The organism is Vagococcus fluvialis (genome assembly GCF_003337315.1).
Lineage (GTDB): Bacteria > Bacillota > Bacilli > Lactobacillales > Vagococcaceae > Vagococcus > Vagococcus fluvialis.
The window spans coordinates 115343-173013 of record NZ_QPJV01000004.1; the positions used below are offsets into that span (position 1 = coordinate 115343).

General features: G+C 32.3%; 58 protein-coding genes, 2 tRNA genes, 1 pseudogene and 1 riboswitch (2 of these 62 running past the window's edge). Of the genes and pseudogenes, 55 read left to right on the forward strand and 6 right to left on the reverse strand.

All coding sequences use genetic code 11. The features are described from left to right. The 11 genes from DFR54_RS05590 to DFR54_RS13220 form a co-directional block, all read left to right on the forward strand. Window positions 1-580, forward strand: partial view of a branched-chain amino acid ABC transporter permease gene (locus DFR54_RS05590; protein ID WP_086341562.1) — the 3' portion only. 296 nt of this gene lie to the left of the window's left edge; the window shows 580 of its 876 coding nt (coding positions 297-876); the start codon falls outside the window, past its left edge; the stop codon is at window positions 578-580. Window positions 581-589: 9 nt separating this feature from the next. After that, on the forward strand, window positions 590-1558 hold the full coding sequence (locus DFR54_RS05595; RefSeq protein WP_114289328.1) for a branched-chain amino acid ABC transporter permease: 969 nt from the start codon (window positions 590-592) through the stop codon (window positions 1556-1558). Next, window positions 1536-2312: an ABC transporter ATP-binding protein gene (locus DFR54_RS05600; protein ID WP_114289330.1), complete on the forward strand. Its 777-nt coding sequence runs from the start codon at window positions 1536-1538 to the stop codon at window positions 2310-2312. The genes DFR54_RS05595 and DFR54_RS05600 overlap by 23 nt, the downstream gene beginning before the upstream one ends. Next, the gene (locus tag DFR54_RS05605; protein WP_114289332.1) at window positions 2312-3016 is read left to right on the forward strand and encodes an ABC transporter ATP-binding protein; all 705 of its coding nucleotides are present in this window, start codon (window positions 2312-2314) and stop codon (window positions 3014-3016) included. Before DFR54_RS05600 ends, DFR54_RS05605 begins: the two co-directional genes overlap by 1 nt. A 3-nt stretch (window positions 3017-3019) precedes the next feature. Beyond that, window positions 3020-3670 (forward strand): CBS and ACT domain-containing protein, encoded by a 651-nt coding sequence (locus tag DFR54_RS05610; protein ID WP_114289334.1) that lies wholly within the window; start codon window positions 3020-3022, stop codon window positions 3668-3670. Window positions 3671-3811: 141 nt separating this feature from the next. After that, window positions 3812-4552, forward strand: a complete 741-nt coding sequence (locus tag DFR54_RS05615) for a helix-turn-helix transcriptional regulator (protein ID WP_114289336.1) — start codon at window positions 3812-3814, stop codon at window positions 4550-4552. Further along, the gene (locus DFR54_RS05620; protein WP_114289338.1) at window positions 4542-5609 is read left to right on the forward strand and encodes a DUF4097 family beta strand repeat-containing protein; all 1068 of its coding nucleotides are present in this window, start codon (window positions 4542-4544) and stop codon (window positions 5607-5609) included. The genes DFR54_RS05615 and DFR54_RS05620 overlap by 11 nt, the downstream gene beginning before the upstream one ends. 114 nt (window positions 5610-5723) lie before the next feature. After that, a complete protein-coding gene (locus tag DFR54_RS05625) occupies window positions 5724-5957 on the forward strand; it encodes a DUF2969 domain-containing protein (RefSeq protein ID WP_167799031.1) in 234 nt (77 codons plus the stop codon). A 68-nt stretch (window positions 5958-6025) separates the two neighbouring features. Continuing rightward, window positions 6026-6106 (forward strand) — tRNA-Tyr (locus DFR54_RS05630). An 11-nt stretch (window positions 6107-6117) separates the two neighbouring features. Further along, a tRNA-Gln gene (locus DFR54_RS05635) sits at window positions 6118-6189 on the forward strand. 61 nt (window positions 6190-6250) lie between these two features. Next, window positions 6251-6418, forward strand: coding sequence for a hypothetical protein (locus tag DFR54_RS13220; RefSeq protein ID WP_167799032.1), 168 nt, complete (start codon window positions 6251-6253; stop codon window positions 6416-6418). 47 nt (window positions 6419-6465) lie between these two features. Here DFR54_RS13220 and DFR54_RS05640 read toward each other — a convergent pair whose 3' ends face one another. Beyond that, on the reverse strand, window positions 6466-7071 hold the full coding sequence (locus tag DFR54_RS05640) for a TetR/AcrR family transcriptional regulator (RefSeq protein ID WP_114289342.1): 606 nt from the start codon (window positions 7069-7071) through the stop codon (window positions 6466-6468). Window positions 7072-7247: 176 nt separating this feature from the next. Here DFR54_RS05640 and DFR54_RS05645 point away from each other — a divergent pair, with 176 nt between their 5' ends. Both DFR54_RS05645 and DFR54_RS05650 read left to right on the forward strand, forming a co-directional pair. After that, window positions 7248-11504 (forward strand): 2-hydroxyacyl-CoA dehydratase, encoded by a 4257-nt coding sequence (locus DFR54_RS05645; RefSeq protein ID WP_114289344.1) that lies wholly within the window; start codon window positions 7248-7250, stop codon window positions 11502-11504. Window positions 11505-11587: 83 nt separating this feature from the next. Beyond that, on the forward strand, window positions 11588-12295 hold the full coding sequence (locus DFR54_RS05650; RefSeq protein WP_086341572.1) for a GntR family transcriptional regulator: 708 nt from the start codon (window positions 11588-11590) through the stop codon (window positions 12293-12295). 26 nt (window positions 12296-12321) lie between these two features. On the opposite strand, the gene DFR54_RS05655 is transcribed toward DFR54_RS05650, so the two are convergent. Next, the gene (locus DFR54_RS05655) at window positions 12322-12957 is read right to left on the reverse strand and encodes a YigZ family protein (RefSeq protein WP_114289346.1); all 636 of its coding nucleotides are present in this window, start codon (window positions 12955-12957) and stop codon (window positions 12322-12324) included. Window positions 12958-13005: 48 nt separating this feature from the next. Here DFR54_RS05655 and DFR54_RS05660 point away from each other — a divergent pair, with 48 nt between their 5' ends. Then, window positions 13006-13554 (forward strand): hypothetical protein, encoded by a 549-nt coding sequence (locus tag DFR54_RS05660; RefSeq protein ID WP_114289348.1) that lies wholly within the window; start codon window positions 13006-13008, stop codon window positions 13552-13554. A 103-nt stretch (window positions 13555-13657) separates the two neighbouring features. On the opposite strand, the gene DFR54_RS05665 is transcribed toward DFR54_RS05660, so the two are convergent. After that, the gene (locus tag DFR54_RS05665) at window positions 13658-14584 is read right to left on the reverse strand and encodes an alpha/beta fold hydrolase (RefSeq protein ID WP_086341575.1); all 927 of its coding nucleotides are present in this window, start codon (window positions 14582-14584) and stop codon (window positions 13658-13660) included. A 100-nt stretch (window positions 14585-14684) separates the two neighbouring features. Between DFR54_RS05665 and DFR54_RS05670 the strand changes: the two genes are divergently transcribed. From DFR54_RS05670 to DFR54_RS05775, 22 genes are all read left to right on the forward strand, one after another. Further along, window positions 14685-16013 carry an ATP-dependent helicase ComFA gene (locus DFR54_RS05670; RefSeq protein ID WP_114289350.1) on the forward strand — a complete coding sequence of 443 codons (1329 nt, stop codon included), beginning with the start codon at window positions 14685-14687 and terminating at the stop codon, window positions 16011-16013. Window positions 16014-16072: 59 nt separating this feature from the next. Continuing rightward, on the forward strand, window positions 16073-16714 hold the full coding sequence (locus DFR54_RS05675; RefSeq protein ID WP_126809026.1) for a ComF family protein: 642 nt from the start codon (window positions 16073-16075) through the stop codon (window positions 16712-16714). A 135-nt stretch (window positions 16715-16849) separates the two neighbouring features. Beyond that, the gene (hpf, locus tag DFR54_RS05680; RefSeq protein WP_086341578.1) at window positions 16850-17404 is read left to right on the forward strand and encodes a ribosome hibernation-promoting factor, HPF/YfiA family; all 555 of its coding nucleotides are present in this window, start codon (window positions 16850-16852) and stop codon (window positions 17402-17404) included. A 179-nt stretch (window positions 17405-17583) separates the two neighbouring features. Further along, window positions 17584-20112 carry a preprotein translocase subunit SecA gene (gene secA / locus DFR54_RS05685; RefSeq protein ID WP_114289354.1) on the forward strand — a complete coding sequence of 843 codons (2529 nt, stop codon included), beginning with the start codon at window positions 17584-17586 and terminating at the stop codon, window positions 20110-20112. A 59-nt stretch (window positions 20113-20171) separates the two neighbouring features. After that, a protein-coding gene (gene prfB / locus DFR54_RS05690) for a peptide chain release factor 2 (RefSeq protein ID WP_114289356.1) occupies window positions 20172-21279 on the forward strand; the annotation gives its coding sequence in 2 pieces (ribosomal slippage) (window positions 20172-20243 and window positions 20245-21279; 1107 coding nt in all). Between the two features lie 136 nt (window positions 21280-21415). Next, on the forward strand, window positions 21416-22102 hold the full coding sequence (gene ftsE, locus DFR54_RS05695) for a cell division ATP-binding protein FtsE (protein WP_086341581.1): 687 nt from the start codon (window positions 21416-21418) through the stop codon (window positions 22100-22102). After that, window positions 22095-22982 carry a permease-like cell division protein FtsX gene (gene ftsX, locus DFR54_RS05700; RefSeq protein WP_086341582.1) on the forward strand — a complete coding sequence of 296 codons (888 nt, stop codon included), beginning with the start codon at window positions 22095-22097 and terminating at the stop codon, window positions 22980-22982. The genes ftsE and ftsX overlap by 8 nt, the downstream gene beginning before the upstream one ends. Before the next feature lie 122 nt (window positions 22983-23104). Continuing rightward, window positions 23105-23686, forward strand: a complete 582-nt coding sequence (locus tag DFR54_RS05705; RefSeq protein ID WP_114289358.1) for a hypothetical protein — start codon at window positions 23105-23107, stop codon at window positions 23684-23686. A 364-nt stretch (window positions 23687-24050) separates the two neighbouring features. Next, window positions 24051-24896 carry a phosphate ABC transporter substrate-binding protein PstS family protein gene (locus tag DFR54_RS05710; protein ID WP_227289711.1) on the forward strand — a complete coding sequence of 282 codons (846 nt, stop codon included), beginning with the start codon at window positions 24051-24053 and terminating at the stop codon, window positions 24894-24896. Window positions 24897-24919: 23 nt separating this feature from the next. Continuing rightward, on the forward strand, window positions 24920-25840 hold the full coding sequence (gene pstC / locus DFR54_RS05715; RefSeq protein ID WP_114289360.1) for a phosphate ABC transporter permease subunit PstC: 921 nt from the start codon (window positions 24920-24922) through the stop codon (window positions 25838-25840). Further along, complete coding sequence (gene pstA / locus DFR54_RS05720) at window positions 25840-26724, forward strand: phosphate ABC transporter permease PstA (RefSeq protein WP_086341585.1); 885 nt, start codon at window positions 25840-25842, stop codon at window positions 26722-26724. The genes pstC and pstA overlap by 1 nt, the downstream gene beginning before the upstream one ends. A gap of 23 nt (window positions 26725-26747) precedes the next feature. Further along, a complete protein-coding gene (pstB, locus tag DFR54_RS05725; RefSeq protein ID WP_086341586.1) occupies window positions 26748-27557 on the forward strand; it encodes a phosphate ABC transporter ATP-binding protein PstB in 810 nt (269 codons plus the stop codon). 11 nt (window positions 27558-27568) lie between these two features. Beyond that, complete coding sequence (gene pstB / locus DFR54_RS05730; protein ID WP_114289362.1) at window positions 27569-28321, forward strand: phosphate ABC transporter ATP-binding protein PstB; 753 nt, start codon at window positions 27569-27571, stop codon at window positions 28319-28321. A 17-nt stretch (window positions 28322-28338) separates the two neighbouring features. Beyond that, window positions 28339-29016 (forward strand): phosphate signaling complex protein PhoU, encoded by a 678-nt coding sequence (phoU, locus tag DFR54_RS05735; protein ID WP_086341588.1) that lies wholly within the window; start codon window positions 28339-28341, stop codon window positions 29014-29016. A gap of 112 nt (window positions 29017-29128) precedes the next feature. Continuing rightward, window positions 29129-30409 carry a murein hydrolase activator EnvC family protein gene (locus DFR54_RS05740; RefSeq protein WP_114289364.1) on the forward strand — a complete coding sequence of 427 codons (1281 nt, stop codon included), beginning with the start codon at window positions 29129-29131 and terminating at the stop codon, window positions 30407-30409. Window positions 30410-30566: 157 nt separating this feature from the next. After that, the gene (liaX, locus tag DFR54_RS05745; protein WP_114289366.1) at window positions 30567-32168 is read left to right on the forward strand and encodes a daptomycin-sensing surface protein LiaX; all 1602 of its coding nucleotides are present in this window, start codon (window positions 30567-30569) and stop codon (window positions 32166-32168) included. A gap of 20 nt (window positions 32169-32188) precedes the next feature. Then, the gene (locus DFR54_RS05750) at window positions 32189-32533 is read left to right on the forward strand and encodes a PspC domain-containing protein (protein ID WP_086341591.1); all 345 of its coding nucleotides are present in this window, start codon (window positions 32189-32191) and stop codon (window positions 32531-32533) included. Beyond that, window positions 32533-32889 (forward strand): phage holin family protein, encoded by a 357-nt coding sequence (locus DFR54_RS05755; RefSeq protein WP_086341592.1) that lies wholly within the window; start codon window positions 32533-32535, stop codon window positions 32887-32889. The genes DFR54_RS05750 and DFR54_RS05755 overlap by 1 nt, the downstream gene beginning before the upstream one ends. Before the next feature lie 186 nt (window positions 32890-33075). Continuing rightward, entirely contained in the window at window positions 33076-34008 is a 933-nt protein-coding gene (gene hprK / locus DFR54_RS05760; protein ID WP_086341593.1) for an HPr(Ser) kinase/phosphatase, read from the forward strand. A gap of 6 nt (window positions 34009-34014) precedes the next feature. Next, entirely contained in the window at window positions 34015-34839 is an 825-nt protein-coding gene (lgt, locus tag DFR54_RS05765) for a prolipoprotein diacylglyceryl transferase (RefSeq protein WP_114289497.1), read from the forward strand. Between the two features lie 89 nt (window positions 34840-34928). Then, complete coding sequence (locus tag DFR54_RS05770; protein ID WP_086341594.1) at window positions 34929-35939, forward strand: NAD(P)H-dependent glycerol-3-phosphate dehydrogenase; 1011 nt, start codon at window positions 34929-34931, stop codon at window positions 35937-35939. Window positions 35940-36057: 118 nt separating this feature from the next. Then, the gene (locus DFR54_RS05775) at window positions 36058-37050 is read left to right on the forward strand and encodes a nucleoid-associated protein (RefSeq protein WP_167799041.1); all 993 of its coding nucleotides are present in this window, start codon (window positions 36058-36060) and stop codon (window positions 37048-37050) included. On the opposite strand, the gene DFR54_RS05780 is transcribed toward DFR54_RS05775, so the two are convergent. After that, window positions 37047-37808, reverse strand: a complete 762-nt coding sequence (locus DFR54_RS05780; protein ID WP_086341596.1) for a prolyl oligopeptidase family serine peptidase — start codon at window positions 37806-37808, stop codon at window positions 37047-37049. The two genes, DFR54_RS05775 and DFR54_RS05780, sit on opposite strands and share 4 nt — an antisense overlap. Window positions 37809-37970: 162 nt before the next feature. On the opposite strand from DFR54_RS05780, the gene dnaX reads away from it, so the two are divergent. The 19 genes and pseudogenes from dnaX to rarD all read left to right on the forward strand — a co-directional run bounded on the left by dnaX (window position 37971) and on the right by rarD (window position 55668). Next, window positions 37971-39677, forward strand: coding sequence for a DNA polymerase III subunit gamma/tau (gene dnaX / locus DFR54_RS05785; RefSeq protein ID WP_114289370.1), 1707 nt, complete (start codon window positions 37971-37973; stop codon window positions 39675-39677). Window positions 39678-39702: 25 nt separating this feature from the next. After that, window positions 39703-40017 (forward strand): YbaB/EbfC family nucleoid-associated protein, encoded by a 315-nt coding sequence (locus DFR54_RS05790; RefSeq protein WP_167799043.1) that lies wholly within the window; start codon window positions 39703-39705, stop codon window positions 40015-40017. Between the two features lie 67 nt (window positions 40018-40084). Further along, window positions 40085-40681, forward strand: coding sequence for a recombination mediator RecR (recR, locus tag DFR54_RS05795; RefSeq protein WP_086341598.1), 597 nt, complete (start codon window positions 40085-40087; stop codon window positions 40679-40681). An 18-nt stretch (window positions 40682-40699) separates the two neighbouring features. Continuing rightward, window positions 40700-41341 carry a dTMP kinase gene (tmk, locus tag DFR54_RS05800; RefSeq protein WP_114289372.1) on the forward strand — a complete coding sequence of 214 codons (642 nt, stop codon included), beginning with the start codon at window positions 40700-40702 and terminating at the stop codon, window positions 41339-41341. Window positions 41342-41363: 22 nt separating this feature from the next. Further along, on the forward strand, window positions 41364-41693 hold the full coding sequence (locus tag DFR54_RS05805; protein ID WP_086341600.1) for a cyclic-di-AMP receptor: 330 nt from the start codon (window positions 41364-41366) through the stop codon (window positions 41691-41693). Beyond that, on the forward strand, window positions 41693-42637 hold the full coding sequence (locus tag DFR54_RS05810) for a DNA polymerase III subunit delta' (RefSeq protein ID WP_114289374.1): 945 nt from the start codon (window positions 41693-41695) through the stop codon (window positions 42635-42637). The genes DFR54_RS05805 and DFR54_RS05810 overlap by 1 nt, the downstream gene beginning before the upstream one ends. A gap of 17 nt (window positions 42638-42654) precedes the next feature. Next, window positions 42655-43485 (forward strand): PSP1 domain-containing protein, encoded by an 831-nt coding sequence (locus DFR54_RS05815; protein WP_114289376.1) that lies wholly within the window; start codon window positions 42655-42657, stop codon window positions 43483-43485. Window position 43486: 1 nt separating this feature from the next. Continuing rightward, window positions 43487-43819, forward strand: a complete 333-nt coding sequence (locus DFR54_RS05820; RefSeq protein ID WP_114289378.1) for a DNA replication initiation control protein YabA — start codon at window positions 43487-43489, stop codon at window positions 43817-43819. Between the two features lie 49 nt (window positions 43820-43868). Further along, window positions 43869-44738 carry a 16S rRNA (cytidine(1402)-2'-O)-methyltransferase gene (gene rsmI / locus DFR54_RS05825; RefSeq protein ID WP_114289380.1) on the forward strand — a complete coding sequence of 290 codons (870 nt, stop codon included), beginning with the start codon at window positions 43869-43871 and terminating at the stop codon, window positions 44736-44738. 194 nt (window positions 44739-44932) lie between these two features. Continuing rightward, the gene (locus DFR54_RS05830) at window positions 44933-46471 is read left to right on the forward strand and encodes a coiled-coil domain-containing protein (protein WP_114289405.1); all 1539 of its coding nucleotides are present in this window, start codon (window positions 44933-44935) and stop codon (window positions 46469-46471) included. A gap of 23 nt (window positions 46472-46494) precedes the next feature. Further along, complete coding sequence (locus DFR54_RS05835) at window positions 46495-48144, forward strand: glucosaminidase domain-containing protein (RefSeq protein WP_114289407.1); 1650 nt, start codon at window positions 46495-46497, stop codon at window positions 48142-48144. 44 nt (window positions 48145-48188) lie between these two features. Further along, window positions 48189-48286: riboswitch (purine riboswitch) on the forward strand. A gap of 49 nt (window positions 48287-48335) precedes the next feature. Then, the gene (locus DFR54_RS05840) at window positions 48336-48911 is read left to right on the forward strand and encodes a xanthine phosphoribosyltransferase (protein WP_086341607.1); all 576 of its coding nucleotides are present in this window, start codon (window positions 48336-48338) and stop codon (window positions 48909-48911) included. 167 nt (window positions 48912-49078) lie between these two features. Further along, window positions 49079-50206, forward strand: coding sequence for an ATP-grasp domain-containing protein (locus tag DFR54_RS05845; RefSeq protein WP_227259495.1), 1128 nt, complete (start codon window positions 49079-49081; stop codon window positions 50204-50206). A gap of 26 nt (window positions 50207-50232) precedes the next feature. Then, complete coding sequence (locus DFR54_RS05850) at window positions 50233-50868, forward strand: GntR family transcriptional regulator (protein ID WP_167799050.1); 636 nt, start codon at window positions 50233-50235, stop codon at window positions 50866-50868. Between the two features lie 21 nt (window positions 50869-50889). Then, window positions 50890-51807, forward strand: coding sequence for an aldo/keto reductase (locus DFR54_RS05855; protein ID WP_114289413.1), 918 nt, complete (start codon window positions 50890-50892; stop codon window positions 51805-51807). Window positions 51808-51827: 20 nt separating this feature from the next. Then, complete coding sequence (locus DFR54_RS05860) at window positions 51828-52694, forward strand: ABC transporter ATP-binding protein (protein ID WP_114289415.1); 867 nt, start codon at window positions 51828-51830, stop codon at window positions 52692-52694. Between the two features lie 12 nt (window positions 52695-52706). Next, window positions 52707-53459: a hypothetical protein gene (locus DFR54_RS05865; RefSeq protein ID WP_114289417.1), complete on the forward strand. Its 753-nt coding sequence runs from the start codon at window positions 52707-52709 to the stop codon at window positions 53457-53459. Between the two features lie 166 nt (window positions 53460-53625). After that, a complete protein-coding gene (gene guaC, locus DFR54_RS05870) occupies window positions 53626-54603 on the forward strand; it encodes a GMP reductase (RefSeq protein ID WP_086341613.1) in 978 nt (325 codons plus the stop codon). Window positions 54604-54757: 154 nt separating this feature from the next. Beyond that, a pseudogene (gene rarD / locus DFR54_RS05875) lies at window positions 54758-55668 on the forward strand (EamA family transporter RarD). Between the two features lie 153 nt (window positions 55669-55821). On the opposite strand, the gene yidA reads toward rarD, so the two are convergent. Beyond that, window positions 55822-56634 (reverse strand): sugar-phosphatase, encoded by an 813-nt coding sequence (gene yidA / locus DFR54_RS05880; protein WP_114289419.1) that lies wholly within the window; start codon window positions 56632-56634, stop codon window positions 55822-55824. Between the two features lie 14 nt (window positions 56635-56648). Then, on the reverse strand, window positions 56649-57671 hold the 3' portion of the coding sequence (locus DFR54_RS05885; protein WP_114289421.1) for an HD domain-containing protein. It continues 330 nt past the right edge of the window; only the last 1023 of its 1353 coding nucleotides appear in the window; its start codon lies beyond the right edge, outside the window; the stop codon is at window positions 56649-56651.

A 57671-nucleotide genomic window follows, 5' to 3' on the forward strand; every position in this document is an offset into this window, starting at 1 on the left:
TGGTGTTTCATTTTTAATTCAATCATTAATGATTTATTTTATTGGAGCAGATACAAGGCCATTTCCACAAATTATTGAAAATACAAATTATGATGTCGGTTTATTTACAATTAGTAAAATTCAATTAATGATTTTAACAACGTCATTAGTTTTAATGTTTTTACTTCAAGTTATTGTTAAATACACTAAAATGGGAAAAGCAATGCGTGCAGTTAGTGTGGATGCTGATGCGGCTCAGTTAATGGGAATTAACGTTAATCACACTATCTCTTTCACATTTGCTATAGGTTCATCATTAGCAGCAGCTGGTGGTGTGTTAATTGGTCTTTACTATAATAGTATTGACCCAATGATGGGAGTTGCTCCAGGTCTTAAAGCTTTCATTGCTGCCGTATTTGGAGGAATCGGAATTATTCCAGGAGCTGCGTTAGGCGGCTTTTCAATTGGAATTATTGAAACCTTTGTAAGTGCTCTTGGTTTTACAGCTTACCGAGACGCTGTGGTGTATGCTATTTTGATTATTGTCTTATTAGTTAGACCAGCAGGCTTATTAGGTAAAAATGTCAAAGAAAAAGTGTAGGTGATTAAAATGAAAAAAAATATGAAAGCAAATCTTTCGTGGCTAGGACTAATGGCAACTGGATTTATTATATTAGCAATAACTTATTCTACAGGTTTAATGTCACCTGTTATGGAAAATGCTTTAGTAATGATTGGAATAAATATTATTTTAGCAGTTGGCTTAAACTTAGTTATTGGTGTTTCTGGTCAGTTTTCTTTAGGACATGCTGGATTTATGGCAATTGGTGCTTATGCTACTGCCATTCTTTCCATGAAGACACCAACACTAACTGGATTTTTAACAGGTCTTTTAGTAGGAGCTCTATTATCAGGTCTGGTAGCTTTAATTGTTGGGATACCAACACTGCGTTTATCAGGAGATTATTTAGCAATTGCAACATTAGGTGTTGCAGAAATTATTAGAACATTAATTATGAATTTAGATCATATTACAAATGGTCCAGCAGGTCTGTTTGGGATTACGCCATTTGTTACTTGGTCAATGGTTTATGTGATTGTCTGTGTTACAACACTAATTACTACTAATTTTATTAATAGCCCAGCAGGTAGAGCGACACTTTCCGTTCGTGAAAACGAAATTGCTGCTGAGTCTATGGGAGTTAATACAACGAAATATAAAGTAGTAGCTTTTGTAATTGGAGCTATGACAGCAGCAATTGCAGGTGGTCTTTATGCTAGCTACATTCAGACTATAGTTCCCGGAAACTTTGATTTTATGAAATCAATTGATATTTTAATAATTGTTGTATTTGGTGGAGTTGGTAGTATTACAGGTACATTTATTGCAGCTCTTGCTCTTGGGTTTTTAAATATGTTCTTACAAGATGCTGGTGCTATTCGAATGATTATTTATGCGTTAGCTCTTGTTGTGATTATGATTTTCAAACCAACTGGCTTACTTGGTACTGCTGAGTTGTCCTTCAAAAAAATATTTAATAAAGGAGGACAAGGTAATGTCACTTCTAAAAGTAAATAATTTAACTAAAAACTTCGGAGGTTTAGCAGCTGTCTCTAATGTGAATCTATACTTAGATAAAAATGAATTAGTTGGCTTGATTGGACCAAATGGTGCTGGGAAAACAACTTTATTTAACCTTTTAACAGGTGTTTATGAGCCGAGTGAAGGGGATGTTTTATTTGGTGATGGAGAAAGTACTAAAAGATTAAACGGCATTAAACCCTTTAAAATTGCTAATCTAGGATTGAGTCGAACATTCCAAAATATTCGTTTATTTAAAGAGTTAACAGTTTTAGATAATGTTTTGATTGCTATGACAGGGCGAAAAAAAATAGGTGTTTTAACAGGGATTTTAAGATTACCTAAGTATTTTAAAGTTGAAAATGAAATGGAAGAAAGAGCACGGGAACTGCTTTCAATTTTTGATTTATTAGATAAAGAAACTTCAAAAGCAAAAAATTTATCTTACGGAGAACAAAGACGCCTTGAAATCGTTCGTGCTTTAGCAACTGATCCTAAAATTTTATTTTTAGATGAACCAGCAGCTGGAATGAACCCACAAGAAACTGCTGAGTTAACAGAATTAATTAAACGAATTCAAAAAGAATTTGATTTAACTATTCTCTTAATTGAGCATGATATGTCGTTAGTAATGGATGTTTGCGAAAGGATTTATGTGTTAGAGTATGGTCAGTTAATTGCTGAAGGAGTACCTGAGGAAATTAAGACCAATAAACGAGTAATTGAAGCGTATTTAGGTGGTGAAATGTAATGTTGAATGTTGAGAATATATCTGTTCATTATGGAATGATTCAGGCGGTAAAAGGGATTTCTTTTGAAGTAAAGGAAGGAGAAATCGTTTCTTTAATTGGTGCCAATGGGGCTGGGAAAACAACTATTCTAAGAACAATTTCTGGACTGGTTAGACCGAGTAAAGGAACTATTCTTTTTGAAGGTAAAAATATCGAAAAGGAGACATCACCAAAAATTGTGGCTTCAGGATTAGTCCAAGTGCCAGAAGGTCGTCATGTATTTACAGGAATGACTGTTATGGAAAATTTAGAATTAGGTGCTTTTCTTTATAAAGATAAAAAAGAGAGTCAAGAGATTTTAACAACTGTGTTTGATAGATTTCCGATTTTAAAAGAAAGAAAAAATCAAGATGCAGCCACACTTTCTGGTGGTGAGCAACAAATGCTTGCTATGGGAAGAGCTTTAATGAGTCGTCCCAAATTACTTTTATTAGATGAGCCATCTATGGGACTTGCTCCAATTTTTATCAAAGAAATTTTTTCTATTATTGAGGAAATTAAAAATCAAGGAACAACGGTTTTGTTAATTGAACAAAATGCGAAAATGGCTTTAGGCATTGCTGATCGAGGATATGTATTAGAGACAGGGAAAATTGTTCTTGAAGGTAGTGGTCCTGAATTATTAAATAGTCCAGATATTCAAAAAGCGTACTTAGGAGGATAAGTGATGTTAGTAAAAGATTATATGACAAAAAACCTCATTACTGCTGATAAATCATTAAAAATTTTTGATGCAGTGGAGCTGATGAAACAACATGATATTCACCGCTTACCAGTTGTTGAGAATAAAAGATTAGTTGGTTTAATCACTGAGGGAACGATTCAAGAAGCGATGCCTTCAAAAGCAACTAGTTTAAGTGTCTATGAAGCGAATTATTTACTAAATAAAACAGTCGTTGAAGACGTGATGATTAAAGAAGTTGAAACCATAAAAGAGACGTGTTTACTTGAAGATGCGATTTTTCAAATGCGAAAGCATAAGGTTAATGTTTTACCAGTTTTAAACAAAATGAATGATGTGGTTGGGATTATTACGAATAACGATATCTTTGATGCCTTTTTAAATATTACAGGTTACAGAGAACCTGGAACACGTGTGTCAATTAGCATCTCTCATGATGAGGAAGGTGTTTTAGCCAAATTAACACAAATATTTAAAGACAATCATTTAAATATTATTCAAATAGTAGTGTATCGTCATGAAGAGCAACCAGTTATTGTCATTCAGACGACTTCAGAGGAAAATGAAGTTATAAAAGATGTTTTAGAAAAAGAAGGCTACAACGTGTTATCTTCTATTCAAACAGTTAACAGGTAGGCAGTTGTCATACCTGTTATTTATAATTAAAGGAGTGTGACTTATTTTTGTCACATTCCTTTTTTGTTTCAAACTAAACCACTAGTTGATTGTTCAATGAAGTAAATCTTGATATGATTTAAATAGCAAAGGAGAGAGCCTATGTCATCAATTATAAGTGAAAATTTAAAGAAATACCGCAAACTAAATAAATTAACACAACAAGAGATGGCTCAGGCTTTATTTGTTACTCCTCAAGCTGTTTCTAAATGGGAAAGAGGAGAGTCTCTGGCAGATATCTCATTAATTCCAAGTATTGCTAGTACTCTACATGTTTCGATATCAGATTTATGGGAAGAAGAGCAAGAATTAAATGAATTGGAGCAGTTATACGACTTACCAGGGATGCTAAAAAACCATCAAGTGGAAGCTATTATATTGAAAGCTTTAAAAAAAGCTAATAGCGTGATTGACTTTGCTCCTGGTTTTGAGTTTTTCTTATTATTAAACGAAGCTCAAAAGAAAAAAGTTACTTTTGAAATTTTAAAAATGTCAGATTCTGATGAGATTATTGAAGAGTTTTTATATTATTTGCCAAATAGTATTAAAGAAGAGGTTATTCTACAACTGATTTTTGAAAAAAGATTTCAAGCTTTAGAAAACTTAGTTCCTATGATGTCAAAATCAATTCGAACAAAAGCATTGGAAGCATGTTTGAAGACTTATGAGTTGGATTTTTTAGATGAGCTATTTCCATTTTTAACTCATTCTCAAAAGGAATTAACTATTAAAATTATTAAAGAAGAAAAATTACCACTTGCTTTATTTGAAAATTATTTAACATTTTTTACAGATATTCAACGACAACATTTACTAGAAGGAGAGAGTCAGGATGAGCATTAAAGAGCAAAAAAGAAAAGTTTTGAAAATGTTAGAGGACGAGGTTATCACTCAAGAACAAGCTTTAGATTTATTAGAGATGATTGCTCGTGAGGGAGATTTTGAAACTGTTGATGAGATTAAAGATGGACCTATGGAACCAATAGACTTTGCTATTCCAAGAGAACCATTTGACTTTTTTGGAGGTGGACATCAGCTCTTTTCAGTGGCGCAAAAAGTAAAAGAAAATGCTTTTTCACCGATTACTTTAAAAGGGAAAAACAGCAAAATAGCTGTAACTTCTTATAGTGGCGATGAAATTATTATTAAGGGATGGTATAAAACTACCAGAAATTCAAATCTAATGATTCGTTTAGAAGAATTGGATGGTCGATATTTTTTAGATTATAATTATCACGGTGTTAGATATCTAGGATTTGACGTTTATATTCCAGAAACAATGATTCCTGCTATGATGATTGAAAATAGTAATGCGACAGTTGAGATACGTAATATTGAAGCAAGTGAAATTATTGTTGCTACTAAAAATGCTAGTATTGATTTACATGCCTGTGAGTCTAAACGAATTTTAGCTACAACAAAAAATAGTCATATTCATGTTAGAAAAATAAAATCTGATTTTATTGAGCTATCAACAACGAATGCTAAATTAAAAGTAAAAGAAGTTTTATCAAATGAAGCTGATTTTAGAACAACAAATGCTACGATTGATATTCAAGATAGTTACATTGAAAATAGCCTTTTAGAAACAAAAAATGCTCAAATTTGGTTAGACTTTAATGGTGTTGCAGTGGAATATTTAAGAAAAGCACAAATTGAAGCTAGAACAACAAATGCCAATATTGAGTGTGTTTTACCTGAATACAAACGAATTCCTTATCGGATTAGTGGAACTACAAGAAGAGGAAATGTAGTAACAGATTCAGATAATTTAATTATATTAGCTCAAGATAAAGGTTACCTAGTGGCACAAAGTCCAGAATATGAAAAAGATGCTAACAATTTAACTTTTAATTTTCAAACAACTAATGGCAGTATTAGAATCAGAGATTTTTCATAAAATAAAAAGAATGCTACTTAGCTTAAAGTTATTTTAAGTTGAGTGGCATTTTGACTTAACAAAATCTTGAAAATATGCTATTCTCAATTAGTTAATAGATAAGAGGTGAAGAATGTGAGAAAAAATAAACCGGTTGAAGTTGAGATTAAAGAAACAGAAATCAAAAAAGACGGTGAAACTTTAGCTCATCATCAATTATTCATTGGAAAACGAATGATTGGAGAAGTAACAGCTTTAGATTCAACTAAATTTGAAGTGAAATCTGATGATTCTTTTGTAGGTTTTGTAAAAACAATGGATCAAGGATATGAAGAAGTATTAAGAAATTGGAATTTGCATAATAATTAAAAAAAAGCTTGCTTTTTTTTAATGAATTATGTATGATTATGAAGTCGGGTTTTTAACCACGACTAGCTGGAGGGGTAGCGAAGTGGCTAAACGCGGCGGACTGTAAATCCGCTCCTTCGGGTTCGGCAGTTCGAATCTGCCCCCCTCCATTTTTTATTTTTGGGCTATAGCCAAGCGGTAAGGCAACGGACTTTGACTCCGTCACTCGTTGGTTCGAATCCAGCTAGCCCAGTAGAAAAGTTAACATAATTTTATGTTAACTTTTTTTTATTTTTAGAAAGGAAGTTATGTTGATGGATTTAAAAAACAGATTACAAGAGCAGTATGTCAATTATCGTGACATGATGAAGGAAAAAGATTTAGTTGAAGATGTCAGACAGACGATCCCTTTTATGAACGAAGTAAAAAAAGCTAAGTTAACAAAAGAAAATACACGTAAATGGCATTCTAAATTGTATTAAAAAAGCTAAAAAGAGATTAAAACAGTGACTTGTTTTAATCTCTTTTTCTATTCCATAATATCTATTCCAAGAACAGTTAAATGACCATTACCAACTAATTTAATAACTAGGCGGGCCATGTGGTCAGGTTCGAAATCTGAGTCAGTTGTTACCCACCAATGAACAGTTCCAATAAAGATTGATGTCATATACTCAATAATAAAACTCATAGGAACCTCAATATCATTTTCAGTTATTCTCAATTTAGAAAAAGTTTCTTCATAAGTCGTTGCTAAAACGGTGGATAATTTTTTTCTAAAAGGCTCGCTAGAACTACCCTCTGTTAGCATAACAAAGAAAGTCTGTTGTTCTTTAATCATTGTAAAAACTCTAGTTAAGGTCTTCTCGATTGTTTTTAAGTGGATGAATTTAGATTTATTAAGGCTACTAGAGTCTAAAATACTACTTAAATTAGAAATAGCAAAGTTCATCACGTAGTCGTAAAGGTCTGGCTTGTCTTTAAAATGAGCATAAAAAGTAGCTCTGTTAATCATAGCTTTATCAGCAATTTCTTGAATAGTAATGGCTTCATATCCTTTTTCACCTATTAGTTCAAGGAAAGCTTCAATAATCATTTTTTTGGTTCGAATAACACGCAAGTCTTGTTTTTTCATTTTTTCTCCTTTAAAAAACAACAGATAGGCCTTGATTGTTGTTTAAATCACAAATGAACCTAAACTGATGATTGTAATTATTTCAAACACGCTTAATATATATTATATAGTATATCAAACACTTTGTAAGATAATCAACAAAGTGTTGGTTTGAAATTAAATAAGGACTGATGTAAATGAGTAAACGTATTGGAATAGACGTAGGTTCGACAACAGTAAAATGCGTCGTGTTAGATGAAAATAATCAATTATTATTTTCTACCTATAAACGACATTTTTCAGACGTAAAAAATGCAACCCTAGAAGTATTATGTGCTATGGAACTAGAATTAAAAGAAACTGAAAATATGCAAGTTATGATTACTGGCTCTGGTGGTATGGGACTGTCTGAGTTATTAGATATTCCTTTTATTCAAGAAGTGATTGCTGGAACAAAAGCAGTTGAAACTTTAATTCCAGAAACAGATGTTGCCATTGAGTTAGGGGGAGAAGATGCTAAAATAACTTTTTTTGAAGGTTCTCTTGAACAAAGAATGAATGGTAGTTGTGCAGGAGGAACAGGAGCTTTTATTGACCAGATGGCAAGTTTACTTAAAACTGATGCCCAAGGGTTAAATAACTTAGCTAAGTCTTATGAAACTATTTATCCGATTGCTTCAAGGTGTGGTGTTTTTGCAAAAACAGATATTCAACCACTAATTAATGAAGGAGCAAGACGTGAGGATATTGCCGCTAGTGTGTATCAGGCAGTTGTTAATCAAACCATTGCTGGTTTAGCTTCTGGAAGGAAAATTAAAGGCAATGTGGCTTTTTTAGGTGGTCCGTTATTTTTCATGAGTGAGTTACGTAAACGATTTATAGCAACTCTTGATTTGAGAGATGAGCAAGTTATTTTTCCAGAGAATTCGCAATTATTTGTTGCACTGGGAGCAGCACTTTCTTTAAAGGAAGAAAAAAAGATTAATATAGAAGAGTTAATCAAAAAACTAAAATTTTCTGAGAAACATTCATTAGGAATGGAAGATTGTTTACCAGCTTTGTTTGAAACAAAAGATGATTTAAATGAATTTAGAAACAGACATGCTCAGGCTGAATTAGAGGAATTTAAATTAACAGACTACTCTGGACCGCTTTTTATAGGCATTGATGCTGGTTCAACTACAACTAAAATAGCTGTCATTGGTAGTAACTCAGAACTTTTATTTAGTCATTACGGTAATAATGAAGGTAGACCTCTAGAAACAACGATTAACGTATTAAAAAGAGTTTATGAGCTGATGCCTGAAGATACATTTATAGCAAAAACTGCTGTTACAGGTTATGGTGAGCATTTAATTAAGCATGCTCTCAAAGTAGATATTGGTGAAGTTGAAACTATGGCTCATTATAAAGCAGCTAACTTTTTTGCTCCAGGTGTCGACTTTATATTAGATATTGGCGGTCAAGATATGAAAGCTATGACCATCAAAGATGGCGCTTTGTCTTCGATTCAATTAAATGAAGCTTGTTCTTCTGGTTGTGGTTCATTTTTAGAAACTTTTGCTAAAAGTCTAAATTATTCGATTGAAGACTTTGCAAGTGCGGCTATTGATTCAAGAACGCCTGTTGATTTAGGTTCTAGATGTACCGTTTTTATGAATTCTAAAGTGCGACAAGTTCAAAAAGAGGGAGCAACCCCAGGAGATATTTCTGCTGGTTTAGCTTATTCAGTTATCAAAAACGCCTTGTATAAAGTGATAAAAATGAAGCAATCAGCAGAACTTGGGAAAACCATTGTTTGTCAAGGTGGAACCTTTTATAATGAATCAGTTTTGAGAGCTTTTGAGTTAATTAGTGAGCGCGAAGTGATTCGTCCAAATATTGCAGGTTTAATGGGAGCTTTTGGTGCAGGCATAATTGCTTTAGAAGAATATGACATTAATGGATCTGAAAGTAGTCTTTTATCATTGGAAGAGATGTTAGCTTTAACGTCTGAAAAAGAATTTTCAACATGTGGTTTATGTGAAAATAATTGTTTATTAACTGTGACTTTATTTTCAGATGGGCGTAAATTTATTACAGGTAATCGCTGTGAAAGAGGAGCTCAGGAAAAACAAATTAAAACGAAACGTCGTGAAAATTTAGTGGATTACAAATACCGACGTTTGTTTAGATATCGCTCTTTAAAAAATGAAGAAGCTGTTAATGGTTCAATCGGAATTCCAAGAGTTTTGAATATGTATGAGAATTACCCATTATGGCATACTATTTTTACGGATTTAGGTTTTAAAGTGATCCTTTCACCTAAATCAGATAAAGAGCTATATGAAAAAGGGATCGAAACAATACCTAGTGATACGGTTTGTTATCCAGCTAAATTAGTTCATGGTCATATTGAATCTTTAATAGAGGACAAGGTAGATATTATATTTTATCCAGGTGTTGTCTTTGAGCGCGTTGAGGATAGAGTAGCTGATAATCATTTTAATTGTCCGATTGTTCAAAGTTATTCTGATGTTATAAAAAATAACATGGATCCTATTAGAGAAGGCAAAGTTGACTACCGGAACCCTTATCTTAATTTAGCGGATGTGGAATCTGTTACGAGTCAACTTCAAAAAACATTTGCAGATTTTAATTTTAGTGATGATATAATTTCTCAAGCTGTTCATCATGGGTTTGAAGAATTAGATAAGTTTAAATTAGATGTTAGACAGCGTGGGGAAAAAGTCCTTGAGAAAATGCATAAAAACAATGAAAAAGGAATCGTTCTCTCAGGTAGACCTTACCATGTAGATCCAGAAGTTAATCACGGAATTGCTAATATCATTACTCAAGAAGGCTTTCACTGCTTAACAGAAGACAGCATCTCTCATTTAGGAGACGTTGAAAACTTAAGAGTCGTTAATCAGTGGGTCTATCATTCTAGACTTTATGCAGCAGCTAAAGTTGTAGCTAAAATGCCTAACTTAGAACTGGTTCAATTAAATTCATTTGGTTGTGGACTAGATGCTGTGACCACTGATCAAGTGGAAGAAATTATGGCTCAATATGGTCGAATTTATACAGTTTTAAAAATTGATGAAGGTTCTAATCTTGGTGCTGTTCGGATTAGATTACGTTCTTTAAAAGCTGCAATGAAAGAAAGAGAAAAAGCAAAAGTATTACCTGTTAAGAGATTTGAAGAGAAAGAAAAAGTTGTTTTTACGAAAGATATGCGTCAAAAACATACCTTACTCTTACCTATGCTTAGTCCAATTCACCAAGAAGGGTTAGTAGATGTTGCATTAAAAGCTAGTGGTTATGATGTGGTCTGTTTACCTAGTGATGATAAAGAAGCGATTGATGTTGGCTTAAAATATGTTAACAACGATGCTTGTTATCCTGCCATTATATCCATTGGGCAACTTATTGAGGCTCTACAGTCTGGTAAGTACGATGTTGAGAATACAAGTGTCATGTTAACTCAAACAGGTGGTGGATGTCGTGCCACAAATTATATTCCTTTACTGAGAAAAGCTTTAGTTGATGCAGGTTTTGACCAAGTACCTGTAGTTTCGATTTCATTAGGTAATCAGGGTGTGGAGTCTAATCCTGGCTTTAAAATGAGTTTACCTTTGATGAAAAAAGTCGCGATTGCCTTTTTATATGGAGATTTATTTGAAAAGGTAGTATATCGCACAAGACCTTACGAAATAATACCTGGTTCTGTTAATAAACTTCATGATAAATGGCTTGAAAAAATAACTCATAGTGTAGAAGTTGGTTCCTTTAGACTATTTAAAAAACATATGAAACAAATTGTTAAAGAGTTTGATAATATTCCTATTACATCAGAAGAGAAACCAAAAGTAGGAGTTGTTGGGGAAATTTTAGTGAAGTACTCGCCAACAGCAAATAATGATATAGTTGCTGTTCTTGAAAGAGAAGGTGCAGAAGCTGTTGTTCCAGGTATTATTGGTTTTATGAATTACTCTTTATATAATTCAATTTGGAAATATGAAAATCTAGGGTTTAGTAAAAAATCAAAATGGATTGCAGAATTTGCTATTAAATTAATTGAATACTGTGAAAAACCAATGAATAAAGCTCTAGAAGAATCTGAGAGATTTACTGGGATTACTTCTATTGATAAATTGGCAGAAGATGCGAGCCAAATCTTATCCATTGGAAATCATACAGGGGAAGGTTGGTTTTTAACTGGTGAGATGATTGATCTTTTAAATAATGACGTGCCAAATATTATTTGTATGCAACCCTTTGGCTGTTTACCAAATCATGTAGTAGGTAAAGGTGTTATGAAAGAGTTAAGGCATCAATATCCAATGGCTAATATTTCGGCTATTGATTATGATCCTGGAGTGTCTGTTGTCAACCAACTTAACCGAATTAGACTACTTTTAGCAACTGCTGAGAAAAATTTAAAAGAAACTGTACAGATTGACCAAAATTAGTTGGAATTAAGAAAACTAGTTGTATCCTTTGTCTATACCAGTTATAATAGTAACTAGAATTAGGAGAGGGAAGTGGATGAAAAATGGTCTCTAAATTACCTGTATATTTAAGAATTCATGATCAAATAAAATCAGAGATTGAAGATGGTAAGTGGCATGTTGGTGATCGTTTACCCTCAGAAAGAGAGCTATCTGAAAAGTTTAATGTCAGTCGTATGACATTAAGACAAGCGATTCAAACTTTAGCAGATGAAGGGATTTTAGAGCGTAAGATTGGTTCTGGAACCTATGTAGCTAGAAAAAAAGTTCAGGAAACAATGATTGGAACAACAAGTTTTTCTGATATTATTAAATCTCAGGGAAGTGTTCCCTCAAGTAAAACAATATCTTATTTTGTTACTAAGCCAAGTTCAAGTGAGATGGAGAAGTTACAATTAACGGAAAAAGAAGATATTTTGAAGATGGAACGTATTCGTTATGCAGATGATATTCCGATTTGTTTTGAAGTTGCCAGTATTCCTTATAAGTTAGTATCGGATTATGATAAAGAAGAAATTACAACCTCTTTATATAAAACCTTAGCAGAAAAAGGAAACTTTAAAATTGGAAAATCTTCACAACATATTTCAGCAGTGGTTTCTTCAGAAAAAATTGCTCATTTTCTTGATATTAAACGTGGTGAAGCTATCTTAAGAATGACTCAAATTTCTTATTTTGAAGACGGAGCTCCATTTGAATATGTAAGAAGTCAATATGTTGGCGAGCGTTTTGAATTTTATTTAGAGAAGTAAAAAGAGACCTGTCTAAGGTCTCTTTTTTAAATTTCAATTTCAACGTAATCTGTTTCACCAAATGAAATCTGACATTGGTTACTTAAAAGATTGATTAATTTTTCTTCAAGCTCTAAGGTTTTATCCTCATTAGCCATAATAATTAATGTTACATTTTCAGTAAAGAGAGTATCTTTTAAAGTGAATTCAGGATTGGTTTCTAAAAAATGAGTTACTTTTCCGTGAAGTGAGTAATCTATGGTCACAATAACTTCTTTTTGTAGAATAGCTTTTACTAAACCTATGTGTTCTAGAGTTTCAGCAACTGAACTACTGTATGCTCTAATCAACCCACCAGCACCAAGTTCCGTTCCACCAAAGTATCTAGTAACAACGGCTAATACATTATAAAGCTCTTTTACTTTTAAGACTTCTAGCATTGGAATACCAGCTGTCCCACTAGGTTCTCCGTCATCACTAGAACGTTGAATCATTTGATTTTCGTGAAGAACATAAGCAAAACAGTTATGGCTAGCTTTCCAATGTTCTTTTTTTATACCTTGAATTATTTCTTTAGCTTCTTCTTCAGAATCAATTCGTTTTAAGGTACAGATAAAACGAGATTTTTTTATAACTATTTCAAATTGACCATCATTTTTTATGGTATAGTAATGTGATAACATAATTAGCCTCCAAGTTAATTGATTAATAAAAAGTATGAGGTGTTTTAAGTGAAAAAAGTAATTGTAAGTTTAATAAGTGTGTTATGTTTAGTGTTTTTAGTAAGTTGTGGTTCTTCTTCTAAAAAGAACGAAAGACCAGCAACTACTGCAGACAATGCTTTAATGTATACCTTTAGTGTTGATAAGGAAGAATTCCGTTTTAGATTACTTGATGGATGGATTAAATATCCAAACAAAGATGAAAATATTCTATTTTTAGTAGGTAACAAAGATTTAAAAGCTTTTATGACATCTGGTTTTGAACCAAAAGAAACATCCTTAGATGAATACAAAGAATCATTCGTTAAAAAATTAGAAGAAAGCGGGGCAACAGTAACCTCTGTATCTGAGAAAAAAACAGTTAATGAATTAGATTGTTATTCGGTTAACTTTACAATGAAAGATGCTAAGGAGCGTGTGTTAACCTATCAAACTAATTTAATTGAAACTAAGGAATATTTCTTTAATTTAGCTGCTTGGACAAGTCAAGAAAAACCAGACGAGAAAACAACTAAAGAATTAACAACCATGCTAGAAACATTTGAGCAAATTAAATAATGTGAAAAGGGACTGTGACATAAGTATGGCACAGTCCCTTTTTTTACAAACTAAACGGTGTCACAGAAGTAGCTTCAGTCACATCCTCTTTTTATCATCTATCTTATAAATGATTTGTTAACCAATCGTAAATATCATTCATGACATCTTCTTTTTCAGTTTCATTTAAAATTTCATGTCTTAAATCATGGTACAGTCTTAAAGTCACATCCCCAAAGTAGTTATCTGTTAATTCAACAGCTACTTTTCTCGGGATTTTACCATAATTACCAACAGGATCTTTTTCTCCACTGACAATTAAGATTGGTAAGTCAGAACGAATGGTTTTAAACCAATTTTTCTGAGTCGCCCCATCTACTAAATTAATAAGAGTATAGAAGCCGTTATTTGTAAAGATGAAACCACATTTTGGATCTTGATCGTAATTAAGGACATTTTCTTCATTTTTTGATAACCAGGCGTTTGAAGAAATAGGTTGTTTAATTTTTTTATTAAAACTATTAAATGACAAGTGATTAAAAGCTGGATTAACAGTTTTAGGACTAATTGTATTTAAGCCTTTTAACAATCTCTTAGTCATTTTAACTTCTTCTTTTTTTCCACCAGTTCCCATAATAATTGCACCAGAAACGGCATTAGAATAAGTTTTTAAGTAATTTCTTAAAACAAAAGAGCCCATACTATGACCTAAAATAAATATAGGGAGAGAAGGATACCTTTTCTTAATGTAGTTAGTAATTTGATAAGTATCTTCTACAAGAATATCTGCACTTTCTCCTTTTGCAAAATATCCCATTAGAGGTGTTTCTATATCAACAGATTCTCCGTGTCCTAAGTGATCATGTCCTACGACTAAAATATTATTATCATTTAGAAACTGTGCGAACTCATCATATCTTTCGATGTATTCAGCCATTCCATGAATAATTTGAAGAATTGCTTTTGGCGCCTTATTCGTATCCGATTGCCAAATAACACCATTTAAATCTGTTTTTTCATCCATAGATTCGATAACAAAGTATTTTTTCATACTGTACATCCTTTCTGTTCGAACTAGCTACTGTCCATTATAGTCTATTTCGAAAAAACAAAAAAGACTTCTGCGTATATTTCAACAAAAGAGGTGATTTATGAGTCTTGAAAACTATTTAATAGGAAGAAAATTATTAAAAGAAGAAATACCTAAGATTTATCAAAATAAACTAAATTCTTCAAAAATCACTGTAGAACCAGGCATTAAAGAAAAAGGAAATTTTCTAATTTGTAATCGGTGTGGTCTAAATTCTTTAAAAAAAGATTGCCACATTAAAAATAAAAAGCGAACTATTTACTACTGCCCTCATTGTTTACTATTAGGAAGAGTTGACAGTAATAAAAATCTATATAGCATGAAGGAGAAAAAAGGAGTCAAAAGACCGATTGAATTTGTGTGGAAGGGAAAGTTGACTAATGAGCAAGAAAAAATTTCTTTAAATTTAGTAAATTGTTTGAAAACTAAAGAATATCAGTTAGTTCACGCTGTAACTGGAGCTGGGAAAACTGAGATGCTATTTTTACTTATAAAAGAAGCTTTGTTAAGTGGAATGAAAATTGCTGTGGTTTCTCCGCGCGTAGACGTATGTTTAGAAATTTACCCTCGTTTTCAAAGTGTTTTTCCTGATGAAGAAATTAGCTTATTGTATGGTAGGCAAAAGGAAGAATACAGATATTCAAAGTTTGTTGTGGCAACAACTCATCAAATGTTACGATTTTTTCAAAGTTTTGATTTAATTATAGTAGATGAGGCGGATGCATTTCCTTATGCAAACAACCCGGTTTTAACAAATGCTGTTAAAAGAGCTTTAAAGAAGAAAGGGGTTTTAGTTTATTTAACAGCAACTCCTAGTAAAGACTTACAAGAAGAAGTGAGGAGTCAACAATTAGTTTTAAATTCACTTCCTAAAAGATATCACGGCAAACCTCTGCCTGTACCTGTGTGTTATTTTGATTATTTTCTAAATCGAAGATTAGCTAAAAATAAACTTTCTCCATTTTTGATTAAAGAATTAAATAAAGAAAAGAAACAATGTTTAATTTTTTTCTCTAATATTAATCGAATGAAAAAATGTTTCTGTTTATTAAGGAAAAGATATCCTGAAAAAAGAATGGCTTATGTTTACGCTGGAAAAGAAGACCGTGAAGAATTGATTTTAAAAATGAGAAGCGGGGATATTGATTGGCTTTTAACAACAACTATTTTAGAACGTGGTGTTACATTTCCTAATATTGATGTAATTGTTTACGAAGCAGATCATCAAGTTTTTAATACAGCAAGTCTTGTTCAGATTTCTGGAAGAGTTGGTAGAAAAGCAGAATATCCAACTGGGAAAATCATATTTATTCATAAAGGGAAAACCAAAAGTATTAATGAAGCAATTAAACAAATTAAATTAATGAACCAGGAAGCGGGATTTGAATGAAATGTGGTTTTTGTAAAATAGAAATCAGAAGAGAACTTTCTGTAAAGGAGATTATCAGGTTGGAAAGACTTTATTTCAATCAGTGTTGCAGTAGTTGTTATGAAGAAATCTTACTTTTTGATGAAAGGAATAAATCTGTCTGTAAGTATTGCCGAAAAGAAACAACCTCAAACAGTAAAATCTGTTTAGATTGCCAAATATGGCAAAAAGAGTTAGCGGATTTTAAGTTAAATCATTATTATTTGTATCAACACAACGAGCAAATGAAAGACTACTTTAAGCGTTATAAGTTTTTAGGAGATATTGAAATGGGAAAAGTTTTTACAAAAGATGTTCATGAGAAATTAAATGATTTTACTCAAGAGGATTATCTAATTGTGCCAATCCCACTATCGAAAAAAAGATTAAAGGAAAGAGGATTTAATCAAGTAGAAGTTTTTCTAGATTCTTGTCAGATTAAAACAACTACTATCTTAGGGAAAAAGAAAGAAACAAAAGCGCAATCTCAAAAATCAAGAGAAGAACGACTTTTAAGTAAACAACCCTTTTATTTGAAAAAAGGAGGGAAAAGCACTATACATAATAGAAAAGTATTGGTTATAGATGATGTCTACACGACAGGAAGAACTATACTACATGCTTATGAGTGTCTTTTACAAGCTAAACCATTGGAAATAGCCTCTTTTTCCCTCACAAGATAAAATATAAAGCGTTTTTTTATCAAACTGAATTGTCATTTGTCTATTAGTTAGTTATAATAGAAGTAAGAAGAGGAAGGTAAAAGAGTGGTCCTTTTTTCCTTACTCTTTGAGTGATAGACGAAAGGGGTAATTAGTATGTTTAGATATAATGTACGCGGAGAGAACATTGAGGTTACTCAAGCAATTAGAGATTATGTTGAAAAAAGAATTGGAAAGTTAGAAAAATATTTTACTAACGTGCCAGAGTCAACAGCTCACATTAATTTAAAAGTTTACTCAGATAAAACAGCTAAAGTAGAAGTAACAATTCCTTTACCATACTTAGTTTTAAGAGCTGAGGAAACATCTCCAGATTTATACGCTAGTGTTGACTTAGTAGTAGATAAATTAGAGAGACAAATCAGAAAATACAAAACGAAAATTAATCGTAAATCTAGAGAAACAAATCTAGATCAAGCTGCTGCAGCTGCGATTTTTAATACGGAAAATGTAGAAGTTCATGATGAACCTGATTTAGAAATCGTTAGAACTAAACGTCTGTCATTAAAACCAATGGATAGTGAAGAAGCAGTATTACAAATGAACATGTTAGGTCATAACTTCTTTATCTTTGAAGACGCTGAAACAAATGGAACAAGCATTGTTTATCGTCGTAAAGATGGGAAATATGGTTTAATCGAAACAAATTAATCAAGAAAAGAGCTTGTGGGCAATCCACAAGCTCTTTTTATTATGCTTTTATAGCTAAAAGAGTTTTATTTTATGACAACTAATGATAAAATATGTGAGATGAACTCATTTTATTTTTATGAACTATAAATAATGATAATTGATATCAAATGATAATAAATAAGGAGTAGATTTTATTCATGGCAAATTTTTTGAAACAATTAATTGAAAATGATAAAAAAGATTTAAAACGCTTGGAGCATTTAGCTAATAAAGTTGAAGCTTTAAAAGAGCAAACTGAAAAGTTAAGTGATGATGAATTACAAGCAAAAACTGAAGAATTTAAAACAAGAGTTAAAAATGGTGAAACACTAGATGATTTATTACCAGAAGCATTTGCAGTAGTTCGTGAAGCTGCTAAACGTGTTCTTGGCTTATTCCCGTACAAAGTTCAAATTATGGGTGGTATTGTGTTACATGAAGGTAGTATTCCTGAGATGAAAACTGGGGAAGGTAAAACCTTAACTGCAACAATGCCAGTATATTTAAATGCTCTTTCTGGTGAAGGGGTTCACGTTGTAACAGTTAATGAGTACTTAGCAACACGTGATGCTAGCGAAATGGGTGAGTTATACAATTTCTTAGGTTTAACAGTTGGTTTAAATATTAACTCTAAATCTTCAGAAGAAAAACGTTTAGCTTATGCTTGTGATATTACTTATTCAACAAACAATGAGCTAGGTTTTGACTACTTAAGAGATAACATGGTAGTTTACCGTGAGCAAATGGTACAACGCCCATTAAACTTTGCTGTAGTGGATGAGGTTGACTCGATTTTAATCGATGAGGCTAGAACACCATTAATCATTTCTGGACAAGCTGAAAAATCAACAGCAATGTACAACAGAACTGATAACTTCATCAAAACTTTAGTGAATGAAGAAGATTATAAAATTGATGTTCAATCAAAAACAATTGCATTAACTGAAGAAGGTATTTCTAAAGCAGAAAAACACTTTGACGTGTCTAACCTTTATGACATTGAAAATACTTCTTTAACTCACTACTTAGATCAATCATTAAGAGCTAATTACATTATGCTTTTAGATATTGATTATGTGGTTCAAGATGGAAAAGTAATGATCGTTGACCAATTTACAGGTCGTATCATGGATGGGCGTCGTTATTCTGATGGTTTACATCAAGCAATCGAAGCTAAAGAAGGCGTTGAGATTGAAGATGAAACAAAAACAATGGCTAACATTACATTCCAGAACTATTTCCGTATGTACAAAAAATTATCTGGTATGACAGGTACTGCTAAAACAGAAGAAGAAGAGTTTAGAGAAATTTATAACATGCAAGTTATTCAAATTCCTACAAACAAACCAATTATTCGTGATGATAAAGCAGACTTATTATATCCAACATTAACAAGTAAATTTAAAGCAGTTGTAGCTGATATTAAAGAGCGTCATGCAAAGGGCCAACCAGTACTTGTTGGTACAGTAGCTGTTGAAACATCTGAATTATTATCAGACATGTTAACAAAAGCAAATGTTCCTCATGAAGTATTAAATGCGAAGAACCACTTTAAAGAAGCTGAAATTATTATGAATGCTGGACAAAAAGGTTCTGTAACGATTGCCACAAACATGGCTGGTCGTGGTACAGATATTCGTTTAGGATTAGGTGTTGTTGAGGCAGGCGGTTTAGCTGTTATTGGTACTGAACGTCATGAATCAAGACGTATTGATAACCAGTTACGTGGACGTTCTGGTCGTCAAGGAGATCCAGGTGTAACGCAATTCTACTTATCATTAGAAGATGAATTAATGAAACGTTTTGGTTCTGAAAGAATTAAGATGTTCTTAGACCGTATGAACTTAGAAGAAGAAGATGCGGTTATTCAAAGTAAAATGTTTACCAAACAAGTTGAATCTGCACAAAAACGAGTAGAAGGTAATAACTACGATACACGTAAGAACGTTTTACAATACGATGATGTCATGCGTGAGCAACGTGAAGTTATTTATCGTCAACGTAATCAAGTGATTACATCTGATGAAGATTTAAAACCTGTTTTATTAGGTATGGTTGAAAGAACTATCGAAAGATATGTAGACAGTCATACTCAAGGTGAAAAAACTAACTGGAACTTAGAAGGATTAGTAGATTTTGTGGGAGCAACAATTACTCATGAAGATGCGATTTCTCTTTCTGATTTTGAAGGAAAAACACCAGCTGAGATGAAATCATTTATTTTAGGTAAAGCTAATGAGCTTTATGCTGAAAAAGAAAGTATTTTAGATAGCCCAGAACAATTACTTGAGTTCCAAAAAGTAGTTATCTTGCGTGTTGTTGATACTAAATGGACAGACCATATCGATGCAATGGACCAATTAAGAGAATCTATTGGTTTACGTGCTTATGGCCAAAACAATCCATTAGTTGATTACCAAACAGAAGGTTACCAAATGTTTAATGATATGGTTGGAGCAATTGAATATGAAGTGACTCGTTTATTCATGAAAGCAGAAATTCGCCAAAACGTTCAACGTGAGCAAGTAGCTCAAGGGGAAGCTGTTCAACCAACTGAAGAACAAGGAAGAGTGTCTTCTGATACGAAGAAAACACCAATCAAAGTAGATGAAAAAATCGGACGTAATGATTTATGTCCATGTGGTAGTGGTAAGAAATATAAAAACTGTCACGGTAAACCAGTTTAAAGCGTATGGCGACTTAGAAATTCTGAGTCGCTTTCTCTTATTTTTAAGGAGGTTCACTTATGGAATTACATGAAATAAAATCAAGTTTAGATATGTTGTCTGAAAAAATAAAGAACTTCAGGGGGTCTCTTTGACTTAGAAGATCTTGAGGAACAAATTGCCGAAACTGAAAGTATGATGGCTGAACCGGGATTTTGGGATGATAGTCAAAAAGCACAAACGATAATCGATAAATCAAATCAATTAAAAGCACAATATGAAACATTTAATGAGTTAACAACAGGTTTAGAAAACTTACAATTAATGGTAGAAATGTTAGATGAAGAACCTGATGAGGAAATGTTTAAAGAGCTAGTCACAGATCATGATCAGTTTAAAAAGAAAATTGAAGACTTTGAATTATCTCAATTACTAAGCGAAGAATATGACCATAATAATGCGATTATTGAATTTCATCCAGGTGCTGGAGGAACTGAATCTCAAGATTGGGGTAGTATGTTACTTCGAATGTATACGAGATGGGCTGACTCAAAAGGTTATGAGGTAGAAACGATTGATTACCAAGCTGGGGATGAGGCTGGTATTAAAAGTGTTACTTTAATGATTAAAGGATTTAATGCCTTTGGCTACTTAAAATCAGAACGGGGTGTTCATCGCTTGGTAAGAATATCTCCTTTTGATTCTAACAGTCGCCGTCATACGTCATTTTGTTCCATTGATGTGATGCCTGAATTAACAGATGATGTGTCAATTGAAATTAAATCTGATGATTTAAAAGTAGATACTTACCGTGCTAGTGGAGCAGGTGGTCAGCATGTTAATAAAACTGACTCAGCTGTTCGTATTACTCATATCCCAAGTGGGGTTATTGTAGCAAGTCAGGCTCAACGCTCGCAATTAAAAAACAGAGAGCAAGCTATGAGTATGTTAAAAGCAAAACTTTACCAAATTGAAATGGAGAAAAAGGAACAGGAAGCAGCATCGATTCGTGGTGAACAACTAGAGATTGGTTGGGGCTCACAGATTAGATCTTACGTGTTCCATCCTTATTCAATGGTAAAAGATCATAGAACAAACTATGAAGTAGGTAATACTCAAGCTGTAATGGATGGAGATATTGATGGCTTCATCGATGCTTATTTAAGATGGAAAATGTCAAATATATAACAAAAGAAAGCAATTCAGTTATTTTGAAATAGAATTGTAATCAATTGAAAATTAACATCCTTTGTATCTCATGTTATACTGATTTGGAAGATACTTATGAAAAAAGATAAGATAAAATAGAGTGGGGAGAATACTCATGATTGAAATGAAGAAAGTAACAAAAAAGTATTCTAATGGAACGACTGCCGTTAGAAACTTATCTGTCAATATAAATCAAGGTGAATTTGTTTATGTCGTGGGACCAAGTGGTGCTGGGAAATCAACATTTATTAAATTAATGTACCGTGAAGAAAAAGCAACGAAAGGTTCTTTAAATGTTTGTGGATATGACCTATTAACAATTAAGAACAGAAATGTACCTTACTTAAGACGTGAAATCGGAATTGTTTTCCAAGATTACAAATTATTAAGTCAAAAAACAGTTTATGAAAATGTAGCTTACGCGATGCAAGTTATTGGTAAAAAACCAAGAGAAGTTAAAAAACGTGTATTAGAAGTTCTTGATTTAGTTGGATTAAAACATAAAGTAAGAGTTTTCCCAAACGAACTATCAGGTGGGGAGCAACAACGTGTAGCGATTGCTCGTGCTATTGTTAATACACCTAAAGTATTGATTGCCGATGAGCCAACAGGAAATTTAGACCCTGAAAACTCATGGGAGATTATGGAATTACTTGAGCGTATTAACCACCAAGGAACTACTGTTGTGATGGCAACTCATAATAGTATGATAGTAAATGAAATTCGTCACCGTGTCCTAGCCATTGAAAATGGTCGAATTACGCGAGATCAAGACGAGGGGGATTACGGATACGATGATTAGAAATTTTTTCAGACATATAGGTAGTGCATTAAAGAATTTAAAGAGAAATGGTTGGATGACACTAGCATCAGTCAGTGCTGTAACAGTGACTCTAACTTTAGTAGGTATCTTTTTAGGGGTTATTTTAAACGTTACTAAAATAGCTGAGGATATCAATAAAAACGTAGACGTATCAGTATTCGTTGAGATTGGTACTTCTGAAGAGGATACAAAAGCATTAGGCGAAGAACTTAATAAAGTGCCAAATGTTAGTAAAGTTGTTTTCTCTAGTAAACAAAATGAATACAAAAAATTAACTGATAAATTAGGGGACACATGGAAACTTTTTGATGGTGATGATAATCCGCTATATGATGTATATATTTTAACATCAAAAGATTCTGATTCTATAAAAGGAATTCAAAAAGCAGCAGCAGCTTTACCAAATGTACATAAAGCTGACTATGGTGGCCAAAATTCAGAAAAAATTTTTGCTATTTCTAAAAATGTTAAATTGTGGGGAACAATCGGTGCGGCATTCTTAGTTGCAGTTGCAGTGTTCTTAATCTCAAATACAATTAGAATTACAATTATTTCAAGAAAACGTGAAATTCAAATTATGAGACTTGTAGGAGCTAGAAATGGATTTATTCGTTGGCCATTCTTCCTAGAAGGAGCCTTCATTGGTATTCTAGGCTCAATTGTTCCAATTCTTTTAATTTCATTTGGTTACTCTCAAGTTTATTATATTTTTACTAAGAGTATGATTGCTTCAGCAGCTTACGAATTAGTTTCACCAGCAACTTTAGTTCTTCAGTTAAATGGCTTATTATTAGTTATTGGTGTGGTAATCGGATCATTTGGTTCTATTTTATCAATGAGAAGATTCTTAAAAGTGTAATTATTAATATTAGAAAAGATAAAAGTGAAAACTTTTATCTTTTTTATTTTGTTTGTTGTTATAATTTATGGAAATAGTACAATTAAAGTAATATCTATCCAGAAAGAGTGGTGAAACAACAAATGAATCAAGAAAATGAAACTTTTAATTTAATCAAACATAAGGCAAGTATGTATGTGGTGTTACTGATTTTATTTTTTGTTTTTGATTTTTTACTTAATCAAAATAAACATGGTGGTTTTTTTAAAGAGATAGAATTCTCAAAACATCGATTAATTTATACTGCTGCCTTTATTTTGTTAGCTGCTTCCAATTTAATATATCATTATTTGAGATTAAAAAAGCGTAAAGAAAAAATCCCGAGTAATGAGTCAGAAGAATATTATCTACTATTAGTAAAAGAATTTAATCGCTACGAAAGATACGTTCAATTGTCTGAGAAAAAGTTAGACATTTTAAAAGAGATTTCACCAATTATTGTGACTTTTGTTTTTTTACAAGGTTTGATAGAAAAAATGATTAGTATCACTATCCAAATGGAGTTTGGTGAAATATTAGGATTTGTGATTGTATTGTTTTATGTATATTTATATATGGAAGCGTGGCATACTTTCAAATTGGATACTCGCTATCTATTGAAATATAAAGATATGATATTAGAATGCGAAGAAAAAGAAAAACAAAGAAAAAAGATGGCAAATTAATGCCATCTTTTTTCTTATAAGGGATGATATCTATCACTAATACAATGGGGAATATTTTATTAGTGACGTGAAACTGTTTATTATTTGTTTATCACAAAAAGTTTTCATACGTAAGTTGGGGAGCTTACGTTTAAAAAACAAAAATAAACTATGTTTCTATTAAATTATAACACAAGTGTATTATAATAAAAAAGGGAAGTTAAAAAAACTATTACTATATTTTAAAAAAAATCATTATTGTAAAAAGAATGTAAAAAGACTTGCAATTTTCTTCTGTAAATTATATGTTTAGTTTGGATGAAAAAGTAAATAATAATAATTAGTAAATTATATGTAAATTCTAGGAGGTTAACTCGTGAAAAAAGTGTACAAAGCAACTGGACTACTGGCCTTATCTTTTATTTTAGTTAGTTGTGGAAATGTTGATAATGGTGAATCTATTAATGCAGTAGGATCATCTGCTATGCAACCTTTAGTTGAAGCCGCAGGAGAGCAATATAGTAGCGCCAATGTAGGTAAATTTATTAATGTCCAAGGTGGCGGAAGTGGTACTGGTTTAAGTCAAGTACAAGCTGGGGCTGTTCAAATTGGAAATTCTGATTTATTTGCCGAAGAAAAGGATGGCATAAAAAGCGAAGAATTAGTAGATCATCAAGTAGCAGTTGTAGGCTTAACTCCGATTGTTAACAAAGAAATAGGAATAACTGATATTTCAAAAGAAGACTTAAAAAAAATCTTTACAGGTGAAATCACTAACTGGAAAGAAGTTGGCGGTAGAAACCAAAAAATCGTGATTATTAACCGTGCAGCAGGAAGTGGTAGCCGTCATACTTTTGAACAATGGGTTCTTGATGGTGAAGAATCGAAAAATGCTCAAGAACAAGATTCAACAGGTATGGTAAGACAAATTGTTAGTACAACACCAGGTGCAATTAGTTATGTTGCTTTTTCTTATGTAACAGATGATGTTGCCACTCTTTCAATTGATGGGGTAAACCCAACTGAAGAAAATGTTATGCGAAACAAATGGACAGTTTGGTCATATGAACATATGTATACAAAAGGAGAGCCTAAAGGTTTAACAAAAGAATTCTTAGATTATATGCTCTCAGAGGAAGTTCAAAAAGAAATTGTTCCACAACTAGGTTATATTCCAGTATCTCGTATGACAATCGAACGAGATGTTGAAGGAAATGTTAAGCCGAAATAACTGGCTTTATAGGAGGAAAAACGTTGGAAGATATTCAAAGTAAATTGCTAAAAAAATCGCCTAAGAAAAAATTAGAGCAGTTTGGTAAAACAATCAGTTTTTTAGCTATTTCATTAATTGTTGCTGTTGTTGTAGCTATTTTCTATTTTGTTGCAAGTAAAGGTTTAGCAACATTTTTTGTAGATGGTGTTAGTTTAAAAGATTTCTTATTTGGAACTGAATGGAACCCAAGTTCTGTAGATGAAAATGGTAAAGCTTTAGTTGGCGCTATGCCAATGATTTTAGGCTCATTCATTGTAACTTTCTTATCAGCACTTATCGCAACACCGTTTGCTATTGGAGCTGCTGTGTTTATGACAGAGATTTCACCTAAACTTGGAACAAAAGTATTACAACCAGTTATTGAGTTACTAGTAGGGATTCCTTCTGTTGTTTACGGATTTATTGGTTTATCTGTAATTGTGCCAGCTGTAAGAAGTGTATTTGGTGGATCTGGTTTTGGTATTTTAGCGGGTACATTTGTTTTATTTGTTATGATTTTACCGACAGTAACTTCTATGACAGTAGATGCTTTAAAGGCTGTTCCTAGACACTATAGAGAAGCCTCTCTAGCATTAGGTGCTACAAGATGGCAAACTATTTATAAAGTTGTTCTAAGATCAGCAGTACCTGGAATTTTGACAGCAGTTGTATTTGGTATGGCACGTGCCTTTGGTGAAGCTTTAGCGATTCAAATGGTTATTGGTAATGCGTCATTAATGCCTCATAATTTAATTACACCAGCTTCTACATTAACAAGTGTTTTAACAATGGGAATTGGTAATACAATTATGGGAACTCTACAAAATAATGTATTATGGTCACTAGCCTTATTACTATTATTAATGTCACTTTTCTTTAACATTATTACACGTATGATTGGTAGAAAAGGAGCAATGAAATAATGAATGCAAAAAAAGCAGATAAATTAGCCACTGGTATTCTTTATGGAATTGCCGTGATTATTATAACTATCTTAGCCAGTTTATTACTATATATATTAGGTCGTGGAATTCCTCATATTAGTTGGGAATTTTTAACACAACCTTCTAAAAGTTTCCAAGTAGGTGGAGGAATTGGTATCCAATTATTCAACTCTTTCTACTTATTAATTATTACGATGTTAATTAGTATTCCAATTTCTTTAGGTGCAGGTATCTATTTAGCTGAGTATTCTAAAAAGAATATGATGACAAATATCATTAGAACTTCTATTGAAGTACTAAGCTCATTACCTTCTGTTGTAGTTGGTTTATTCGGATTTTTAGTCTTTGTTATTCAAGCTGGTTTAGGCTTCTCGATTATCTCAGGAGCTTTAGCTTTAACATTTTTTAACTTACCTCTTTTAACAAGAAACGTAGAAGAGTCATTAAAAGCAGTTCATTTTACACAGCGTGAAGCAGGTCTTGCACTTGGTTTATCACGTTGGGAGACAGTTATTAGAGTTATTATTCCTGAAGCTTTACCAGGGATTTTAACAGGAATTATCTTAGGAGCAGGTCGTATCTTTGGTGAAGCTGCAGCCCTTATCTACACAGCAGGTCAAAGTGCTCCAGCTTTAGACTTTACAAACTGGAATCCATTAAGTATTACAAGTCCTTTAAATATTTTCAGACAAGCTGAAACTTTAGCTGTTCATATTTGGAAAGTTAACAGTGAAGGAAACATGCCTGATGGTGCGCAAGTATCAGCAGGAGCATCTGCAGTATTAATTATTGCAGTTCTATTATTTAACTTTTTAGCTCGTTTCATTGGTAAACGACTACACAGAAAAATTACATCTGCTTAGAGAAATAGTTAAGGGGAATTATAATGAAAAAATACAATCTGGATGAAACACATATTGTTCAGCTAAATGATAAAGAGAAAAAAATAGCTTTATCAACTGATGATTTACATGTTTGGTATGGTCAAAATGAAGCCATTAAAGGTGTTAGTCTTCAGTTTGAAGAAAATAAAATTACTTCACTAATTGGCCCATCAGGCTGTGGTAAGTCAACTTATCTAAGATCATTAAATAGAATGAATGATGAAATTGACGGAACTAATGTTACAGGAAAAATTATGTATGAAAACACAGATATCAATTCAAAAGAAGTTGATGTTTATGAAATGAGAAAACATATTGGAATGGTATTCCAAAGACCTAATCCATTTAGTAAGTCAATTTATGAAAATATTACGTTTGCTCTTCGTCGCCACGGGATGAAGGACAAAAAAGAATTAGATGAAATTGTTGAAACAAGTTTAAAACAAGCGGCTTTATGGGAACAAGTTAAGGATAACTTAAATAAAAGTGCTTTGGCTTTATCTGGTGGACAGCAGCAACGTTTATGTATTGCTCGTGCCATTGCTATGAAACCTGATATTTTATTATTAGATGAGCCTGCCAGTGCCCTTGACCCAATCTCTACAAGTAAAGTAGAAGAAACTTTAATTAATTTAAAGGAAAACTATACGATTATTATTGTAACGCATAACATGCAACAAGCATCTCGTATTAGTGACCACACGGCATTTTTCTATATGGGACAAGTAATGGAATATGATGAAACAAGAAAAATATTTACAAGACCAAAAATTCAAGCGACAGACGATTATGTGTCTGGACACTTCGGTTAAGGAGGAAGTACATGTCTATTATAGAATCTAAAGACTTACATTTATACTACGGGAAAAATGAAGCTTTAAAAGGAATTACAATGGATTTTGATAAAGGCGGTCTTACAGCTTTAATCGGCCCTTCTGGTTGTGGTAAATCAACTTTTCTAAGAACTCTAAACCGAATGAACGACTTAATTCCATCAGTAACTATTACTGGAAATGTTTCTTACAATGGTAAAGACATTTACAGTCCTAAAACAGACACGGTGTCACTAAGAAAACAAATCGGAATGGTATTCCAGCAACCTAATCCATTTCCATTTTCTATTTATGAAAATGTTATTTATGGGTTAAGATTAGAAGGAAATCATACGAAAGCTGAACTAGATAGAATTGTTGAAGAAAGTTTAAAAGCAGCTGCAGTTTGGGATGATGTGAAGGATAAATTACATAAGAGTGCTCTTTCATTATCAGGTGGTCAGCAGCAACGTGTGTGTATTGCAAGAGTTTTAGCAGTAAAACCAGAAGTTATTCTTTTAGATGAACCAACAAGTGCTCTCGATCCAGTTTCTAGTGGAAAAATTGAAAATATGTTGGTAGAATTAAAAGAGAAATATACAATGATTATGGTAACCCATAACATGCAACAAGCCTCAAGAATTTCTGATAAAACAGCATTTTTCTTGAGTGGAGATTTAATAGAGTATGATAAAACAAAGAATATCTTTTTAAATCCTCAGAAACAACAAACAGAAGATTATATTACAGGGAAATTCGGATAAAAGAAGGAGAGGAAAGTATGTTAAGAAGCCAATTTGAAGAAGATTTAACAAAATTACATGACAAGTTCGATAAAATGGGACAATATGTTAATACAGCTATAAATAAATCAGTAAAAGCTTTTATCGACCATGATAAAAGTTTAGCTAAAGAAGTGATTGCAGAAGATGATCGTATTAATGCTAAGGAACAAGATTTAGAGAAAAAATGTTTCGAAATGATTGCCTTGCAACAACCAGTAACTTTAGATTTAAGAAAAATTGTTACTATTATGAAAGCAAGTTCTGATTTAGAGAGAATGGGAGATCATGCAGTATCAATTGCTAAGTCAACTATTCGTGTTAAAGGAAATAAACGAGTTTTAGAAATTGAAAATGAAATTTCTGAAATGGCAACACACGTAATGGCAATGGTAAGTGAAGTTTTAGTTGCTTATGTTAATACTGATAGTCAAAAAGCAATTGAAATTGCCATGAGTGATAAAGTGACAAATCAATATTTCAAATCAATTTACCGTCATTCAATTGAAGCCATGCAAGAAAATCCTGAAACAGTTATTGTAGGAGCTGACTATTTGCAAGTTGCAGGCTTCCTAGAAAGAATTGGAGATTACGTAACAAATATCTGCGAGTGGATTGTTTATTTAACAACAGGAAAAATCGAAGAATTAGACCTTAAAAACTTTGAAGAAAACTAGACATTACGTCTAGTTTTTTTCGTCATAATTTGTAATCTAGTTGTAATTTAATTACCTAGGCTTTTATGTTATAGTTTATAGGTAATCAAATTAAGCCGAGGTAATTAAAAATATGAAAATAAATAAATCACTAATCTTTACAGCAGCGACGATTTCAATCATGGGTTTAACTTGTCCAAGCATTGTTCAAGCTGAAAGTATCGATAGTAAAATTGCAAATGAAGAACAAAAAATTAAAGATTTAAGCTCTAAAAAAGCATCTGCAGATAGTTCTTTAGCTGACCTAGAGGCTAAGATTAATAACTTAACTGCTGAAACAGATAGCTTACTAGCTGAAAAAAACAAACTTGAAAAAGAAGTTAACAAATTAACTGAAGAAATCAAAGTTTTAGAAGAAAAAATAGAAAAAAGAAATGAAAAAATTGAAGATCAAGCAAGATCAACTCAAATTAATCAAGATAAACAAGATTTTGTTAATGTATTATTAGATTCAGAGTCTCTTTCTGATGCTATTGGTAGAACATTTGCTTATACAAAATTAGTAAATGCTAATAATGATATTATGCAAGCTCAAAAACAAGATCAAGAAGACCTAAGTCAAAAGAAAACAGATATGGAAGCTAAAGTAGCTGAAATTACTCAAAAAGCGACAATTTTACAAGAGAAGCATGCTGAATTAGAAGTTTCTAAAGCAGCTCAAGTACAATTAGCTAATGAAATCTTAAAAAACTTAGATGACGCTCAAAACAAAAAATCTGAATTTGTAGCTCAAAAAGCTGAAGCAGAACGTATTGCTGCTGAACAAGCTAAAAAAGCTAAAGAAATCGAAGAACAACAAAAGGCGGCACAAAAAGCAGCTGCTGATGCTCAAAAAGCATTTGAAGCTCAACAACAAAAAGAAGCAGAAAACTTAGAGTCTGATAAGCCTGTTTCATTATCAAAACCTACAGGTGACAAAGGAACAGCTGACAATAGTAATAGTCAACCAAGCTATGCAAGTGGTTTCCAAAGACCATTAACATCATTTACTATTACAAGTACATTTGGTCCTCGTGTTGACCCAACTGGTTTTGCTGGTGACTATCATGATGGACTAGATATGGCAGCTCCTGGTGGAACGCCAATTATGGCTTCAAGAGCTGGTACAGTTATTGAATCAAGTTACCATTACAGTGCTGGTAACCACGTTATTATCCAACATGATAATGGTTACTACACTTACTATATGCATATGAATGCACCAGGTATTGCAGCAGGTTCAAAAGTAAATGCTGGTGATATTATTGGTAATGTTGGAACAACTGGTAGCTCAACTGGAGATCACTTACACTTTGGTATTTCAACAGGTGTATGGAGTGGCTTCATGGATCCAGCACCATTTATTGGATTATAAAATTTTAAAGAGATGATAAATCATCTCTTTTTTTGTACCAAATTTTTACAGGTTCTTGAGTTATATGCATAAATCCAACTCAAGACCTATGACAAAAGAGTAGAGACAAGGCATAATATGAGTATAAGATTTATAAAACCTACAGGGAGGCTTTAACATGCAAGAAAGAGATAGAATTTTAGAGTTAGTAAAAAAAGGAATATTATCGACTGAGGAAGCTTTGGTTTTATTGGAGAATATTGCAACTGAAAAAGATGAAAAATTGGTAAATAAAGAAGCGTCAGAAGTTAAAAAGAATGTCGCATTTGAACAAGAAGAAGTGACTGAGAGTGAAAAACAGGAACACGAATCAGGTAAACTTGAAGATGAAGATATTTTAGGAACTGAAGATTTCTTTGAAAAACTACAAGAGAATGAACGTCAAGATCAAGAAAGACTAGAAAAAATATTAGCTGAAATTACTGAGGGTATTAATGAAGTATCTGCTAATTTAGATGAAATCTCTGTAGAAATTGATGGGTTAGATAAAGATATTTCAGAAAAAAATGAAGCAATCACAGTTTTAAATACAATGGAAGACCTAGATGGTTTAACTGAAGCTAAAGCTGCTGAGAGAACTCAACTTGAAAGTGAAGTTGTTTACTTAAAAGAAACAAGAGAGCAATTACAAGAAGAAAGAGAAGAGCTAAAATCTCAATTAAAAGAATTTAAGAAAGAACAAAAAGAAACAGTCAAAGATGAGTGGAAATCAAAATTTGAAATTCCAGATGATTGGAAAGAACAAGCTAATGAAACATTTACTCAGGTAGGTGAAAAAGTTGGTGAAGCTGGAACTCAGTTTGGTTCTTTCATCAAAAAAACAATCGAAGCTGTTACAAGTTCAGTTAATGACAATGTAGATTGGAAAGACATTAACATTAAAGTACCTGGTGTTGCTAGTCAGTCATTTACACATGAATTTGTTTATCCTGACAATCAAGCGACATTAATTGATGTTAAAGTGGCTAATGGTAAAGTAGCGTTTAAAACTTGGGATCAATCAGATGTTAAAGTGACAGCTGATATTAAATTCTACGGCAAAATTAACTCAGATAGTTTATTTGAAGCTTTCTTAGAAAGAGCTGATATTGATGTAGACGAGGAAAAAATTTCATTCCAAATTCCAAATAAACGTATGAAAGTAGATTTAGTATTCTACTTACCAAAACGTAATTATGATCATATGTCAGTAAAAATGTTAAATGGAGATATTAAGTTAACTGATCTTAACTTAGGTGATATTTTCTTAAAAACAACAAATGGTGAAATGACCGTTGATGGGGTAACAGCTAGTATGCTTGAAACAGAAGGCGTTAATGGCGAAATCGAAGTTAAAAATAGTGAAATCATTGATTTTCTAGGTGAAACAGTTAACGGTAATGTTAGATTAAAAGCCAATATTAAAAGTACTAAAGTGTCACTAATCAATGGTGAAATTAGAGTAACAGCACCACAAGGTTCAACACCTAAAAAAATTGATGCTTCAGCAGTGAATGGTACAATTAAATTAGCCATTCCAAAAGAAACAGGAATTGAAGGAGCATGTAAGACAAATTTTGGTAGTATTAAAAACCGTTTCTCAGATGTTGAAATGATTCGTGAGAAAAAAGATAAAACAAATCAATGTGAAGAGTTTAGAAGAGTTAGAGAAGACAACTTAGTTTACGTTAACCTTTCTACAACAACTGGTAGTATTCTATTAAAGGATACTGATAATTAAATTAATTGGAGTGAAATAAAATGAATAAACGATTAACTAAATCTAGATCAAATATTGTTATTTCTGGTTCATTAGCTGGGGTAGCTGAATACATTGGAATTGATCCAACAATAGTTCGTGTTATTTACGTAATACTTTCTGTTGCAACAACTGGATTCCCAGGATTCCTACTATATATTGCTTTAATGGTGTTGTTACCATCTGGAAACACACAAAATAATACAAATCGTCAAAACTATGATGGACCTTACAGTAATTTCCATCCATATGAAGGAAATAAATACAGTAGTAGTAAAAAATCTTCAAGACCAAGAAAAGAAGCTGAAAAAGTAGACGTCTCAGAAGACGACTGGAGCGACTTTTAATGTCTTATCTCCAAAGATTAGTAGTTAATACGTTAGCGTTTATTTCACTATCTGTTTTATTTCCAACTAAATTTTATGTCAGTAGTTTTGTTATTGCGATCGTTGCAAGTGTTGTGTTATCAATTTTAAATATGATTGTTAAACCAATATTGCATTTTTTCTCTTTACCAATAACATTGATAACTTTCGGACTGTTCAGTTTTGTTATTAATGCAGCTATATTACAAATGACCTCAAAACTTGTAGGTGAAACAAACTTTGCTTTCTCAAGTTTTGGCTCAGCAGTCTTAATAGCTGTCATCATGTCAATAATCAATAGTATTGTGACAGATCATAATGAAAGTAAATATAGGTAAATAGGCTAAAAGAAATTATAACTCAAAGATATCAACTTGAGTTGTAGTTTCTTTTTTTGCTTCGTTATAACAAATTGAAAAAAGCCTAATTTTTCATGTTTTAAGGCTGATTTCCTAGAATAACCAGTCATTAAATGATAAACTATAACAGTCGATACTGATTTCTAAAGTTAAGGAAGTGAAAAAATGGTACAAATAAAAGATATTGTTAATCAATTACAATTAGATGTTTATTCAGGAGAAGATTTCTTAGACCGAACAGTTTCATCTAGCGAAATTTCAAGACCAGGCCTAGAGTTGACAGGATATTTTAATTACTATCCAGCTGATCGCATTCAGTTGTTTGGGAAAAAGGAAATTACCTTTACAGAAAAAATGACTTCTATTGAAAAAGATATGATTTTTAAAAAGTTATGTGCTGAGGATACACCATGTTTCGTAGTGGCAAGAGGGCTTAAAGTGCCAGAGGAACTAGTTGAGATGACTAAGGAAAAACAAATACCTATTATTTCATCTACTATCTCTACATCTCTTTTATCAGGAATTATTTCTAATTTTTTAGAAAGCCAACTTGCTGAACGTGTCTCTATCCACGGAGTTTTAGTGGAAGTTTATGGACTAGGTGTTTTAATTCAAGGAAGTAGTGGTATTGGTAAAAGTGAAACAGGTCTTGAGTTAATTAAGAAAGGTCACCGTTTAATTGCTGATGACCGAGTTGATATTTACCGTCAAGACGAGCGAACGGTTATTGGGGAAGCTCCAAAGATTTTAGAACATCTAATGGAAATCCGAGGAGTAGGCATTATTGATATTATGAATTTATTTGGAGCAAGTTCTGTTAGAAATAAATCTCAAATTTCTTTAGTGGTAAACTTACAAGATTGGGAGCAAGATAACAAATATGACCGCTTAGGAAGTAGTACTGAAACAATTTCCTTAAGCAATGTCCCTGTTCCAAGAATCACTATTCCAGTTTCAACAGGTAGAAATGTTGCAACTATCATTGAAGTCGCTGCTATGAATTTTAGAGCAAAAACAATGGGTTATGATGCAACGAAAAAATTTGAGTCAAATCTATCAAGATTAATTGAAGAGAATTCTGTTGATAAGGAGAAGTAATACATGATGTTATTAAGTGTGAATCCCATAGCGTTTAATTTATTTGGGATAGATATAATGTGGTACGCAATTATTATTGTCTCTGCTATTGTACTCGTATCTTGGCTTGCTTCAAAGGAGGCAGTTAAGGTTGGACTTAGAGAAGATGATGTAGTCGATTTAATGCTCTGGGCTTTACCCATTTCAATTGTAGGTGCAAGGCTTTATTATGTGTTATTTGAACTTGATTACTACATTGAAAATCCAGGACAAATATTAGCTATAAGAAGTGGTGGATTGGCCATTTATGGAGGTTTAATCGCCGGTGGTTTAGTCGTTTATTTCTTCACGAGACATCGATTTATTTCGACTTGGAAATTTTTAGATGTTGCCGCACCAAGTGTCATTTTAGCTCAAGGTATTGGTCGTTGGGGTAATTTTATGAATCATGAAGCTTACGGTGAAGTAGTTAGCCGCAATTTTTTAGAATCACTTCACTTACCTAAGTTTATTATTGAAAATATGTATATTGACGGAGAATACCGTCAACCGACTTTTCTTTATGAAAGTGTTTGGAGTGTATTAGGCTTTGTGGTTTTAATTCTTCTAAGAAGAAAACCTAATTTCTTAAAAGAAGGAGAAGTAGCACTTGTTTATGTTATTTGGTATTCATTAGGTCGCTTCTTCATCGAGGGAATGCGAACAGATAGTTTATGGATAGGTGACGTTATAAGAGTCTCTCAAATGTTATCTGGATTACTATTTGTTGGTGCTATAGGCTTATTAATTTACAGAAGAAAGAAAATGGATTTACCATTTTATGATAGAACTAAAGGAGATAAGAAAGCCTAGTAGGTTTTTCTTATCTTTTTGCCTTATCAAGGAACTTTTAGTATGATAAACTTAGAAATGATAAAAGATAATTAAAGGAGCTTTCAATAATGAAGCAAAAAATCGCTGTACTAGGAGCTGGGTCATGGGGAACAGCTTTAGCTATGGTTTTAGTAGAAAATGGTCATGATGTAAGAATTTGGGGACATCATGAAGAACAAATGACTGAAATTAATGATAACCATACAAATCATAAATATTTACCAGATATTCAATTACCAATGGCTTTAAAAGGAGCCTATACAATAGAAGAATGTGTGGAAGACGCAGACGCTGTTCTTTTTGTAGTACCGACAAAAGCAATGCGTGAAGTTGCTAAACAATTTGTTGCAGTTGCACATAATAAACCTGTTATTATTCATGCAAGTAAAGGGTTAGAGCAACAATCATACAAACGTATTTCTGAGGTTTTACTTGAAGAAATTCCAGAAGAAAACAGAAAAGATGTTGTTGTTCTTTCAGGCCCAAGTCATGCTGAGGAAGTGGCTGTAAAAGATGTAACAACTATTACAGCTGCTGCTAAAGATTTAGCATGTGCTGAGTATGTACAACAAATATTTTCAAATGAGTACTTTAGAGTTTATACGAACCAAGATGTAATTGGTGTAGAGCTAGGTGCTGCATTAAAAAATATTATTGCCTTAGGTTCAGGTGCTCTTCATGGATTAGGTTATGGAGATAACGCGCGTGCAGCAATTATGACACGCGGTTTAGCTGAAATTAGTCGATTAGGCGTAGCGATGGGTGCTGATCCTCTAACTTTTATTGGCTTAAGTGGTGTAGGAGATTTAGCAGTTACTTGTACAAGTGTTCATTCAAGAAACTGGCGTGCAGGTGATTTACTAGGAAAGGGTCACTCACTTGATAATGTTTTAGATAATATGGGTATGATTGTTGAAGGAGTTTCAACAACTAAAGCAGCTTACGAATTGTCTAGAGAGTTAAATATCGAAATGCCAATTACTGAAACAATTTATAAAGTTCTTTATGAAGATGAAAAAGTTGAAAATGTGATTAAACAAATTATGTTAAGAGAATTTAAATCAGAGCAAGAGTTTTAAAAAAGTTTTGGTACAAAATTACTTTAATAAATAAGATGTGAGTAGTTAAGTGACTGGATATGAGTTGTAAAGCTTATGTCACAGTCTCTTTTTAATGGATCTAATGAGAGGTGTCAGAATGGAAATAAAAAAAGCGATATTGCATATTATTGATAGAGAAGCAGGTTCTTTAATTTGTTCACAGGCTGAACTTGATTTAAAAGAGTATGCCGTAAAACAGTATTTAGACTCAGTTTTAAAAAGATTAGAAAAAGCAGAATACAAAAGTGGTATTTTAAATGATAGCTCAGATTTTTATCATCTAACAACGAATAAAGAGTTGGATTTTATTGAAAAATCTAGTGAAATGGCTCAAATGGTTTTTGATAGCTTAGCCATTAGTGAGGATGCTCCAAGTGGAGATTTATTAGTAGTTGAATTAGCAGAATTAAATGGGACACCAAAATTAGGGTTATTAAAATTCAACTACAAGCCAAGTTTTACTCATCACGTGACTTATGTTGAGGATAAAATGCAAAATAATATTATTCTAAATAAAACGATTTTTCCTTCTATGACTCAGCGAATTGACGAATGTTGCCTCATTAATTTAGAGACTTTTGAACTTGAAATTGTAGAGAAAAAATATAGTTTTGAAGGTCAAAAACGTTTGTTTTTCACAGAACGATTTTTACAGGTTGATCCAAAGCCTACAGTAACTGAAAATTTAAAAATTATTAAAAAGGCAGTTAAGGAAGTAGCAGGCAGATACAACGAGGAAGAGTATGTTAGTATGAGTCAGACTCAACAAGCTATTTTTGAGAGCATTGAAGAAGATGGCATTATTAGTAAAGAAAAAATAGCTGATGTCGTTTTTGAAAATAACGAATCAGCTAAACAAGAATATTTTGAGATTATCGAACAAACAAAATTCTCAGAAGAAATTCCAAGTAATGTTCCTAAGTATGAAAAAAAATATAGTAAACAAAAATTCAAATTAACAAATGGGATTGAATTAAGTGTGCCAACTGATATTTTTAAAGACAAGGAATTAATTGAATTTATCAATAATCCAGATGGAACTATTTCTGTTATGATTAAAAACGTTGAAGAAGTAGTCAGTAAATTTTAGTTAGTAAATTCTTTTTCAAAGAAATCGGCAGTTCGGTTCATAATATCAATTGTTAAAATATGAGGTTCACCAACACCTGTATCAAAACGCATATTTTTACCATAATCAGTATGAATATTATCTAGATAAAATTGATGAGTTACCTCGTATGGTAGTTTGGCATCTTCTGTGCCATGCCAAAAATAAAGAGGTCTACCATCAATTTTTTCTGGCATTAAGTTTAAATCATAGTTAGTTGTCCAAGTCAGTAAATCTTTTAAAACAGGAACATGATAAATATTTTCTTTAGTCATATAAGTTGTTACGCGGTTGATAAAGTCTTGAAAGTTAGGTGCTCCCATTAAAATAGCAGCAGCTTTGACCTCAGGGAAATGAGTTAAAATGCCAGCAGTTGTCATGCCACCCATTGAAAAGCCTGCAACACCAAGTAAATCATCTTTAACTAAATGACGTTCCTCAAAATAATCTTTGATTAAAGAAAACTCGCTTAGATTATGCTGAATAGTAGACCAGAACCTAAAAGAAGGTATTTTAGTTGGGTTACTAACCAGTCTTTCTCCGTGATACATCCCATCAGGAATAATCACACGCATATTTTTTAAAGCAATTTTTTTCCCAGCTGTTAATGCTAGTTCTTTTTTAGTTTGCCAACCATGGTAGTAAACAATTAATGGTAAAGCTTCATTTATTTTATCTTCTGGTGCAACTTCAAGAATGGGGATGTGTTCAATCATTCTTTTTCTAATAGTTAATTTCAAAGTTTTCACGCTCCTTAAATATAGTTTACGAAAGTCGACCAAAGAAGTAAACTAAAGTGATTTATAGGAGATAAAATAAAGATTTATTAGGGTTTAACATGGTATTTTTTATGAATTTCTATTATAATGGAGAGTGAGTTTTCAAAAGAGAGGAGAATGGTAGTGGCATATCAAGCGTTATATCGTGAATGGCGTTCTCAGACATTTGATACAATGATTGGGCAGCAAATGATTACCCAAACATTAAAAAATGCAATTATTCAAGATAAAGTGTCCCATGCGTATCTCTTTACAGGACCTAGAGGAACAGGGAAAACAAGTGCTGCTAAAGTTTTTGCTAAAGCAGTTAACTGTAAGTTTGCTAAAAACGGAGAACCTTGTAATGAATGTCCTGATTGTATCGGCATTACTGAAGGTAGAGTGAACGATGTTATTGAAATAGATGCTGCTAGTAATAATGGTGTCGAAGAAATTAGAGAAATCCGTGACAAAGTGAAATATGCACCTACTCAAGTGACTTATAAAATTTATATCATTGATGAGGTTCATATGTTATCAACTGGTGCCTTTAATGCCTTATTAAAAACATTAGAAGAACCACCTAAACACGTTATTTTTATATTAGCTACAACTGAGCCTCATAAGATTCCAGCAACTATTATATCAAGAACACAACGTTTTGATTTTAAACGTATTGGTTTAGAGGATATAGTTGGTCATTTGAAATATATTTTAGATCAAAAAAATATTTCTTATGAAGATGCAGCTGTTAAAATTGTTGCTAGGAGTGCTGAAGGTGGTATGAGGGATGCGTTAAGTATTCTTGATCAGGCCTTATCTTTTAGTGAAGAAACTTTAACTGTAAATGATGCTTTAGAAGTAACAGGTAGTTTAACTAATGACATGATGGATCAATATTTGTCTTATTGTATTAATCATGAAACAGAAAAAGCTTTAGATATTTTAAATCAGCTTCTTAGAGATGGTAAGGAAAGTAATCGAATTGTTGAGAACTTATTACTTTATTGTCGTGATTTACTGATGCATAAACAAGCACCTGTTATTTTAGAAAAACAAGTTGGTTATGTAACAGATACCTTCAAAAAATTAAGTGAAGAAGTAACGGTTGAAAAACTTTATGAGTTAATCAATGAACTAAATGAAACTCAAAAAGAAATTAGATTTAGTTATCAACCAACAGTCTTTCTAGAAGTCATGACTGTTAAGTTGTCTACTAGCTCGCTAGCTTCTTCTAAAACAAGTGAGTTAAGTACAAGTGAAATTGGTGCTTCAAATGAAGATAACTCTTATCTACTTGATAAAATTAACCAGCTAGAATTAGAAGTTCATTCCTTAAAAGAAAAAGGGATTCAAGTTAGTAGGCAAGAAGCTACACAATCAAATGCACCTAAAAAGGCGAAAGCTTCAACTTATAGAATTCCAACTGAGCAAGTTTATCAAGTATTAGAAAAGGCTAAAAAAGATCAACTGATTGCTGTTAAAGGTGCATGGCAAGAGTTATTGCAATTCTTATCCGTAACTCAAAGAGCTATGATAAAAGCAAGTGAACCTGTGGCGGCTAGTGAGGATAGTCTAGTGATTGCTTTTGATTATGAAATTTTATGTCAAAAGGCAAGTCAAGATGAAGAATTAGCAATTGCAATGAGACATGGCTTTGAAAGACTATTAAGGTATTCACCTAATTTTATTAGTGTACCAAAAGAACAATGGACAGAACTAAGGCAATCCTTTATCTCACAAATGGATACATCAAGTACTCCAGGTGAAGAAAAACAAGTCCAAAGTGATCCAGTAGTGGATGAAGCAAAAGAATTATTTGGTTCTTTTGTTAATATTATAGAAGACTAATTATATATTATAGGAGAGATTTATTATGATGCGTGGAATGGGAAATATGCAAGGTATGATGAAACAAATGCAAAAAATGCAAAAGGAAATGACTGAAACCAAAGCTCAATTAGATAGCATGGAATTTACTGGCGAAGCTGGAAACGGCTTAGTTGTTATTACGATGACTGGTGAGCGAAAAGTAATTAATGTAGAAATCAAACCAGATGTACTTGATCCAGAAGATGCAGATATGACTCAAGATTTAGTTTTAGCTGCAACAAATGATGTATTAGCAAAAATTGAAGTAGAAACAGAAAAAATGATGGGTAAGTATACTAAAAACATCCCTGGATTCTAACAATAAAATAGACAAATGAAAGCAGGAAGGAAACTTCCTGTTTTTTTAAGAGAAAGAAGGCTTTTAGATGCATTATCCAACTCCTATAGCAAAATTAATTGAAAGTTATATGAAACTCCCAGGAATCGGAGCAAAAACAGCTACACGTTTAGCATTCTACACAATTAATATGAGAGAAGAAGATGTTACAGAGTTTGCTAAGTCTTTAATCAGTGTCAAACGTGATTTACATTACTGTGATATTTGTGGCAATATTACAGACGAAGCAACTTGTGATATTTGCCGAAACCCTAATCGAGATAAATCAACTATTTTAGTTGTTGAAGAAACAAAAGACGTGATGTCTATGGAAAAAATGAGAGAGTACAAAGGTCTTTATCATGTTCTTAATGGTGTCTTATCTCCAATGGATGGGACAGGACCTGATGATTTAAATATTGCCTCCCTTATTAAGAGACTTCACGGAGATGAGGTCAAAGAAGTCATCATTGCAACTAATGCGACAACTGATGGTGAAGCTACTGCTATGTACTTATCTCGTTTAATTAAACCAGCTGGTATCAAAGTAACTAGATTAGCCCATGGTTTATCAGTGGGGAGTGATATTGAGTATGCAGATGAAATTACATTACTTAAAGCAGTTGAAGGAAGAACAGAGTTATAGAAATTGGAGTGAGTTAAAATGAAGGGAATCTTTATTACAATAGAAGGACCAGATGGAGCGGGGAAAACAACAGTTGTTAAAGAACTAAATAAAATGTTAGTTGAAACAAGTAAAATGGAAGTCGTTGTCACAAGAGAACCTGGTGGCATTCCAATCTCTGAAAAAATTCGCCAGATTATTTTAGATCCAGAAAATACTGAAATGGATGAAAGAACAGAAGCTTTACTTTATGCAGCTGCTAGAAGACAACATTTAGTTGAAAAAGTATTACCGGCTTTAAAAGAAGAAAAATTAGTTTTATGTGATAGATTCATTGATAGTTCAGTGGCTTATCAAGGAGCAGCACGAGGTATTGGGGAAAAAGAAGTCTATGAGCTTAACCAATTTGCTATTGAAGGACACTTACCTGATTTAACACTTTATCTTGATGTGCCATCAGAAGTTGGACTTGAGCGCATTAATAAGGGTAGAAAAGCAGAAGAATTAGACCGATTAGATAAAGAGGCCTTACCCTTTCATCAAAAAGTTAGACAGTCCTACTTAACCCTATTAAAAGAAAATCCAGAACGAATAGTTTTAGTAGATGCTAAAGAAGATATAGAAAAAGTTGTCAAAAATTGTTATGATTTAATCAAGGAAAAATATCCTGCAATTTTTTAAACTGTGAAAGGTAGGGATTATGATGAAACTCTTATTAGCAATTGTTCAAGATAAAGATAGTAACCGTTTGTCTAGTGAATTTATTAAAACCAATATCCGTGCAACTAAACTTTCAAGTACTGGTGGCTTTTTAAGAGCTGGCAATACTACTTTTATTGTTGGGATTGAGGATGAGCGTGTCGAAGAGGTCTTACAAGTTATTAAAGAGACGTGTCAGTCAAGAGAGCAGTATGTAACCTCTCCTGTGACTTTCGATATTTCTATGGATCCACATGCCAGTTACCCAATTGAAATTCAAGTAGGTGGAGCGACTGTTTTTGTTATGCCAGTGGAAGGATTTCATCAGTTCTAATGGAAAAAAATTTAAAATCGCAAATTCTTGAGGCACAACCTCAATTAGCTAAACAGTTTCAAAAAGTATTGAAAAACAATAAGTTAACTCATGCTTATTTAATAGAAAATCAAGATCATCAAATGACCTATGATTTTTCACTGTGGTTATCTCAAGCTATCTTTTGTTTGAATCCAGTTGAAGGTGATGCATGTGGCAACTGTGATAACTGTCGCCGTGTGGAAAGTTTTGATTTTCCAGATATAAATACGATTGAGCCAGATGGTCAAACGATAAAAGTAGATCAAATACGAGATATCAAGCAAACTTTCATTAGAAGTGGAATGGAATCGAGAAAAAAAGTGTTAATTATTAGACAGGCTGAAAAAATGACTGTTAACGCAGCTAATGGGTTACTGAAATTTATTGAAGAGCCTGATGGAATGATGTATGTTTTCTTCTTAACTTCAAACATCAATAAAATCATTCCTACCATTCAATCAAGATGTCAACAAGTTTATTTAAAACCTGTTCCTAAGAAAAGTATTGAGTCTGAATTAAGCCAGGTAACAGATTTTTCTGAAAATCAGATTAAAATTATCGCAGAGTTAAGTGATTCTAAGGAGATGGCTGTTGAATTATCAAAAGATGAGTGGTTTAATAGTTCTAAAGAAATAGTGTCTAAATGGTTTCAATATTTACAGAGTAAAAATTCATTAAGCTTTGTTTTTGTCCAACAGCATATCGTAAAAATAGCTAAAGACAAAGAGCAACAGTTTTTAATCTTAGACCTATTACTTGTTTTATATCGCTTAGAGTTAAAACAAAGTATAAAAAATGAAAGTATTAAACAACAAGAATTAATGAGTGCTATAGAAAAAATAATTGCAGCCCGAAGAAAATTAGAAGCTAATGTTTCTTTTCAAAGTGTGTGTGAGCAGTTAGTATGGCAGTTGTTAAATTAATATAGGAGGACGACACAATGGTAGAAGTAGTCGGTGTTCGCTTTAAGCCAGCTGGAAGAATTTACTATTACACAGGTGCAACTAATCAAATCACTTACACATACAATCAAGAAGTTTTGGTAGAGTCACAAAAAGCTAAAGAATTAGCCTTTGTTGCAATTCCTAAGAAGGAAATACCTAAAGAAGATTTACCAGATGAGTTAAAGCCAATCCTTCAAGTAGCAACAGAGAAGGAATTAAGAAAATACCAACAAAACCAAGTTGACGCAAAAGAAGCCTATATTATTACTAAAAATAAAATTTCAGAACATCAACTTGAAATGAAACTAGTTGATGCTGAATATACATTTGATAGAAGTAAAATTATTTTCAGCTTTACCGCAGACGGTCGAATTGATTTTAGAGAACTCGTTAAAGACTTAGCAAGTATTTTCAAAACTCGAATTGAACTTAGACAAATTGGAGTTAGAGATGAGGCTAAGCTTTTAGGAGGTATTGGTCCTTGTGGCAGACCTCTATGTTGTAGCACTTTTTTAGGAGACTTTGCAGCGGTATCAATAAAAATGGCGAAAGAACAAGGTTTATCATTAAATCCAACTAAAATTTCTGGTGTTTGTGGTAGATTGATGTGCTGTTTAAATTATGAAAATGATGAATATGAAAGAGTTAGAAAACTAATGCCTGATTTTGGGCAAACAGTAGAGACTCCAGATGGTCCAGGTAGAGTGATTGGATTAAATGTTTTATCAGAAGTTGTGAAGATAAAATTGCAATCTAGAGAAACTCCTGTAGAATATGATTTAGATGAGTTAAATGAAGCAAAAGAGCTGATGAAAAGGGAAGATTAGCATGGAAAAAACAAATCTGTATGATGAATTAGTAGATGTAGAGAAAACGTTACAAACCATGTTATCCCAAATTGGTGAGATGAAAGATGTAATTGATACAGTTCTAGAAAAGAATTTGAATTTAGAACTTGAAAATCAACACTTAAGAGATCGTTTAGAAAAATTAGAACGAGAAGATTTACCAGAAGATAGTAAACAAGAATTATCTAAGTCTCGTTTGAATTTAGAAAAACTGTACGAGCAAGGCTTTCATGTTTGTAAAGATTTTTATGGTTCAAGAAGAGAGAACCATGAAGAATGCGTTTTTTGTTCACATATGATTTATGGAAAATAGAACTGGTGAGGCAAATTGCCTAACCAGTTTTTTTAAAGGAGTAAAATAAATGAAACAGCAAAAAAGTTTTAAACATATGGAAAGAGGAAAACTTTATTTGGTCCCAACACCAATAGGAAACTTAGAAGATATGACCTTTCGTTCTGTTAAAACCTTAAAAGAAGTTAATATTATTGCAAGCGAAGATACGAGAAATACTAAAAAGTTATTAAATCACTTTGATATTTCAACGAAACAAATAAGTTTACATGAACATAATGTGGCCGAAAGAGTGCCTGAGTTAATTGAGATGTTAAAAGAGGGGCAAACAATTGCTCAAGTAAGTGATGCTGGTATGCCATCAATTAGTGATCCAGGTCATGAATTAGTCGTCAAAGCCATTTCAGAGGATATTGATGTGATATCCTTACCTGGAGCATCAGCAGGAATTACAGCTCTGATCGCATCAGGAATTGCTCCTCAGCCATTTACATTTTATGGTTTTTTACCTCGTAAAAATAACGAACAAAAAAATGCACTACAAACATTAAAAAACATGGAGAGTGCTTTGATTTTTTATGAATCACCTCATAGAATTGCTAAAACTTTAGCAAATATGAAGGAAATTTTTGGGGAAACAAGACAAGCAGTTCTATGTAGAGAGTTAACTAAACTATATGAAGAATACACACGAGGGACAATCGAGTCATTATTAGAATTTTTTGAAGAGCAAACAATAAAAGGAGAGTGTTGTTTAATCATTGAAGGGTTTGACCCAAGTCAAGAAACTAATTCTTTAGAAGAAAATTTAACACCAATGGAGCATGTTAACTTATTAATAAATGAAATGGGCTTCACAAGTAAAGAAGCGATTAAAGAAGTTGCTAAAATTAGAGGATTAAAAAAACAAGTGGTGTATAAGGAATTTCACGGAGAATAATATTTTATTGTGAAATATCACATTGAAAAAAGTTGCATATTAATAGGGTTATGATATAATTTTCTTGTATAAGTACCATTAGAATAGGCATGTTGAGTTTATTTTTTTAGGTTTTCTTTGTTTTTTTATTCTGAGAATACTTGGAAGTTTCATAGTTTTTATAAATATAAGTTTTATTGTGAGGTGGGATTGTATTGTTTAATAATTGGTTAAAACGTCGCGATGAAAGTGACAACAGAGATGAGACACTCTTAGAAGAACAAGAGTTAGAGACATCTAATGCAGTTTATGATAGTGAAAATGATGACGATTATTATTACTATTATTATTACGAGTCAACTGGTGATAAAGATCTAACAATTCCTAATTTGGAATCAACTGAAAAAGAGGACAAATTAGAATTCTTCAATTCAGAAAAGGACACATATGTAAGTCCCTTTAAGTCAGAGGAAGAATCTAAAAAGATAGAAGAAGTTGAGGATAACACAGACTTCTCTTATGAAAAAGATTTCTTAGAACCTGCTCAAGCAGTTTTAGAAGAAGAATCAGCTGAGATTAATGAATTGAAAGAAAAGATCAATGAGTTGTTATTAGAAAATGAATCTCTGAAGGAACAAACAAGTCGTTTGAACTTTGTAGAAGACAACAATCAACGCCTAACAGAGCAACTTAAAGAATATGGTAACGTTTTAGATGAAAATAATGAGCTAAAATCACGTTTACTTGATATGGAAAATGTGACTGAAACAAGTGAGGAAGAGAATATGCATCTGCAAGAATTAGATGCTAAAATCGATGAACTTACTAGTGAAATTGAAGCTAAAGACGTTAAAATAGAAGAGTTAGAAAAACAAACGTCAGAGTTAACTACTGAAAAAGAAGAATTGACACAATCTAACAATGAATTAAAAGAAGAAGCTGAAAAAGCTAATAACTTAGTTGAAACAATTAAGTCAGAAAATGCTGTTTTTGCTGCTAAAATTGAAGAATTACAAAATACACTTGCTGAATCTAAAAACACTTCAACTGAAGAAAGTTTAATGATTGAAGAAAACAAGCGTATGATTAAAGAGTTAGAAGAAGAATTAAATCAGTCAAAAGAGTTAGAAACAGAATTAACAAAACGTTATGAAACAGAGATTGAAAATAATAAACAAATTATGAAGAAAAACGAACAGGAGTTAACTGAGATGAATGAAAGAATTAGCCAAACAGAGGAATTAGAAAAAGAATTAGCTGAATTAAGAGAAAATCAAAAAGCTATTTATGAATTACAACAAGAATTATCAAATATGCGTGAGCAACAAGCAGAAGTAACAACAAGTTTAACTGAATTAGCATCAGAAAAAACAAGAGCAGCTCGTCTAGAACAAGAAGTTTCAGAATTAAAAAATGCTGGAACTCCAGAAGTAGGTAGCTTACAAGCTGAACTTGCAAGAGTTAAAGAAGAATTACGTTTAGCTAATCTTAAAGCTGAACAAAATGCTTCAATGAACCAATCTGATATTGCTCATGTTATGTTAGAAGCTCAAGCAAAAGCCCGCCAAATTGTTGATGTAGCTAATTATGAAGCTAAACGCCGTGTTGCTGATTCTGAAATGGAATTAAGTGCAGTTAGCCAAGAAGCTAGAAACTATTACAGAAAATTAGAGAAAATCAAAGCTGAATCAGAAGTGGTATTCTCTGAATTATTAAGAAAATTAGAATCAATTGGAGACATCGATAGACTATAAAACAGAAAGTGAGGTAAAGGATTATGACAACCAATCATAAAAAAAACACACATCGTAAAATGGGTATATTTGTTGGTATAAGTACAACTCTGTTTTCGATTTGTGGACCGATACTTCAAACTGTAGCTATAGCAGAAGAAACCAATCAGTCATCAACTAAAAAGTTATCAAGTTTACCTGATGTGACATCAGTCATTAATTATGACTCAGAATTTACTTCTAATTTAGATAGTTCATTCGTTGATGAAACAACAGATACTTCAGTAACTGAGACTGACGAAACAACAACTTCAAGTAGTGAAGGAACTGAAACTAGCCAGACTAGTAGCAGTTCCTCATCTACTTCTGATAGTAGTCAAACTTCTAGTAGCTCATCAACGAGCTCTTCTACAAGTACTTCTACATCAAATAGCAATAGTTTTTCTAGTAGTTCATCAAGCGGTAAAGACACAGGTAGTACAACTAGTACTTCAAGCAAAACACCAACAACTTCATCAAGTAAAAAAGATGATTTAGTTGGCAAAAACATAAAAGAAGATAAAACGCCGATTTCTTATACAAGAAATCAGTCAACAGCAGAATTTATTGAGGAAATTGGAGAAGATGCTAGAGCTATTGGACAAAAAAATGGTCTTTACGCATCAGTCATGATTGCTCAAGCTATTTTGGAAAGTGGTTCGGGAAATAGTGGTTTAGCGAAAGCTCCTAATTATAACTTATTTGGGATTAAGGGATCTTACGAGGGTAGTTCTGTTCAAATGGCTACGTTAGAAGATAACGGTTCAGGCAGTATGTACACAATCACTGCTAAATTTAGAAAGTATCCAAGTTATAAGGAATCTCTAGAAGATTATGCAACGTTAATGACAGGTGGAACTCAAGGTAGATCTACTTTTTATCAAGGTGCTTGGAAAGCTAATACCAATTCTTACCAAGAAGCGACTAAATATTTAACAGGTCGTTATGCAACAGATACTCGTTACGATGAAAAGTTAAATGGTTTAATCGAAACTTATGACTTAACACAATATGATCATGAAAAATCTGTTGAAGCTAAAATGAAAAAATCAAAAGAAACAGAAAGTTTTATTAAAGAGATATCAGCTGACGCTCAAAAAACATCTAAAGAAAATGATTTATACGCATCAGTTTTAATTGCAGAAGCAATCATTCAAAGCACTTCAGGAAATAATGTTGTAGCTGAAAAGAAAAACATTTATTTAACTGAAGGACAGTATGAGGACAAGGGTATTGAAGTTGAAACACTTCAACAAAAAGGAAAAGAAACAAAACTTGAAAAGGTTACCTATAAAGAATACCCAAGTTATGACATTGCTATTAAAGATTATGTGACTGAGCTGAAAAAAGATAAAGATGTTTATAAAGAAATGACAATGTCTAAAAAAGATAATTACAAAAAAGTAACAGCTTATATGACAGCTAAAAAGAACAATGATCGTAAATATCATAAAAAAATGAATGCTTTGATTGCTACTTATGATTTAACGAAGTATGATGAAAAGCCTAAAAAACAAGAACCTGTTGTTGTGAAAGATGACAGTAAGAAGAAAACAGAAAATATTGATATTATTAATAAAATTGGTCAAACTATGACAGATAAATTATTTGAAGGTTTTGAAAAACCTGCTAAATATCAAGTAACTAAAAAGTAAAGAGCTATGCTCTTTACTTTTTTTGATTTGACATTTCTTAAGAAATGGCTTATAACTAAAGAGCTTATATATGATTATAATATGGATAATCGTTTCTACTCAGCACCACAAATGTTGAACTATAAGCAAAATAAGGAAACATGGCCTTTTTTTGCTTTCAACAAAATAATCAGTTTAAATGGAGGAAGACCATGAAAGAATTAATTGACAAGATAGTAACAGATGGAACAGTCTTAGAGGAAAATGTATTAAAAGTGGATAGCTTTTTAACACATCAAGTTGATCCAACATTAATGAGTTTAATTGGTAAAGAATTTGCTAGTCGTTACAAAGATAAAGGAATTACTAAAATAGTAACAATTGAATCATCAGGTATTGCTCCTGCTGTTTTTATTGGTTTAGAATTAGGAATTCCAGTTATTTTTGCTAGAAAACAAAAAAGTTTAACAATGAATAAAGAGCTTTTAACAGCAGAAGTTTATTCATTTACAAAACAAGTAACAAGTGAAATTTCAATTTCAACTAAATTCTTAACTGAGGGAGATCACGTTTTAGTAGTAGATGATTTCTTAGCTAATGGGCAAGCAGCTCTTGGATTAATTGAATTATGCCGCCAAGCTGGTGCAACTATCGAAGCTATTAATATTGTGATTGAAAAGTCCTTCCAAAATGGACGTAGCTTGTTAGAAGAAAAGGGTTATAAAGTAGATTCTTTAGCCCGAATTGAATCATTGAAGGATAACAAAGTAACATTTGTTGAAGAATAAAATTAAAAAATACTAATTTTAACAGTTAGCTTGAAAAAGCTGACTGTTTTTTCTTTATAAACCTATATATATGGGCATTTACTCTTTACAGTCTAATCACAGATTGATACTATTATAAGTGAATTATTAGATTTATTAGGAGAAAGTAGTGAGGGAAGTTGACTGAAATGATTTTACCAGGAAGTACAGTTGGTATTATTGGTGGAAGGCATATAAGTAAGATGCTTGCCATGTCAGCCAAAAAATATGGGTTAACAGTTGGGATATTAGATCCACTTGAAAAGTGTCCAGCTTCCCAAGTAGCTGATTGGCATATAATTGGAGAGTATAACGACGAAAGTGCCCTATTAGAATTGGCTAAAAGAAGTGATGTGTTAATTTATGAAACAAGAAACATTGATATCAATGCGATTGAGTTTTTAAAGGAAATAGTTAGTATTCCTCAAGGAACATTTGGTCTTGCTATCACACAAGATAGATTAATTGAAAGAGAGTTTTTAGATAATAATTCAATTAATATCTTACCTTATGAAACAGCAGTTCTGATTTCTGATATTAAAGAAGCTGCCCAGATTGTTGGTTATCCTTGCGTGGTTAAATCAGTTAGAAGATTTGGTGAAGAAGAGGATGTTGTGATTATAGAATCAGAGGCTGATGTTAATTTAGCTGTTCCTTTAATTCAGCAAGGAGCCTGTATAGTTGAAGCTTATGTGCCAATCAAAAAGGAATTATTCTTAACAATCGGAATTAACCAAGAGGGTGAGTACACATTGTTTCCAATAGTAGAAACAATTCATAACTCTCAGGGTGAGCTGAGGAAGATAAAAGCTCCAATAGAATTTCAAGATTTAGATGAATCAACTATCAATCAAATTGGGTTAATTGCTCGAGTAGTTGCTTCAGAACTTAATGTAAGTGGTGTTGTGGGAATTGAGTTTTTGATTAATGAATCAGGAAACTTATTTGTCAATGAAATCTCTTCAATTGCCCATGAATCTTCAAGTTATAGTTTAGATGCTTGTGATTTTTCAGAATATGATATTCATATTCGTGGAATCTGTAATTGGCCGTTGCCTAAAATTAATCAACTAGTTCCAGCTGTTACCTTTAATATCACTGCTGAGAATTATGATTTAGTTTTATTTTTACTTGGTAAAAAAAGACAATGGCATTATCATTTTTATCAATATCCAAAAGAAGTTGAGGGTATTGTTAAAGGGCACGTTACAGTGTTATCGCGAAATATTGAAGAAACGATTCAGGAAATTAAACATGCTGGTTTACTTATTGACTAGTATTTGAAGTAGGGATGGAAGAATTAGTGAAAAAAAGTAGAATGCAACAAATGGCATATGATTATATTAAAAATAATATTATTGAAGGTCGATGGGTCAATGATGTTAGACTTGTTGAACAAGATATTTCAAACGAGTTATCTATTAGTCGAACGCCAATTCGAGAAGCCATCAACTGCTTAATAATCGAAGGATACTTAGAAAAAGAAGCAAACCGTGGAGTAATTGTTAAAAAACAAACAATCTCTACTAAGGAGTTTATTGAAAGAACTCAATTATTAGAATTGCTATTATCAAATTATTTATTCCAACTTCAAGTTAAGCATTTAAAACTGCCAACGGATGAAGTGTTAGAAAAAATAGAAAAAATGAAGGCTCAGTCTGATTACACAGGGAAACAAAAAGCTTTAGGTCAGTGCTTAGAGAGTTTTTTAATAGAAATGGATAACCAATTAATTAAACAATTAGTTATTTCAAATTTTGAAGAACTACACTATGTTAAGTTTCCAAATGTTCCTTTATTATTTTTATATGATGAGGTAAGTTATTGCTTAACCTCAGTATGTACTCATATTTTATCGGATTCATATGAATTATGTCGAAAAGATATTCGTGTTTTTTTTAATCGTCTTAATTTAGAGTTAATAGATCAACAAGTATAAAACTAGGAAGGTTGTTGAAGTATGAAACAAATTAATTTAGGCAGTACAGGATTAAAAGTACCACAAGTAGCATTAGGATGTATGAGAATGAGTGGCTTATCTAAAAAAGAAGCTGCTGACGTGATTCAAACAAGTATTGAACAAGAGATTAACTTTTTTGATCATGCAGATATTTACGGAGCAGGTCAAGCTGAAATTATTTTTGGTGAAGCTATCAAAGAGTTAGGTCTCAACCGTGAAGAGTTAATTATTCAATCTAAATGTGGCATTAGAGACGGCTTTTACGACTTTTCAAAGAAACATATCATTAATAGTGTGGAAGGTAGTTTAAAACGTCTAGGAGTTGATTATTTAGATGTTTTAGCTCTACATAGACCAGATACTTTAATGGAACCAGAAGAAATTGCTGAAGCTTTTGATATTTTACAACAACAAGGAAAAGTTAGACAATTTGGTGTAAGTAATCAAGGTCCTATGCAAATGGAATTAATTCAACGCTCAATTAATCAAAAATTAGTAGTCAACCAATTACAATTTGGATTAAAACATGGTGGCATGGTTGCTTATGGTATGAATAATAATATGGAAAACACTGCTGGAATTTACCGTGACGGTGGTATTTTAGAGCATTCTAGATTAAATGATATTACTATCCAGGCCTGGTCACCTTACCAATATGGCTATTTTGAAGGAGTCTTTTTAGGAAATGATGACTTTAAAGAATTAAACGATGTGATTAATCAAATGGCTGAAAAATACGGTGTGACAGATACTGGTATTGCTACAGCTTGGATTAACCGTCATCCAGCGAATATTCAAACTATTATTGGTACAATGAACACAAAACGAATTAAAGATGTTGCTTTAGCAAGTGATATTACTTTATCAAGAGAAGATTGGTACACTCTTTATAAAGCTAGTGGTTATGAGTTGTTATAATATGAAAAAAGAGGGAAATTATGGAAATTAAAATAAAAAATGTGGTTAAGAAATATGGTGCCATTGAGGTTTTAAATGTTGAAAATCTCGTTTTTGAAAGTGGTAAAGCATATGGCGTTATTGGACCAAATGGTGCTGGTAAAACAACACTTTTTAAAAGCATAACCAATATCATTAGTGATTATGAAGGTGAAATTACTATTGATGGCATTTCAGTTAAAGAAAACAATGAAATATTAAGTAATGTAGGAATTGTCTTAGATGGTATTTCAGTTTATAAAGACCGTACAGGTTGGTTTAATATTGAATATTTTTCTGGACTTCGAGGGAATTTTGACCCAAGCCGTGCTGAACACTTAGCAAGAGAGTTAGAGATTTCTGAATACTTACATGGTAAGGTAAAAACTTATTCTTACGGAATGATTAAAAAGTTAATTTTATTAATTGCTTTATTACATGAACCTAAAATTTTGATTTTAGATGAACCTTTTAGAGGTCTTGATTCTGATACAGTGACTTGGTTTAAATTTTATTTAAAACAAATGACTAGTAAAGGAATGACTTTAATCATTTCAAGTCATGTTAAAAATGATATTGAATCATTGTGCCAAGAAGTATTTGTTATTAAAAAAGGCGTTATTGCTAAACATATCGATTTAACAGCTGTACAAGATAAAATGGTTCGTGATATTGAAACAACGAATCAAGAAGCTTTAATCGTCATTTTAGAAAATCTGAATTATTATTATCAAGTATTAGACAGTGGTGTTGTTCGTCTAAATATTCAAGACGAGCGCTGGTCTGAGGTAAAAACTCAATTACGTAACCAAGAAATTGAGATAACTGGCTTAACGAAAGTTCATGCCCTTGATGGTAATTTGAATTAGAGGAGGAATAAAATGACTGCAAAATTGATTTTTAAAATGGAATTATTTAAATACATGCGAGATAAACGCTATTTAATTACAACTGGAATTTTAGCGATTATTAATATTTGTACAACGATTTATTTAGTACACTTGATTGATCAAGCAAATTACATTTCTGATACTGAAAGTACATTTATTGGCTTGTTCTTTATTTTCTTTACTTTAACGATGTTTGCAAACTTTGCCTTTATGTTTTTATATCCTTTTCATCTGATGTCTATGGATTATAAAAATGATGTCATGGCCATGCTTGTAGCATCAGGCGTTAACAGAACTCGGTTGTTCTTTTCAAAAATTGGAGCAACTCTTTTATGGTCACTATGTGTGACTATTGTACTAGTCTTTATTCCTGGCTTTATCGTACTACTTAAGATTTCTCAAACAACTGGGATGTTCCAAATGATTAGCCAGCTGTTAGAATTAATGAATATCAATAGTTTAAGTATTTTTGGTGTTTCATTCACCTTCTTAAATTCTTACTTAAATACTTTAATCTTAATTTCAGCGGCAACTATACTAATGAAAGGCCGTAACTTAACTATTTTAGTTTATTTTGGCTTCAACATCGCTCAATCAATGATTTTAGGTTTCTTAGCCTTTATTCCAAGTGCTATGGACTTTAGTAATACAGGCATTTCAATCTTTAATAACTTAACAATGATCTTAGTATCTTGTGGAATGATTTTACTTTCTTTAAGAATTATGAAGAAACAAAATCTCTAAAGACGAACAATTAAATAATAAAAAGCAAGATTAGTATGATATATCTTGCTTTTTTTTTAGTTATGAGGTAGATTATCATAGGACGCAAAAATAATCCGGATTTTTATCTTTTAATATTCGTGTTTTGCTCTCTAAAATACTTTTTTTCATTATAGGAGGAAGTTTTATGAAGATTTTTGATTATGAAGATATTCAGTTAGTACCTAATAAGTGTATCGTGGAAAGTCGTTCTGAATGCGAAACGACAGTTAAATTAGGGAATAGAGAATTTAAAATGCCTGTGGTGCCTGCTAACATGCAGACAATCATTGATGAGAATATTGCTGAGTTTTTAGCGTCAAAAGGCTATTTCTATATTATGCACCGTTTTGATGAAGAGGGAAGAATTCCATTTATTAAAGACATGCAAGACAAAGGATTGTTCGCTTCTATTAGTGTTGGGGTAAAACCGAATGAATATGAATTTGTTAAAAAAATGGCTGATGAAAAAGTTGTACCTGAGTATGTAACAATTGATATTGCTCATGGACATTCAGATTCTGTTATTAACATGATTAAACATTTAAAAACTTATTTACCAGAAACATTCGTTATTGCAGGGAATGTTGGAACACCTGAAGCTGTACGCGAATTAGAAAACGCTGGAGCTGATGCAACAAAAGTTGGAATTGGACCTGGTAAAGTATGTATTACAAAATTAAAAACAGGTTTTGGTACTGGTGGTTGGCAATTGTCAGCTTTAAGAAGATGTAGCAAAGCTGCTCGTAAACCTTTAATTGCTGATGGAGGAATTCGTACTCACGGTGATATTGCTAAGTCAGTTCGTTTTGGAGCTACTATGGTAATGATTGGTTCATTGTTTGCAGGACATGAAGAGTCTCCTGGTGAAACAGTTGAAGAGAATGGTAAACTATATAAAGAATACTTCGGTAGTGCTTCTGAGTATCAAAAAGGTGAGCACAAAAACGTTGAAGGTAAAAAAATAATGATTGAACATCGTGGTAATTTAGAAGATACATTAATTGAAATGCAACAAGATTTACAATCATCAATTTCTTATGCAGGTGGTAAAGATTTAGAAGCGATTAGAAAAGTTGATTATGTTGTTGTTAAAAACTCAATTTTTAATGGAGATATTTTCTAAAAAAGTAATGATTAATAGCTGTAGTGTAAGAGAAATCTTATGCTACAGTTTTTTATTTAGAAACCAAAAATGAAGAATTCATATTTCTTTCTTATATTAGGTGAAAATGATAGAATAATGAAATTATCATGTTTGTTAGAAAGTTGGGAAAAAGTTGGAAGAAAAAACAAATCCTAAATGGGGATTAACGGCTGGTCTTTTAGCCTATATTTTATGGGGTGTATTACCTTTTTACTGGAAAGCAGTTGGTGTTGTATCAGCTATTTCTATTTTAAGTTATCGTGTTTTATGGTCATTCGTTTTTATGAATGTGGTCTTATTACTTACAAAAAATGGCCAAGTTTTTGGCAAGAAGTTAAAGAGTTATTTGATAATAAAAAGAGGTTAATCGCTATTATTATTGCAGCTATTTTAATCACAACTAATTGGTTTATTTTTATTTTTTCCGTTAGTAGTGGCAAAGTGATAGATGCAAGTCTTGGTTATTATATGAATCCTTTAGTTAACGTAGTACTGGCTACAGTTATTTTAAAGGAGCGCTTAGGTCGCGGTGAGTTAATTGCTTGTCTTCTTGCAACAGCAGGCGTGATTTTATTAACTGTTCAAAGTGGACATATGCCTTGGTCTAGTATTGCTATGGCAGTAACTTTTAGTTTATATGGATTAATTAAAAAAACAGCCAGTGTTAGTTCTTTAACTGGTTTAACAATAGAAACAGCCATTATTGCACCACATGCTTTTATTTACTTAGTTTTTTTCTCAGCTGAAGGTTTTATGGCTTTTGATTTAAAAATTAATTTATTGTTAGTTGGAGCTGGTGTTGTTACAGCAATTCCTTTATTTTTATTTGCAGAGGCAGCTAAAAATATTTCTTATATTTTAGTTGGCTTTTTACAATATATTGCACCAACTTTAATGCTATTAGCAGCAATTTTTCAGTTTGGCGAAACATTTAGTACGCCGCAAATAATTGCTTTTTCATTTATTTGGATAGGAATTATTATTTTTACAGGAACTAATATTTTAACCCTTAGAAAAAATAAGCTAAAAAAGAAGAGGTTGTGACAGAAGTGTTTAGCTTCAAGAAATAAGAAGGAAATCATGAAAATTGCTTTTCAAATTTTTGTGATTTTCGGCTTATTTCCGAAGAAGCTACTTTTGTGACACCGTTTAGTTTGTAAAAAAAGCAGTGACAAGATTCATGTCACTGCTTCTTTTTTATTTTAAAACCCATTCTTCTAATGCGTAAGCAACACCGTGTTCATCATTTGTTTTAGTGATTCTATCAGCAGCTTCTTTGGCAGCAGGAACAGCATTGCCCATAGCAACCCCAATACCAGCAGCTTCAAGCATTGATAAATCATTTTCATTATCACCAATGGCCATGACTTCATCTAGGGTGATGTTTAAGTGATTGGCAAGTTCAGTGACAGCGATTCCTTTGGTTGCATTTTTATTTAAAACTTCTAAGTAGAAAGGCATACTTTTAACCATCGCAAAGCGATTACTAAAATCAGTAGGCATATTTTTAATGGCTTCATTTAATTTTTCTTCATGATCAATCATCATAGCTTTGATAATAGTTGTCTCAGAAGTCATTTCACTTACTGGACGATAAACTAAAGGAATACCTGTTAAAAAGGCTTCATGAACTGTATACTCACTAATATCTTTATTAGCTGTGTACATAGTTGAGTAATCTTGAGCGTGGAAATGAACATCAAGTTTTCTTGATAATAACTCAACATCTAAATAGTCTTCATGTGATAAAGGATGTTGAATTAAGACTTCCTCTGTGCCAGCATTTTGAATCATAGCACCATTATAAGTAATCATAAAGCCATGCTCGTTATCTAATTCTAATTCTTTAATTAAATCTAGAACACCAATTGTTGGTCTACCAGTAGCTAAGACAATGTTAACATCATTTTCAGTACATTTTTTGATGGCAGCTTTCACTTCAGGTGTTACTTTTCTTTCTGAGTTTAATAAAGTACCGTCAATATCGATTGTGACTAATTTTATTGCCAAAATAAAAACACTCCTTAATTTTCCTTGATTGCTCCGTTATGGATTTGTTGATTAAACTGAGCAATTTGTTCTTCAAATAAAGTATAGGATGGGGAAGTCTGACTTGCAAGCATTTCTTTTGGGAAAAAGAAACGCTGGTCTCCTTTTGATTGCCCAGCAAGAGATGCGACTAAGTCACTTGCTTTTGACAACTCAATTAATGAGCCATCTGGTTCCATTAATTCAATCTGTGTACGATGTTTATTTTTAGAAGGTTGGTAAAAATCGTAAGGTAAGTCATAACTTGAGTTAATGGCAGTATAGTTTTCTGAATCATAACCAACTTCATTAATTAATGCTACGAGCTCTGGGATTTTTTCCTTTGTTGTCTCATTAAAAGTAATTGATTTAAAGGGACGTCTGTGTAAGAAACGTTTTGCCAAGTCACTTAAAGTATCATCAGGGTGATCCATCCATGATAAAAAGGCGGTATTTAATACACCATCATCTAATTTTAAATAATCAGATAACGTATACGTGCCATTTAAAAAGGGCACGACTAGTGGTGAGTAGTTTTGGAAAAAGTCTGGGTCACTACTGTATAAAAATTTCCCTCTTTTTAAAAGGTGGTCAAGAATAACTTCCATACCACGAGAAACAGGGTGAAAATAAATCTGCATGTACATTTGGTAGCGACTGACAATATAATCTTCTACAGCGTGCATCCCATTAAATTGAAAGGCTATCCCACTTTTATAAGGTCTAATCACTCTTAAAATACGAGTTAAATCAAAAGTTCCATACTCTGTTCCAGTATAAAAAGCATCTCTTAATAAATAGTCCATACGGTCAGCATCAATTTGACTTGAAATAAGCTGAACTACTTGTTGATTAGGATAATCTTTACTAATAACGCTAGCAACTTTTTCAGGAAAATCAGGTGCTACTTGTCTTAGAATTTGATTTATCTCAGTAGTTTCTGAGGTAATAATATCAATTGTAAACAATTCGTGATTGGTATCAAAAATGCCTTCAAAGGTATGAGAGTAAGGACCGTG

Excerpts from the sequence above, each read along its gene's own strand:
- secA (WP_114289354.1), top strand. The coding sequence starts at position 17,584 with ATGGCAAATTTTTTGAAACAATTAATTGAAAATGATAAAAAAGATTTA.
- DFR54_RS05845 (WP_227259495.1), top strand. The coding sequence starts at position 49,079 with ATGATTTTACCAGGAAGTACAGTTGGTATTATTGGTGGAAGGCATATA.
- ftsE (WP_086341581.1), top strand. The coding sequence starts at position 21,416 with ATGATTGAAATGAAGAAAGTAACAAAAAAGTATTCTAATGGAACGACT.
- DFR54_RS05770 (WP_086341594.1), top strand. The coding sequence starts at position 34,929 with ATGAAGCAAAAAATCGCTGTACTAGGAGCTGGGTCATGGGGAACAGCT.
- DFR54_RS05645 (WP_114289344.1), top strand. The coding sequence starts at position 7,248 with ATGAGTAAACGTATTGGAATAGACGTAGGTTCGACAACAGTAAAATGC.
- DFR54_RS05865 (WP_114289417.1), top strand. The coding sequence starts at position 52,707 with ATGACTGCAAAATTGATTTTTAAAATGGAATTATTTAAATACATGCGA.
- DFR54_RS05640 (WP_114289342.1), bottom strand. The coding sequence starts at position 7,071 with ATGAAAAAACAAGACTTGCGTGTTATTCGAACCAAAAAAATGATTATT.
- pstB (WP_114289362.1), top strand. The coding sequence starts at position 27,569 with ATGTCTATTATAGAATCTAAAGACTTACATTTATACTACGGGAAAAAT.
- DFR54_RS05750 (WP_086341591.1), top strand. The coding sequence starts at position 32,189 with ATGAATAAACGATTAACTAAATCTAGATCAAATATTGTTATTTCTGGT.
- DFR54_RS05755 (WP_086341592.1), top strand. The coding sequence starts at position 32,533 with ATGTCTTATCTCCAAAGATTAGTAGTTAATACGTTAGCGTTTATTTCA.
- DFR54_RS05790 (WP_167799043.1), top strand. The coding sequence starts at position 39,703 with ATGATGCGTGGAATGGGAAATATGCAAGGTATGATGAAACAAATGCAA.
- ftsX (WP_086341582.1), top strand. The coding sequence starts at position 22,095 with ATGATTAGAAATTTTTTCAGACATATAGGTAGTGCATTAAAGAATTTA.
- lgt (WP_114289497.1), top strand. The coding sequence starts at position 34,015 with ATGTTATTAAGTGTGAATCCCATAGCGTTTAATTTATTTGGGATAGAT.
- DFR54_RS05665 (WP_086341575.1), bottom strand. The coding sequence starts at position 14,584 with ATGAAAAAATACTTTGTTATCGAATCTATGGATGAAAAAACAGATTTA.
- pstA (WP_086341585.1), top strand. The coding sequence starts at position 25,840 with ATGAATGCAAAAAAAGCAGATAAATTAGCCACTGGTATTCTTTATGGA.
- tmk (WP_114289372.1), top strand. The coding sequence starts at position 40,700 with ATGAAGGGAATCTTTATTACAATAGAAGGACCAGATGGAGCGGGGAAA.
- DFR54_RS05805 (WP_086341600.1), top strand. The coding sequence starts at position 41,364 with ATGAAACTCTTATTAGCAATTGTTCAAGATAAAGATAGTAACCGTTTG.
- hprK (WP_086341593.1), top strand. The coding sequence starts at position 33,076 with ATGGTACAAATAAAAGATATTGTTAATCAATTACAATTAGATGTTTAT.
- DFR54_RS05615 (WP_114289336.1), top strand. The coding sequence starts at position 3,812 with ATGTCATCAATTATAAGTGAAAATTTAAAGAAATACCGCAAACTAAAT.
- DFR54_RS05705 (WP_114289358.1), top strand. The coding sequence starts at position 23,105 with ATGAATCAAGAAAATGAAACTTTTAATTTAATCAAACATAAGGCAAGT.
- DFR54_RS05835 (WP_114289407.1), top strand. The coding sequence starts at position 46,495 with ATGACAACCAATCATAAAAAAAACACACATCGTAAAATGGGTATATTT.
- DFR54_RS05855 (WP_114289413.1), top strand. The coding sequence starts at position 50,890 with ATGAAACAAATTAATTTAGGCAGTACAGGATTAAAAGTACCACAAGTA.
- DFR54_RS13220 (WP_167799032.1), top strand. The coding sequence starts at position 6,251 with ATGGATTTAAAAAACAGATTACAAGAGCAGTATGTCAATTATCGTGAC.
- DFR54_RS05600 (WP_114289330.1), top strand. The coding sequence starts at position 1,536 with ATGTCACTTCTAAAAGTAAATAATTTAACTAAAAACTTCGGAGGTTTA.
- pstB (WP_086341586.1), top strand. The coding sequence starts at position 26,748 with ATGAAAAAATACAATCTGGATGAAACACATATTGTTCAGCTAAATGAT.
- DFR54_RS05655 (WP_114289346.1), bottom strand. The coding sequence starts at position 12,957 with ATGTTATCACATTACTATACCATAAAAAATGATGGTCAATTTGAAATA.
- DFR54_RS05610 (WP_114289334.1), top strand. The coding sequence starts at position 3,020 with ATGTTAGTAAAAGATTATATGACAAAAAACCTCATTACTGCTGATAAA.
- DFR54_RS05650 (WP_086341572.1), top strand. The coding sequence starts at position 11,588 with ATGGTCTCTAAATTACCTGTATATTTAAGAATTCATGATCAAATAAAA.
- DFR54_RS05820 (WP_114289378.1), top strand. The coding sequence starts at position 43,487 with ATGGAAAAAACAAATCTGTATGATGAATTAGTAGATGTAGAGAAAACG.
- recR (WP_086341598.1), top strand. The coding sequence starts at position 40,085 with ATGCATTATCCAACTCCTATAGCAAAATTAATTGAAAGTTATATGAAA.
- DFR54_RS05595 (WP_114289328.1), top strand. The coding sequence starts at position 590 with ATGAAAAAAAATATGAAAGCAAATCTTTCGTGGCTAGGACTAATGGCA.
- DFR54_RS05740 (WP_114289364.1), top strand. The coding sequence starts at position 29,129 with ATGAAAATAAATAAATCACTAATCTTTACAGCAGCGACGATTTCAATC.
- DFR54_RS05810 (WP_114289374.1), top strand. The coding sequence starts at position 41,693 with ATGGAAAAAAATTTAAAATCGCAAATTCTTGAGGCACAACCTCAATTA.
- DFR54_RS05840 (WP_086341607.1), top strand. The coding sequence starts at position 48,336 with ATGAAAGAATTAATTGACAAGATAGTAACAGATGGAACAGTCTTAGAG.
- hpf (WP_086341578.1), top strand. The coding sequence starts at position 16,850 with ATGTTTAGATATAATGTACGCGGAGAGAACATTGAGGTTACTCAAGCA.
- DFR54_RS05605 (WP_114289332.1), top strand. The coding sequence starts at position 2,312 with ATGTTGAATGTTGAGAATATATCTGTTCATTATGGAATGATTCAGGCG.
- DFR54_RS05620 (WP_114289338.1), top strand. The coding sequence starts at position 4,542 with ATGAGCATTAAAGAGCAAAAAAGAAAAGTTTTGAAAATGTTAGAGGAC.
- DFR54_RS05775 (WP_167799041.1), top strand. The coding sequence starts at position 36,058 with ATGGAAATAAAAAAAGCGATATTGCATATTATTGATAGAGAAGCAGGT.
- rsmI (WP_114289380.1), top strand. The coding sequence starts at position 43,869 with ATGAAACAGCAAAAAAGTTTTAAACATATGGAAAGAGGAAAACTTTAT.
- DFR54_RS05815 (WP_114289376.1), top strand. The coding sequence starts at position 42,655 with ATGGTAGAAGTAGTCGGTGTTCGCTTTAAGCCAGCTGGAAGAATTTAC.
- DFR54_RS05670 (WP_114289350.1), top strand. The coding sequence starts at position 14,685 with ATGAGTCTTGAAAACTATTTAATAGGAAGAAAATTATTAAAAGAAGAA.
- DFR54_RS05860 (WP_114289415.1), top strand. The coding sequence starts at position 51,828 with ATGGAAATTAAAATAAAAAATGTGGTTAAGAAATATGGTGCCATTGAG.
- liaX (WP_114289366.1), top strand. The coding sequence starts at position 30,567 with ATGCAAGAAAGAGATAGAATTTTAGAGTTAGTAAAAAAAGGAATATTA.
- phoU (WP_086341588.1), top strand. The coding sequence starts at position 28,339 with ATGTTAAGAAGCCAATTTGAAGAAGATTTAACAAAATTACATGACAAG.
- guaC (WP_086341613.1), top strand. The coding sequence starts at position 53,626 with ATGAAGATTTTTGATTATGAAGATATTCAGTTAGTACCTAATAAGTGT.